Consider the following 55,266-nt stretch of genomic DNA (forward strand, 5'->3'; position numbering starts at 1 on the left):
GAGTTGAGAGTGAAATGCGCCTCTGCCTGCAAGGTGCCCTCTGGGGCAACACGCCCCCGGCCTGTCAGATCGACCAGATGCGCCAGCACGTTTCGGGTGGCCGCCCCCAAGAGCGCGGCAGGCGTTTCGGTATAGATGGCGCGGGCGAGGTCCTCCGCCGTCGCGGGCCCGGCAGCCAGCGCGTCGAGGATCGACACCTCCCGCGCGCGACGATGCGCCACCAACCAGTCGAGCCGCGCGTTGGGGTCGCTCACCGGGGCGCCGTGACCGGGATAGAACACCCGCCATTGCCGCGCGCCCAGCTTCTCGCAGGAGGCCATGAAATCAGTCAGGTCCCCATCAGGGGGCGAGACGAGGGAGGTCGCCCAGCCCATGACGTGATCTGCCGTCAGGCAGGCGTCCCCCCAAGCGAGGCTGACGTGATTGCCGATATGGCCCGGCGTGTGCAGCACTTCCAGCGCCCAGCCGTCCCCCTTCAGCACATCCCCATCGGCCAGTGTGTGATCGGGGCGAAACCCGTGGTCCACGCCTTCACCGCCGCCCATCAGCCCCGCCTCGGCCAGCCCCTGCATCACCGCCGAACGGCCCGCCGTGGCCTCACCAAAGGCCCAGACCTCGGCCCCCGTACGCGCGGCTAGAGGGCGGGCGAGCGGCGAGTGATCCAGATGCGTATGGGTCACGATGATATGACTGATCCGCTGCCCGGGCTGGATCGCGGCGAGGATCGCCTCAAGATGTGCGGGGCTGTCGGGGCCGGGGTCGATCACGGCCACGTCGGTCTCGCCCAAAAGATAGGTATTTGTGCCGCGATAGGTCATCGGTGAGGGGTTGGGCGCCACGATCCGCCGCAGCCCGGGTTCCAAGGTTTCGGTAAGGCCAATCTCGGGGTCGGAGTTGTCGGGCGGCAGCATGGTTTCACCTTTCGCTGGGGCAGGGGGCTGGCTAAGGTCTAGCCATGAATTTTGCCTGGCTCAAACGATATGTGCCGCGCGGCATCTACGGACGCGCCGCGCTGATCCTGCTGTTACCAGTGGTGTTTTTGCAGTTGGTCGTCGTGGTGATCTTTGCGCAGAGGCATTTCGAAGGTGTCACCGGCCAGATGACCGATACGGTCCTGCGGGAACTGGAACTGGTGATGCTGGCGGTCGGCACGGCCCCCGATGCACAATCCGTGCCCACGGCGGTTGAGGCGCGGGCGGGTCCGCTTGATTTCGTGGTGACCCCCGCCAACCGTCCGCTGCCTGAAAAGGACAGCATGCTGTGGTACGACTATTCGGGCCGCGTGCTCATCCCGCGGCTGCGCAGCAAGATGGACGGGATCGAAGCGGTGGACCTCAGCGATGATGATTTCGTCGTGCTCTATATCGAAAGCGTGCACGGGCCGCTGCGAATCCAGTTCGAGCGGCGGCGCATCTCGGCCTCGAACCCGCATCAGCTTTTCGTCTACACCGTGTTTTTCGGCGTCCTTTTGAGCTATATCGCCACGATCTATCTGCGCAATCAGCTGCGCCCGATCAAACGTCTGGCCCGCGCGGCGGAGGCCTTTGGCCGGGGGCGGCATGAGCCCTATACCCCGACCGGCGCCATCGAGGTCCGCGCGGCAGGCAACGCCTTCGTCGACATGCGCGCCCGGATCGAGCGGCAGATCGAGCAGCGCACGCTGATGCTCTCGGGCGTGAGCCACGACCTGCGCACGCCGCTGACCCGGATGCGCCTTGGCCTGTCGATGATCGACGAGGAGGACGCAGCCCCGCTGCTGGCCGATGTGGATGACATGCAACGGATGCTGGACGAATTCCTGAACTTCGCCAAGGGCGCCGCTGAGGGTGAGCCCGAAGAGGTGGCCCCGCATGGGTTCGTCAGCGCTATTGTCGAAGACGCGCAACGGGCCGGGCGCAAGGTCACGCTGCTGCCGCCCGAGGGCGCGGGCGAGGGGATCGTGAAGCTGCGCAGGGTCGCTATGCGCCGGGCGGTGGACAACCTGATCTCCAATGCCGTGCGCTATGGCACGCAGGCCGAAGTCTCGGTCATGCTGAGCGATCGCACCCTGCGCATCCGGGTCGAAGACGACGGCCCCGGCATCCCAGAAGCGCGGCGGGACGAGGCGACGCGGCCTTTCTCGCGGCTCGATCCTGCACGCAATCAGGACAAGGGCGGCGGCGTGGGGTTGGGCCTTGCCATCGCCTCCGACATCGCACGCGCCCATGGCGGGGTGCTGCGGCTCGGGGAATCGGAGCGGCTCGGCGGGCTGCGCGCCGATATCGTCATCGCGCGGTGACCCGGCGGCATGATTGTGCCATGCGCCCGGCTTTGCCACAGTGAGGTGACCCTAATACGGAGCGCAGCGATGACCCCCTATGACATGATCAAAGCCCATCTCGACACGGCCGTACCCTTTGCCGCCCATGTCGGGGTGAACCTGCTGGAGATCGCAGACGGCACCGCCAGCGCCGAACTGGTGCAGCGGCATGAAACCTCGAACCACATCGGCACGCAACACGCGGGCGCGATGTTCACGCTGGGCGAAGCCGCATCGGGGGCCGCCATGGCCGGGGCGATTGCACCGGTGATCATGGACATGCGCCCCGTGGCGGCCATGGGGCAGATCATCTTTAAAAAGATCGCCGAAGGCACGCTGACCGCCCATGCCCAAACCTCGCGCCCCGGGGCCGACCTGCTGAGCGCGCTGCAAGAAGACGGCAAAGTCGCCTTTGACGTGGCGGTCGACATCCAGAATGAGGCGGGTGAGACGGTGGTCGAAATGCAGGTGAACTGGCACGTCAGCGCCAAACGGTGACGGCCACGAAAGGCGGGGGGCGGAAGTATGGTAGGCCCGGCAGGACTTGAACCCGCAACCAAAGCGTTATGAGCGCTCTGCTCTAACCAATTGAGCTACAGGCCCGCCATGAGCGTTTGGGTATGACGCCGCAGGCCGAGCGTCAAGACATTAGCTGCACCAAATGATTGCAGTGGGCCGCGCAATACTCTAACTCCGCGCGCAAGGGAAAATGCGCGCCGGGGGCCATGACCATGACAAAATCCGACAACGGAATCACCTATGCCGAAGCAGGCGTGGATATTGACGCAGGCAACGCGCTTGTAGAGCGGATCAAACCGGCGGCGAAATCCACCGCACGGCCCGGCGTCATGTCCGGCCTCGGCGGCTTTGGTGCGCTGTTCGATCTCAAAGGCGCAGGCTTCACCGATCCGGTGCTGGTCGCGGCGACCGATGGCGTGGGCACCAAGCTGCGCATCGCGATCGACACCGGCAATGTCGACAGTATCGGCATCGATCTGGTTGCCATGTGTGTCAACGATCTGGTTTGCCAAGGGGCCGAGCCGCTCTTCTTCCTCGACTATTTCGCCACCGGCAAACTGGAGCTCGACAGCGCCGCGCGGATCATCGAAGGCATCGCCAAGGGCTGCGCTGATTCCGGTTGTGCCTTGATCGGGGGCGAGACGGCTGAAATGCCGGGCATGTATCACGCGGGCGACTTCGATCTCGCTGGTTTCTCGGTCGGCGCGATGGAACGCGGAACCGAGCTGCCGCGCGACGTGAAAGAGGGCGACGTGCTCTTGGGTCTGCCGAGCGACGGGGTGCATTCCAACGGCTACAGCCTTGTGCGGAAGATTGTCGAGCGTAGCGGTCTGGGCTGGGGCGACGCTTGCCCATGGGGCGAAGGTGATCTCGGCAATGCGCTGCTCACACCCACGAAACTCTACGTCAAAGGCGCTGTGGCGGCTCTGCGCGCGGATGCCGTCTCGGCTCTGGCGCATATCACGGGCGGTGGCCTGACCGAGAACCTGCCACGCGTGCTGCCTGTGGGCCTCGCCGCTGAGATCGACCTCAACGCATGGGAATTGCCGCCGGTCTTCAAATGGCTGGCTGCCCAAGGCGGCATGGCCGAGGCCGAGATGCTCAAGACCTTCAACGCCGGGATTGGCATGGTCGCCGTGGTCGCCGCCGACAAGGTCGAAGCCGCCAAAGCCGCCTTTGCCGAGGATGGCCATAGCGCGATTGAGATTGGCCGCATCACCACCGGCAATGGCGTCACCTATTCCGGCGCGCTGCTTTGACCAAGCGGGTTGCAATTTTCGTCTCGGGCGGTGGCTCCAACATGCGGGCGCTGGTCGAGGATATGACCGGCGACCATGCAGGCCGCCCCTGTCTGGTGCTGTCAAACAACGCGGATGCGGGCGGGATCGCTTGGGCGCAGGGGCAGGGGATCGCGACCGAAGTGGTCGATCACCGCCCCTTCGGCAAGGACCGCCCAGCCTTTGAGGCGGCGCTAAGTGCCGCGCTTGAGGCCCATGCACCCGACATCATCTGCCTTGCCGGTTTCATGCGCAAATTGACCGAAGGGTTTACCGATGCTTGGGCGGGGCGGATGATCAACATCCACCCCTCGCTATTGCCGAAATACCGCGGGCTGCACACCCATGCCCGCGCGCTGGAGGCTGGCGATACCGAACATGGCTGCACCGTGCATGAGGTGACCGCCGCACTGGATGACGGTCCGATCCTCGGTCAGGCCCGCATCCCCGTTCTGCCCGGCGACACGGCCGAGAGCCTTGCCGAGCGGGTGCTGGTGCAGGAACACCGCCTTTACCCCGCCGTGCTGCGCCGTTTCGCCGCTGGTGAGCGGGAGCCGGTCTTGCTCACGGGCTGACGCTGGTCAAACCCTCTCGCGTGATGTACCTCTTTGGCAAAGCCCGATGACCGGGCGTGCAACTTGTCAAAGAGCATATATGAAAACCATCACCACGACCGCCGACCTCGCGCAATTCTGTGAAGAGGCTGCGCGCCATGATTACGTGACCGTCGACACGGAATTCCTGCGTGAGCGGACCTATTATTCCAAACTCTGCCTTGTTCAGCTTGCCATGCCCGGCACCGATGACAGCAACGCCGTTTTGGTCGATCCCTTGGCCGATGGCATCTCGCTAGAGCCGCTGTACGATCTGTTCCGCGACACCTCGGTGGTCAAGGTCTTCCACGCCGCGCGGCAGGATCTCGAGATCTTCTATGTCGATGCCAAAGTCTTTCCCAAGCCGCTGTTCGACACGCAGGTCGCCGCGATGGTCTGCGGCTTTGGGGAACAGGTGGGTTATGAGACTTTGGTGCGCAAGATCGCGCATCAGTCGCTCGACAAGACCTCACGTTTCACCGATTGGTCGCGCCGCCCGCTGACCGAGGCGCAGAAGACCTATGCGCTGGCCGACGTGACCCATCTGCGCCAAATCTACGAATTTCTGGCCCGCAAGCTTGAACAGACCGGACGCGCGCGGTGGGTGGCCGAAGAGCTTGAAACGCTGCTCAGCCCCGACACCTATGTCACCCAACCGCAGGATGCGTGGAAACGGGTCAAGACCCGGACCAATTCGCCCAAGTTTCTGGCGATCGTCCGCGAGTTGGCGGCCTTCCGTGAGGATTACGCCCGCAGCCGCAACATCCCGCGCAACCGGGTGTTCAAGGATGACGCGCTGGTCGAATTGGCGAGCCTCAAGCCATCGAACGGCGAAGAGTTGAACCGCGCCCGGCTGTTGCTGCGCGAGGCCCGCAAGGGCGAAATCGCCGAAGGTATCCTGAAGGCTGTGACCGCAGGCGTGGCCTGCAAGCCTGCCGACATGCCCCAGCCCGACCGCAAGCGCGACAAGCTGCAAGTGAACCCGGCGCTGGCCGATCTGCTGCGCGTGCTGCTCAAGGCCAAGACCGAAAGTGCGGGCGTCGCGGCCAAGCTCATCGCCTCGGCCAGCGATCTCGACATGCTCTCGGCGGGGGAGCGTGACGTGCAGGCGCTGCGCGGCTGGCGGCATGAGGTCTTTGGCGCCGATGCGCTGCTGCTCTGCGAGGGCAAGATCGCCTTGGCCGCGGATGGCAATGACGTGAAAGCGGTCAAAGTCTGAAACGAAAAGAGCCGCCCAATCAGGGGCGGCTCTTTCTCAATAGAGGGCATGCGGCGTCCTAGCGGCGCGAAACCAGCGCGTTTAGCTGCCCTTCGACGCGAATCTCGCGCACCCCGGCCAGCATCTGATCGGTCAGGCGACGGCCGGCAATCACTTCGCGCGTGGGGCGGCTGCCTTGCGGGGTGGCCTTGTCGGGCCGGACCCCTTCCAAACGATAGGTCAGAACACCGTCTACGGGCGTCTCATCCGGGGTCGCGGGGGTCAGGCGCACCTTGTAGATTCCTTGGCGTGCCGCCAGCCCGGTGGCGCGCAGAATCGCACCGCCCGGCACCGGCTCGATGGTCAGATCGGTAATCTGCTCAAAGGGGCGCCCCTCATAGGTGTCGACCTCAACCGCGCGCCGCGCGAACAGCCCGCTGCGCTGCGGGATCAGGGGGTTCGTGCTCTCCGCCGGGGCGGCCTCAACCGAACGGGCGGGGCCAAACCAATTCAACGGATTGATGCGACTGTCACGGACCGTGCCGCAGGCGGATACCAAAAGGGTCGAAGCCAAAAGAGCGAGGATTGTCTTGCGCATGGGAACCGCCGTTAAGTTTACTTGCCTTGTGCTACCCCATCCCGCCAGCCTTGGGAAGGGGGTGGACCTTTGCCCATGGGCATCCTACCTGTCAGGCAATGGAATTCACCCGAAGAGAGTGCACAGATGGCCACGCCCGCCTTTGAAGAACTGGTCGAGGATTTCGAGTTTCTGGACGATTGGGAAGACCGCTATCGCCATGTGATCGACCTTGGCAAAGCGATGGAGCCGCTGCCCGAGCCGCTGCGCGTCCCTGCGACTAAGGTCGACGGCTGCGCCTCTCAGGTTTGGCTGCACGCACAGTTCGAGGGCGGGAAACTGCATTTCGACGGCGCCAGCGATGCGATGATCGTCTCAGGGCTGATCGCGGTTTTGCGCAAGCTTTACAACGGCTTGACACCTAGCGAGGTAGGCGGCGTCGATGCCAAGGCGGAACTGGCGCGGCTGGGGTTGAACGACCACCTCTCGGCGCAGCGCTCGAACGGATTGCGCGCGATGATCGAGCGGGTGCGCGAGACGGCAGCGCAGGAAGCGTAGCGCTCAGAGGGCGCGCAACGCGCGCGCCAAATCCCCGTAACTCGTAAAGCGCCGCTCGAACGCAAGGCCGAGCCGTGCGGCGCAGTCTTGGGCCTTTTCGGTCAGCGCCGGGTCATCCGTCTGCGCCTGATAGACCAGTTTCTCGTAATTGCCGAAATACATGTCGCGCAGCTCGGGATGCCGATCGAGGCCCATGGGTTTGATGATGAAAGCGTCGAACTGCCGGACCAGAAAATCGGTGAGATAGAAGGTGGTGATCTCATCTTCGGCGGTTTTGGCAAAGCTCTCGTTGCCTTGGAAGAAGCTGTAGCAATGCGGCCCGGCGACCATCTGCACGCCCATCTCTTCGCAGGCGCGCTCCAGACCGCCGCCCGTGCCGCAATCGGCGTAGACAACAAAGAAATCGTCATAATCCGCGCGGTGCTTGGCGACCGTATCACGCACCGCCTGCGTGATCTTTTCCGGGTAGAGGTGATATTTCGCGGGCAGGCAGGTCAGGTCCAGATGGGTCCAACCGTTGGCGGCTTTCAGGTCCAAAATCTCACGCGCCAGCGCCCCGCAGGCAATCAGCAAGATACGGCCCGCGCGGGCGGGCGCGAGCCCGTCTTGGGTCAGGGTCCGGTCATCTGGCAGCGGGGTGTCATTCATGTCGATACCATCGCATGCCATCGCGCCTCAAGCCAAGCGGGCAGGGGCGAAACGCTCAGGCGTTGGCCGAATTATGTCGACGGCCCATCCAGTCTTTCGCCGTCTCCACCGCCACGGCGGCATCCCGGCAGTAGGCATCGGCACCGATGGCCTTGCCGAATTCCTCGTTCAGGGGCGCGCCACCGACCAGCACAATATAGTCGTCGCGCTTGCCCTGTTCGACCAGCGTGTCGATCACCACTTTCATATAGGGCATGGTCGTGGTCAGCAGGGCGGACATGCCAAGGATATCGGCCTTTTCCGCTTCGAGCGCTTCGAGATAGGCTTCGACCGCGTTGTTGATGCCCAGATCGACAACCTCGAAACCCGCGCCTTCCATCATCATGCCGACGAGGTTCTTGCCGATGTCGTGGATATCACCTTTGACGGTGCCGATCACCATCTTACCGACACGCGGCGCGCCGGTTTCCGCAAGCAGCGGTTTGAGGATGGCCATGCCGCCCTTCATCGCATTGGCAGCCAGCAGCACTTCGGGCACGAAGAGGATCCCGTCGCGGAAATCGGCGCCGACGATGGTCATCCCGCCGACCAGCGCCTTGGTCAGGATCTCATAGGGTTCCCACCCGCGGTCGAGCAGGATTTGCACCCCTTCTTCGATCTCTTCCTTGAGACCGTCATAGAGGTCATCGAACATCTGCTGGACCAGTTCTTCGTCGTCCAACTCGGCCAGGATGATATCGTCTTCTTCCGACATGGTGTTTCCTTCTGCTGGGCGTGCAGGTGCATGACACTTGAGCCCTTGTCTCACGGAATGTTAGCGCCGGGGTCGCGGTTTGCGACATCGGCCGCGCCTTGCGCGACGCCTTGGGGGCAAACTACTGCTTTTTGCGGTGTAAGGACAAGGGTTTGCACGAGGTTACTTGCCGATGTTCGCGCAATGTTCTAACCTTCTTTCATGGATAGGGAAGACCAGCGATTTCGCGTGCTTGGCCGCGCGGCAGGCAGCAATGTTGCGGGCCGGTTTGAGCGTCATAGCCGCGTCGCCGAAGATGACGGTTGGGCGCGTGACGAGGTGCTTCCGGTGCTGCGCACCCAGACCAGTATCGAGGTGCCGCGCCGGGTGATCACCTACAACCGCTCGCCGGATTTGCCTTTTGATCGGTCGATCAACCCCTATCGCGGCTGCGAACACGGCTGCGTTTATTGTTTCGCGCGGCCCAGCCATGCCTACCTCGGCCTGTCGCCGGGCTTGGATTTCGAAACCCAGTTGATCGCCCGCCCCGAAGCGCCGGAGGTTCTGGCGCGGGAGCTCCGGTCGAAGCGCTATCAGGTCGCGCCCATCGCGATCGGCACCAACACCGATCCCTATCAGCCGATCGAAAAGACCCACGGTATCATGCGAGAGTGTCTTGAGGTGTTAGCCGCGTTCAATCACCCGGTGGCGATCGTCACAAAGGGCAGCCTGATCGAACGCGACATCGACATCTTGGGCGACATGGCAGGGCGCGGATTGGCGGCTGTCGGCATTTCAGTGACCACGCTGGACGCGAAGCTCAGCCGCCTGATGGAGCCGCGCGCGCCCGCGCCGCAGCGGCGGTTGCAGGTGATCCGAAAGCTGGCTGAGGCGGGGATCCCCGTGCGGATCATGGCATCGCCGATGATCCCGGCGCTGACCGACCCGGAGTTGGAGGCGATCCTCACCGCCGGGCGCGAGGCCGGCGCGCGGCACGCAAGCTGGATCATGCTGCGCCTACCGCGAGAGGTGTCGCCGCTGGTGCAGGACTGGCTGGCCACCCATTACCCGGACCGGGCCGAGCGGATCATGGCGCGCTTGCGCGATATGCATGGCGGCAAGGAATATGACGCGGGCTGGCACAAGCGGATGCGGGGCGAGGGGCCATATGCGCAGATGGTGGCGCAACGCTTTGATCTGGCGGTGAAGCGTTTGGGGCTGGCCCGTTCCGGCGTGCCGCTGCGCTGTGATCTGTTTCGACCGCCCTCCGAAAAGGGCGATCAATTGAGCTTGTTCTGAGCCTCAGCCCCGGCGGCGCCCGCGGCGCGGTGCGCGGGTGGGGCCTTGGCCATCGGTGCCATCGCTTTCGGAAGAGAAATCGCCGATCTCTTCGCGGATCTGCTCCAACGTCGGGGCCGGGCCTTTTTCGGTGCTATCGAGCGCCTCGCGCATGGCGACCAGATGCTCGGGCAGGGTGCCGCAGCAGCCGCCGATGATGCTTGCGCCTGCGTTGCGGGCCATCACCGCATAGCGTGCCATCAACTCGGGCGTGCCGTCATAGTGGATGTGGCCTTCGACGTATTTCGGAATGCCTGCGTTGCCTTTCGAAATGATCGGCAGCGTGCCGTTTTTCGCGGCAAAGCCAAGCACGGTGCGCAGCAAGTCAGAGGCGCCGGTGCCGCAGTTGGCGCCATAGGCCAGCGGCATGTTGTCGAGCCCATGCACCAAGTCGACCATCCCTTCGGAGGTCAGCCCCATCATCGTGCGGCCCGCGGTGTCAAAGCTCATCGTGCCACACCACGGCAGACCGGCAAGCTGGAACCCCTCAGCAGCGGCGCGGTATTCTTCGGGGGCGCTGATCGTCTCCAGCCAGCCGATATCGGCACCGCCTGCTTTGAGGCCATCGGCGGTCTCGTGGAACATCTCGACGGCGAGGGAATGCGACAGGGTGCCCACAGGCTCCATGATCTCACCCGTGGGGCCGACAGAGCCTGCAACGATCACCTTACGCTCGGCAGTATCGGCCACCTCGCGCGCTAGTTCGGCGGAGACGCGGCTCAGTTCATGCACGCGGTTCTGCGCGTCGTGCAGCTTGAGACGGGCGGCATTGGCGCCGAAGGAATTGGTCAGGAACAGATCGCTGCCCGAATCCACCGCGAAACGGTAGAGCTTGGTGATCTTGGTAGGCTCGTCGGTGTTCCACAATTCGGGCGCATCGCCCGACATCAGCCCCATGTTGAACAGATTGGTGCCCGTGGCCCCATCGGCGAGCAATGTGCCCTTTTCAGCGAGAAGATCGGTGAATGCGTTGCTCATGGGGGCTCCTGTTGGGTCTGGGAATTTCGCCTGATGTCATGGCGGCCACTTGGGGGCAATCTCATAATATTCATCTTCATTATGAGGGCAGGTGGGAAGGCTGCGCCCCGGCGCCGAGACCGGGACGCAGGGTGTCAGCTTGTTTCGCTCAGCAGTTGCGCCTTGGCCTCGGCCATCAGGCTTTGCATCTTGCCGCGGATCGTCGCCTCATCCGCGCGGTCGCCCAGATCGCCCGAGACTTTGCGATAAACGTCTTCGTCGCCCGCCTCTTCGAAATCGGATTTCACGACCTCTTTGGCATAGTCCTCGGCATCGCTGCCGGATTTGCCCAAAAGTTCAGCAGCCCAGAGGCCCAGAAGCTTGTTGCGCCGCGCCTCGGCGCGGAATTGCATGTCCGCGTCGTGGGCGAACTTGCTTTCAAAGGCATTTGCACGGTCGTCAAAGTTGCTCATGGCGGGGCTCCGATTGCTGCGGTTACCCTTTCGATATGCGAACGCGGGCCCGTTCTCGCAAGTGGTGGGGCAAAGGTGGCGGGCCATGCTTGCAGCAGCGGGGTGCTTGCACTAAGAGAAGCGCAAGCGGCGGGGATGTTCCCGGCCCCCTGTTGGAAAGGATGCCCATGGCCCGGCGCAACAAGATCTACGAAGGCAAGGCAAAGATCCTCTATGAAGGTCCCGAGCCCGGTACGATCGTTCAATATTTCAAAGACGATGCCACGGCCTTTAACGCCGAGAAGAAAGCCACGATCGAAGGCAAGGGCGTGTTGAACAACCGCCTGTCCGAGTTCTTTATGACTGGCCTGAACAGCATCGGCGTGCCGACGCATTTCATCAAACGCCTGAACATGCGCGAACAGCTCGTGCGGCAGGTTGAGATCATTCCGCTGGAAGTGATTGTGCGCAACTATGCCGCCGGTTCCATGTCCAAGCGCCTTGGCATCGAAGAGGGCACACAGCTGCCGCGCCCGATTGTCGAATATTGCTACAAGGACGACTCGCTCGGCGATCCACTGGTGACAGAAGAGCATATCGCCGCATTCGGCTGGGCCAGCCAGCAAGACATGGACGATATCCTGAGCCTTGCGCTGCGGGTCAATGACTTCATGTCGGGCGTGATGATGGCCGTCGGCATCAAGCTGGTGGACTTTAAGATCGAGATTGGCCGCGTTTACGACGGTGACTTCCAGCGTCTGATCGTCGCCGATGAGATCAGCCCCGACAGCTGTCGCCTGTGGGACATCGAAACGGGCCAGAAGCTCGATAAAGACGTGTTCCGCCGCGATCTCGGCTCGCTCACCGATGCCTATACCGAAGTGGCCAAACGCCTTGGCGTCATGCCCAAGAACAATGCGCCGGTGACAAAGCCGACGCTGATCAACTAACGCGGCTTCGCCGTTCAATTTGCAGATGTTACAAAGGGGTGTCGCGCCATGAAAGCACGGGTGCATGTGATGCTGAAGAACGGGGTGCTCGACCCTCAGGGCGAAGCGGTTCGCCACGCGCTCGGAGCCTTGGGCTTTGACGGGGTGAACGGTGTGCGTCAGGGCAAGGTGATCGAACTTGACCTCGCCGAAGGCACCTCCGAGGCCGATGTGAACGCCATGTGCGAAAAGCTCTTGGCCAATACGGTGATCGAATCCTATTCGGTGGAGCTGGCCTGATGCACGCAGCGGTGGTTGTCTTTCCCGGGTCCAATTGCGACCGCGACCTTGCCGTGGCTTTCAAAGCCGCGGGTGCCAAGGTCTCCATGGTCTGGCACAAGGACAGCGAACTGCCGCAAGGCGTTGATATCGTGGGGATCCCCGGCGGGTTCTCCTATGGCGATTACCTGCGCTGCGGGGCCATCGCCGCGAATTCGCCGATCTGCCGCACCGTGGCGGCCCATGCGGACCGGGGCGGCTATGTGCTGGGCATCTGCAACGGTTTTCAGGTACTGACCGAAACCGGCCTGCTGCCGGGCGCGTTGCTGCGGAACGCAGGGCTAAAGTACATTTGTAAGACTGTCGGTCTCAAGGTTGAGACCACGGCGAGCGATTACACCAGCGGCTACACCGCTGGTCAGGTCATCGACATTCCGATCGCCCACCACGACGGCAACTATTTCGCGGATGACGAGACGATTGCGAAACTGCGCGGCGAAGATCGCGTGGCCTTCAGCTATGCCGAGAATCCGAATGGCGCGCGCGATGACATCGCGGGCATCCTGTCGGAAAACCGCCGGGTGCTGGGCATGATGCCGCATCCTGAGCGGGCAGCGGAAGCGGCGCATGGCAATACGGATGGGGCGGCGCTCTTCCGCGCATTGACCGGTGCTTTGCAAACCGCCTGACTTGAGTGCGGCGCGCGGAGCGCGTAGGTTGCCGCGATGAGTGATACATCCGGTTCCGAAGGCAATAGCATGGCCGTATCCTGGCGGGTGCGGTTCGCCATCGCGGCGCTGATGATCCTCGCCGTGGTGACGATTTCGATCACCAACAAACTGCTGACCGACCGTTTTACCGAAAGCACCCGCAACCGCGCCGAACTGCGCATCGCGCTTTATAGCGGCAACCTGCTGGCGGAACTGCGCCAGAATGCCATCGTGCCGCAGCTTTTGGCGCGTGACCCCACCTTGATCGGGGCGCTGCAAACGGCGGATTATTCCCTATCGACGCAACGGCTTATCTCCTTCGTGGAAGAGATCGGCGCCGCCTCTTTGATGCTTTATGACATCGACGGGCGTACCGTTGCGGCGACCGACCGCAACCGTTTGGGCTCCGCGCATAAATCCGAGCCCTATTTCGTCGACGCCATCCGCTCCAACGCGACGATCTTTTCGACGATTGAGCGGGAGCAGGGCGGCTATCGTTTCCTCTATTCGCGGCGGATGCAGTCGGGCGGCACGACCCTTGGCGTGATCGCGGTCGAGGTCGACTTGCAGAAGTTCGAGCGCGCATGGGCCGGGATTTCCGACGCGGTGATCGTCATGGACAGTACCGGCCAGATCATCCTCGCCACCGAGCCGCGCTGGCGCGGCCTGACCGAACCCGAAGCCTTGGCCAACCACACGCCGCAAAGCGCCATTGAGCGCGCCATCCAAGCCACCACCGATTGGACCGCGCTGCCGCCCGATGCCTATTTGCAGGGCGAAGCGGTGATGCGTCTGGAAAACCGGATTCCGTTCCGGGGCTGGCGGATGAGCAGTTACACCACCTATGCCTCCGTGCGTGAAAAGGTGAACGGCGTGCTGGCGCTTGAGGTGATGGGTTTTGCGATCCTGCTGGCCTTGGCGTTCTACTTCCTCAGCCGCCGCACGGCCGGAAGGCTGGCGATCTTCCAACGGGAATCGGCAAAACTCAGGGCGCTGAACCTTGCCCTGCAACGTGAGATTGCCGAACGAAAGCGCGTGCAACAGACCCTCGCCGTGGCCGAACAGACCCTTGAACAGTCATCGAAACTCGCCGCCTTGGGCGAGATGTCCGCCGCCGTCAGCCATGAGTTGAACCAACCGCTTGCCGCGATGAAGACCTATTTGGCGGGCGCGCGTTTGTTGCTCAATCGCAACCGGCAGGATGAGGCGCTGTCGTCCTTTGGCCGCATCGACGACCTGATCGAACGGATGGGCGCGATTACCCGGCAATTGAAATCCTATGCCCGCAAGGGGCAGGAGGCTTTCTCTCCGGTCGACATGGGCGCGGCGCTGGCATCGTCCCTGTCGATGATGGAGCCGCAATTGCGCCAACGGCAGGTCCAGATCAGCCGGATTCTACCCGATAATCCCGTCATGGTGATGGGAGACCGTATGCGGATCGAGCAAGTTATGGTAAACCTGTTAAGAAACGCATTGGACGCAACAAAATCGGAACGAAACCCTCAGGTGGACATTATACTATCAGCGGGGGAGACGGCGACATTGACCGTGCGCGACAATGGCCCGGGGATCGAAGACTTGGACGCGCTGTTCGAACCTTTCTACACGACCAAACAGCCCGGCGATGGCGTGGGGCTGGGTCTTGCCATTTCATCGGGGATCGTCAACGACCTCGGCGGGAGGCTGACGGCGCGCAACGGACAGAACGGTGGCGCTGTATTTGAAATGCAGCTGCCCATATTGGCAGATGAAACGAAGATAGAAGCGGCGGAGTGAACGCATGGCTCAGGCAATGAAAATCGCGATTGTAGATGACGAACAGGACATGCGGCAGTCGATCAGCCAGTGGCTGGCCCTCTCGGGTTATGACACGGAAACTTTCGGCAGCGCAGAGGATGCGCTTAAGACATTGGGGCCCGATTATCCGGGCATCGTCATTTCCGACATCAAGATGCCGGGCATGGACGGGATGCAGTTTCTGAAGAAACTCATGGGCAGCGACTCGGCCCTGCCGGTCATTATGATCACCGGCCATGGCGATGTGCCGATGGCGGTTGAGGCGATGCGGGTGGGCGCGTTCGATTTCCTCGAAAAGCCCTTCAACCCCGACCGGATGAGCGAGTTGGCTAAGAAGGCCACCAACGCACGGCGGCTGGTGATGGACAACCGCGCCCTGCGGCGTGAACTGTCAGACGGCGGCCAGTTGATGAAAAAGCTGATCGGCCAATCCCCGGTGATGGAACGCCTGCGCGAAGATATTCTGGATCTGGGGCAGGCCGATGGGCATGTGCTGATCGACGGGGAGACCGGGACGGGCAAGACTTTGGTCGCCCATGCGCTGCACGCCGTAGGCTCGCGTGCGGGCAAGAAATTCGTGCTCGTCTCCTGCGGCGCCCTAGAGGAAGAAGCGCTGGCCAAACGGCTTTTCGGCCCGATGCAGCCCGAAGACGCGCAACTGCCCGCCATCGAAGAGGCCCGCGGCGGCACTTTGGTCTTAGAGGATATCGAAGCGCTGTCCGAGCAACTCCAAGCCCGGCTGCTGAGCGCGATCAACGAGCAGGGCACCCCGGCGGAGACGCGGATCGTTGCCATCTCGAACCTGCAAGAGGCAGGGCGCACCTCGGAAGACGCGCTGCGCTCAGACCTGTTTTACCGTCTGGCCGCGCTGCGCATCACCGTGCCCCCATTGCGCCAGCGGGGCGAGGATATTCTGACGCTCTTCACCCGGCTGAGCGATCAATTCGCGGATGAATACGGTTGCGAGGCGCCTCAGGTCAGCGCGCAAGAGGCGGCACAGCTGTTGCAGGCGCCTTGGCCCGGCAACGTGCGTCAACTCATCAACGTGGCCGAACGCGCCGTGCTGCAATCGCGCCGCGGCTCGGGCACCATTGCCTCGCTGTTGATGAGTGACCATGACGAAATGCAGCCGGTGATGACCACCGAGGGCAAGCCGCTGAAGGAATATGTCGAAGCCTTTGAGCGTATGTTGATCGACAACACCATGCGCCGGCACAAGGGTTCGATCGCCAGCGTTATGGATGAGCTTTGCCTGCCGCGCCGGACGTTGAACGAGAAGATGGCGAAATACGGGTTGCAGCGGTCAGATTACCTCTGACCACGCCCGGCAAGCAGCGCGGCTTAACCGTTGCGCTGCTCTGCGATCTCTACCGCTTTGCCATTCGGATCGGTGATGCAAGACCAGCTCGCCGCGCCGGGCACATCGACGATATGGCGGTAAAGCTCAACGACCGGGCGGGTGGTGTTAATCGCAACCCCCGCCGCTCCGGTTTGCTGGGCCACCGCAGAGATACAGCTTTTCTGCCCGCGCAATTCCGCCAAAGCTGCGGGGTCGTCGGCCACGGCGATCTCATCACAGGCGGCGAGGCCCAGAAGGGTCAGACAAAGCGCGGGGCGCAGAAATTTAGGCATGAAAGCGGTCCTTTGAAACTCTGGGCCGCATCGGCGGCAAGGCAATTCTATGGTGTCGCCCGGCGACAGCCGCCGTGACAGTCTGAATGTTTCCAAGCCCATGCGCCTTGTCAACCGACCGGGGATAAAGCGCATTTGACTGTTGCTCATTCGATTGACCATTGTGTTTCACCCCGTAAAGCCCTTAACTAGCCGGATAAGTCCCGTAACGCCCGACCGGCGTGGGGTGACTTTTGACAGTTTCGCTGCCGTGCCAGCCCGACACCGGGGGGCCAGCAGACCGATTGGGCCGGAAACGGCCGAAGAACCGCTGATATTCGCGAGGGTTAGCCCGACCGAAGCACAGCTAATTAATGGATGGGAGAGGCCGCAGAGCCCTCGCATCGGAGAAGAACCGCGATGACGCGCGCAGATGCTCAGAGCAGACAGTCGGGGGCCATTCGTGGCCCTGCTGTTGCCGCGTCCTCCATCGCCCTGACAAGTCACACCTCCCAGCCCGAAGCCCCGCCAGGGGCCTTTTGTGCGCGGGTGCTGTGCATAATGGATCTATGTCTAAGAAAATGCTTATCGATGCCACCCACGCCGAGGAAACTCGGGTCGTGGTCGTGGACGGAAACAAGGTCGAAGAATTCGATTTTGAATCGGAAAACAAACGCCAGCTTGCTGGCAATATCTATCTAGCCAAGGTTACACGGGTCGAACCGTCGCTTCAGGCGGCCTTTGTCGACTATGGCGGCAACCGTCACGGTTTCCTCGCTTTCTCGGAAATTCACCCCGATTATTACCAGATTCCCGTGGCCGACCGTCAGGCGCTGCTGGAAGAAGAGCGCGCCTATGCCGAAGCGCAGGCCGCCAAGGATGACGAGGAAGAAAAACCCAAGCGGACCCGCTCGCGGTCGCGTAGCCGGTCGAAAAGCCAAGCGGCTGAGACCAACAGCGATGATGCCGTAGCCACCGCTGAGGTCGCCGAGGACAACAGCGATCAGATCGCGGGCATGGAAACCGTCGATCTCGACAGCGAAGAGGGCAGCTCGCCCATGGAGCGGGTCGCGGAGACGCCGGTTGAAGAGCCCGAGAATGATGCGGCGGAGGGTGATGTCGCCAAGGCCGAGGACGCGGCCCCCGCCAAGGCGGATGACGCGACAAAGGCCGAGGATGCCGACGCCAAGGGTGACGCGCAGGCCGACGGTGAAGACGCCGATAGCGAAGACGACAAAGGCAGCGATGCCACGGCGAAGGACGATTCCATCGAATCCGTCGCCGATGAGGACGACAGCGAAGACATCCGCCCCGTGCGCAAACCGCGCCCGCGGCGCTACAAGATTCAAGAAGTCATCAAGGTCCGCCAGATCCTGTTGGTGCAGGTCGTCAAGGAAGAGCGCGGCAACAAGGGGGCGGCGCTGACCACCTACCTCAGCCTCGCCGGTCGTTACTGCGTGCTGATGCCCAACACCGCCCGTGGGGGCGGCATCAGCCGCAAAATCACCAATGCCGCCGACCGCAAGAAGCTGAAAGAGATCGCGACCGAGATCGAGGTGCCGAAAGGTGCGGGCCTCATCGTGCGCACCGCCGGTGCGAAACGCACCAAGGCCGAGATCAAGCGCGACTACGAATACCTCCAGCGGCTGTGGGAACAGATCCGCGAGTTGACTCTGAAGTCCATCGCGCCTGCCAAAATCTACGAGGAAGGCGACCTGATCAAACGCTCGATCCGCGACCTCTACAACCGCGAGATCGACGAGATTCACGTCGAGGGCGAGCGTGGCTACCGCATCGCCAAGGACTTCATGAAGATGATCATGCCGTCCCACGCGAAGAACGTGAAGCTCTACAACGAGAGCCTGCCGCTGTTTGCCCGCTATCAGGTGGAAAGCTATCTCTCGGGCATGTTCAACCCCACGGTGCAACTTCCCTCGGGCGGCTATATCGTGATCGGCGTGACCGAAGCGCTGGTGGCGATCGACGTGAACTCGGGCCGGGCCACCAAAGAAGGCTCGATCGAACAGACCGCGCTCAAGACCAACCTTGAAGCCGCCGATGAGGTCGCACGCCAGCTGCGTCTGCGTGACCTTGCCGGGCTCATCGTGATCGACTTCATCGACATGGACGAGCGCAAGAACAACGCCGCCGTCGAAAAGCGCATGAAGGATCGGCTCAAGACCGACCGCGCGCGCATTCAGGTGGGCCGCATCTCGGGCTTCGGCCTGATGGAAATGTCGCGCCAGCGCCTGCGCCCCGGCATGATTGAGGCGACGACCCAGCCTTGCCACGCCTGCCACGGCACCGGCCTCGTGCGCTCGGACGATAACCTCGCCCTGTCGATCATCCGCCAGATCGAAGAAGAAGGCACCCGCCGCCGTTCGCGCGAGGTGCTGGTGCGTGCGCCCGTGGGCATCGCCAACTTCCTGATGAACCAAAAGCGCGAGCATATCGCCCATATCGAAATGCGCTACGGCATGTCCGTGCGGATCGAAGGCGATCCGTCGCTGGTGAGCCCCGACTTCCACATCGAGAAGTTCAAGACGGCCACCCGCACCGTGCCGCCCGTCTCGGATCACGTCGTCTCGGTCGATACTTCCCTCATGGATCAAATCGACGAGGATGAGAGCGCCGCCGAGGCCGAAGAGGCCCCCGCCGCACAGGACGCCAGCCCCTCAGACAACGGGAACGGCAATGGCAATGGTGAAGAGGGCGAGGGGAAATCCAAGCGCCGCCGTCGTCGTCGTCGCAGCCGGGGTGGGCGTGGCCGCAATGGCAATGGCGATCAGCAGAACGGTGCAGAGGATCAAAACGGTGCTCAGCAGCAGGACGAGGCGAAATCGGACGAGGGCGAGCAAACCGCGCCGGTAGAGGCGGAAGCCCCGCAGGCCGAAGCGGAAGCCGCGCCCGCCGCCGAGGAGAAGCCCAAGCCGAAATCCCGCAGCCGCTCGCGCAAGCCTAAGGCCGAAGTCGCTCCCGAAGCGGAACCCGCGCCCGAAGCCCTTGCCGCCGCAGAAGGCGAAACGCCAAAGGTCAGCGCCGAGGCCGAAGGGGAGGAGACGCCCAAACCCAAGGCCAAGCGTAGCCGACGGACCAAGAAACCCGCAGCCGAAGCGGCGGAAGAGACCGTGAGCGCAGACGCCGTGGCAAGTGAGGAAGAGGCCGCACCCGCGCCAAAGCCCAAGCGCCGCAGCCGGGCAAAGGCCAAGCCGGTCGAGCCGGTCGCCGAAGCCACGCCCGATGCAATGGCCGAAGCCTTGCCGAGCGAAGCGCCCATCGCGGCCCCGTCACCAGAGACGGCGACGCCCGTCGCGGAAGCGCCTCAGCCTGAGCCGCAGCCCGACCCCGCGCCGAAGCCGGTCGAGGCCGAGGCACCCGCTGCCGAAACCGCTCCTGAGCCGGTCGCCAAAAAGGTCGAAGAGCAGCCCGCCGAAAAGCCCAAGCCCAAACGGCGCGGCTGGTGGTCGCTGGGCAGCTAAAGTGCTCTAGATAAAGAAAACGGCGGGCTCTCAGGCCCGCCGTTTTCAGTTTGGCGATAGGGTAAGAAAGACGGCGCGACCGCGCCCGCTCAGCCGCCCTTGGTGATGATGTATAGCTCTGCCGCGCCCTCGGTCCGGGTTTCGGTCAGCTGATGGCCCGCCTCGGCACAGAAATGCGGCACGTCGATCACGGCGGCGGGGTCATCCGCCGTCATGTGAAGCTGATCGCCCGGCGCCAGCGCGGCCAGTCGTTTGCGTGCTTTCAGCACGGGCAGGGGGCAGAGAAGCCCCGTGGCATCCAGTTTTTCGATCTTCATAAGATCAGTTAAGCCAAGCCGGTCCCGAGGTCCACGATCTTGTGACAATATGACAGGTGACGCCCGGGCCATGTCGGTCTAGGAGTCGGTCATGTTTGAAATAAGCCTCCTCGACGCCGGGATCCTGCCGGCCATGACCATCGCCCTTGTCGCCGGGATTTTCAGCTTCCTGTCGCCCTGCGTGCTGCCCATCGTGCCGCCCTATCTGGCCTATATGGGGGGCGTGTCGATCAATGACATGTCGAGCCAATCCAGCGCGCGGCGGCGGGCGGTGGTGGCGGCGCTGTTCTTCGTGCTGGGGCTAAGCACCGTCTTCGTGCTCTTGGGCTTCACGGCCTCGGCCTTTGGGATGTTCTTTCTCCAGAATCAGGCGCTTTTCGCCAAGATCTCCGGCGTGGTGATCATCGTCTTTGGCCTGCATTTCATCGGCCTCTTCCGCATTCCCTTTCTGGACCAAGAGGCACGGTTGGACGCGGGCGACAAGGGCGGTTCCAGCTTCGGCGCCTATGTTCTGGGGCTGGCCTTCGCCTTTGGTTGGACGCCCTGCATCGGCCCGCAGCTCGGCGCGATCCTGTCGCTCGCGGCGAGCGAGGCTTCCGTCTCTCGCGGCACGCTTTTGCTGGGCGTCTATGCGGCAGGGCTGGGGATCCCGTTCCTGCTGGCCGCGATGTTCATCACCCGCGCCATGACGCTGATGAACCGGATCAAACCGCATATGAAGCTGATCGAGCGGATCATGGGGGGGCTTCTCGTACTCGTCGGGCTAGCCTTGCTGACCGGTGCCTTCACCGCCTTCTCCTTCTGGCTGCTCGAAACCTTCCCGATCCTCGCAACCGTGGGTTAAGCCTTATTCTCGCCCCGAATTACGGCTAGACTATGCCGAAGAAGAGGGCGGGCATGGTAAGCAAAGCGCAGGGAAAGACGGTGAAAACGCGCCGGGTGTTCTACATCCCCGGCTACGATCCGATTCACCCACGCCGCTACCGCGAGCTGTACCGCAAGGAAAGCGCGGCACAGGCGGCGATCTCGGGCTATGAGATCGGGCTGAAGCCGAAGGCAGGCCGCGGCAATTACGGCTGGCAGGTGGATGCTGAGATCGACGGGCAGCGGGTGAGCGCGCAGGTCGAGGTTCTGGTCTGGTCCGACATCGTGCGCGAAAGCATGAGCAGTTCGATCCCCGCGACCTATTGGCAATTGCTGCGCACGGCTTGGGTCTACATCGGATCGGGCGCGCTTTGGCGGTTGATGGGGCTGCGCAAGGGGCCGGTGATCGCCGCACTCTACCCCGTTGGCATGTTGATGGCGCAGGCGCTGCTGGCGGTGGCGCTTGGCCTGTTGACCTATGGCCTTCTCGGCATGCTCAGCGATCATTGGGCCGCGCGGCTCGCCTTCGCGGCACTGGGCATGGGGTTGGGCATTGCCCTGCTGCGCTGGTTCAAAAAGAAGGACGGCAAGTTTTTCGCCTATTACCTGATGCATGATTACGCCTATTCCGCCGCCACCAAGGGCGCGAATCCACCGCAGCTTGAGGCCCGGATGGCCACCTTTGGCGATGCCATCGCCGCTGCGCTGACTGATGATGTCGACGAGGTGTTGGTCGTCGGCCATTCCTCGGGCGCGCATCTGGGGGTATCGGTGCTGGCCGATCTGATCCGGTCGGGCAGGGTGGCCGAAGGCGGGCCTGCTCTGGGTTTCGTCACGCTGGGGCAGGTAGTGCCGATGGTGTCTTTCCTGCCCCGGGCCGAGCGGTTGCGCAGCGATCTGCGCTATCTCTCGGCGCGAGATGAATTGGCTTGGGTCGATGTCACCGCCCCGGGCGATGGCTGCGCCTTTGCGCTTTGCGATCCGGTGGCGGTGTCCGGCGTCGCGCCCGAAGGGAAACGCTGGCCGCTGGTCTTCTCCGCCGCCTTCACGCAAACGCTTAGCCCCGCGCGTTGGAAAGCGCTGCGCTGGCGCTTTTTCCGGCTGCATTTCCAGTATCTTTGTGCCTTCGACCGCCCGCGCGACTATGATTACTTTCAGATCACTGCCGGGCCTCAGACACTCGCCGCGCGCTATGACGGGCGGCCTGCGTCGAAATCGCGGATCGACCAGGCGGTCAGCAAATACACCTCTGTCGCCGCATGAGCCATCCGCCCAAACCCCCCGCGCGGCCCGACCGGGTGTCGCTCTGGCGCTATGCCAAACTGTTCCGCGCCGACATCCTCTCGGCCCAGCCCGCGCGGCTCTATCGGGCATGGATGGCCGAGTTCAAAACGCCGTTCTTTCGCAGCTACCTGATGAACCAGCCCGAGCTGGTCAAAACCGTGTTGAAAGACCGGCCCGAGGATTTCCCCAAGTCCGACCGCATCGGCGAGGGGCTGCGGCCCCTCTTGGGCAACTCAGTCTTTCTGACCAATGGCGAGACATGGAAACGCCAGCGCCGCATCATCGACCCAGCCTTCGAGGGCGGGCGGCTGCGTGAGACCTTTCCTGCCATGTGGGACGCGGCAGAGGCGGCTGCGGCACGGCTGGACCCCAAGGCGGGCCAGGTGGTCGAGATCGAGGCTGAGACAAGCCACGCCGCCGCCGATGTGATCTTTCGCACGCTGTTTTCGCTGCCGATCGAACATGAGGTCGCCCGCGCGGTTTTTGACGAGTTTCGCAACTACCAGCGCAGCCAGCCGATCCTGAACCTCGGGGCGCTTTTGCCGCTGCCGCGCTGGATGCCGCGCCTGTTTCGCCGCGACACGCGGGCCAGCGCGGCGCGGATCAGGACGCTGATCACCGATCTGACCCGCGCGCGCATGGCGCAGATCGAGGCGGGCACCGCGCCCGACGATCTAGCCACCAAGATCATGACCCAAGCCGATCCCGAAACCGGCGAGCGCTTCGACACCCAAGAGATGGTCGATCAGGTCGCGATCTTCTTTCTTGCAGGGCATGAGACCAGCGCCTCGGCCCTTGCTTGGGCGCTGTATTTGATGGCAACCCATCCCGCGTGGCAAGAGCGGCTGGCGGAAGAGGCGCAGGCGCTTGAGACCTGCGATTTCGCGGTGATGTCGAAACTCAAGCTCAGCCGCGATATATTTCGCGAGACGCTGCGCCTCTACCCACCGGTCCCGATGATGGTGCGTGAGAACCGCTGCCCCGAACGTTTCCGTGACCGACAGGTGAAACAGGGCGCGCAACTGGTGCTCAGCCCGTGGCATTTGCACCGCCACGAACGGCTCTGGGACAACCCCGACGGCTTTGACCCGACCCGCTGGCAGACCGAGAATGGCAAACAGTGCCAGCGCGACGCTTTCATCCCATTCTCCGCCGGGCCGCGGGTCTGCACCGGGGCGGGCTTTGCCATGGTCGAGGGGCCGCTGATCCTGTCGCGCATCCTGCGCGACTTCCGCGTGACGGCCCAACCGGGCCGCGTGCCAGTGCCTGTCGCACATTTGACCGTCCGTTCAGATAAGGGCATTTGGTTAGCGCTATCAAGACGCTAGCTGCTATCATCGGCTTTGCGTTTCAATTAGAAACGCAGCGAACGGAATCAGAATAGGACCTGGGTGACATGGGCTACGACAAGGCGCAACTTGAGCAAATGGACAGCGGCAAGGGCTTCATCGCGGCGCTTGATCAATCGGGTGGCTCCACCCCCAAGGCGCTGAGCCTCTATGGCGTGGAACCGTCGGATTACAACGGCGACGAAGAGATGTTCAAAGCCGTCCATGACATGCGCGCGCGGATCATCTTGGCCGATGATTTCACCTCTGAAAAAGTGATCGGCGCGATCCTTTTCGAGCGCACGATGGATGACACGATCAACGGCAAACCGGTCGCGCAGCTGCTCTGGAAAGACCGCGGCGTGGTGCCTTTCCTGAAGATCGACAAGGGTCTGGAAGAGACCAATAACGGCGTGCAGATGATGAAGCCGATCATGGAGATCGACGATCTGCTGGCCCGCGCGGTAAAGCACGGCATCTTCGGCACCAAGGAGCGCTCTGTCATTCATGAGGCCAATGAAAACGGCATCGCCGCCGTGGTGGCGCAGCAGTTCGAACTGGCCAAACAGGTCTGCGCCGCCGGTCTCGTGCCGATCATCGAGCCCGAGGTGAACATCAACTCCGAGAGCAAGGCCGAGGCCGAAGAGATTCTGCGCCGCGAGATCGCGAAACACCTGGAGGCGCTGCCCGAAGGTGAGATGGTGATGCTGAAGCTGACGATCCCCGAGAAGGCCGGTCTTTATGACGATCTGGCCGAACATGCCAATGTTCTGCGCGTCGTGGCGCTGTCGGGTGGCTATTCCACAGCGGAAGCCTGCGAACGGCTGGGCAAGAACCGGACCATGATCGCCAGCTTCTCCCGCGCTTTGACGGAAGGGCTGAACGTCAAGATGACGGACGCGGAGTTCAATGAGGCGCTTGGTCAGAACATCGACAAGATTTACCGAGCGTCGATCTGTTAGATCGGAATTTTTTGAAAATTCCGGTCCCGTTTTCTTTAAAAGAAAACGGCTAGGCAATCCGCCGGATAGGTTCTCTATTGCAAAATATGATGACCTGTCCGGCGTTCTCAACCGCTTGAAAACCACGACGTTTTAATTCGTTTTCAATTGTTTTGCGTCCAACAAACTTCTCAATATCGCGCGCATTACGTCGAATGACCTGTCCGCGAATAGCCGCCTTTGAGGCAAAAATATCATCCAGCCAAACGGCGGGTGAGAGAGGGGAACCGACGGCCATGGCCCGACGCTAATCCGCTTTTGGTAAACGTTCCTTTAACGACCGCAGCACAAACAGCCGGATCGCCCCAGCCAGCCCGATGTCCAGCCCGCGGGCGGCGTCAATCTCGGCCACCAACGCGTTGATCGGCATGCCCCGCGCGGCGGCGATGGCGCGGAACTCATCCCAAAACTCGTCTTCGAGGGAGATCGATGTCCGGTGGCCCCTTAGGGTCACCGAATGTTTGCGGGGCCGTGCGCTCATGTCTCGCGCTTATGCGCGTCGAGCGTGGCCTTGGCTTGGGCGGCGCTTTTGCGCGCCGCCTCCTTCTCAGCTTTGCTACGGCCAAAGCGCAGCGCATTCTCATCCGCCTGAGCGCGGCGGGCCGCAAGATCGCGTGCCTTTCTCGCCTTGTTCAGGTTGATGGGCTGGCTCATTTTGGGCCGATCATGTTCTCAGGGCGCACCACACGCTCGAATGTCTCGGCATCGACGAAGCCCAAGGCAATCGCCTCTTCCTTCAACGTGGTGCCGTTCTTATGCGCGGTCTTTGCGACCTTGGTGGCGTTGTCATAGCCGATCTCGGGCGCCAGCGCCGTGACCAGCATCAGCGACTCGCGCATCAGCTTTTCGATCCGGTCCGCGTCAGCCTTGAGGCCATCCACCAGATTGTCGGTAAAGGCCGAAGCCGCATCGCCCAAGAGTTGCATGGATTGCAACACGTTATAGGCCATCATCGGTTTGTAGACGTTAAGCTCGAAATGCCCCTGCGATCCGGCGAAGCCCACGGCGGCATCATTGCCCATGACATGAGCGCAGACCTGCGTCAGCGCCTCGCATTGCGTCGGGTTCACCTTGCCCGGCATGATCGAAGAGCCGGGCTCGTTCTCGGGTAGGATCAGCTCACCCAGACCGCAGCGCGGGCCGGAGCCCAGAAGGCGGATGTCATTGGCAATTTTGAACAGCGAGGCCGACACGGTCTTCAGCGCGCCGGAAATCTCGACCATCGCGTCATGGGCGGCCAGCGCTTCAAACTTGTTGGGCGCGGTGACAAAGGGCAGGCCGGTGATCTCGGCCATGTTGTGGGCCACGGTTTCCGCCCAGCCTTGCTTGGTGTTCAGCCCGGTGCCCACGGCGGTGCCGCCCTGTGCCAGCTCATAGATACGGCCAAGCGCATCGCGCACGCGGGCAATGCCCATGGCGACCTGATGGGTGTAGCCCGAGAATTCCTGAGACAGCGTCAGCGGTGTCGCGTCCTGCGTATGGGTGCGGCCGATTTTGATGATGCCGTCAAATTCCTCGACCTTCTTCTGCAACGCGCCGTGCAGCTTCTCCAGCCCCGGCAGCAACACGTCACGCGCCGTCATCGCGGTGGCGATATGCATGGCGGTGGGGAAAGTGTCGTTCGACGACTGGCCCATGTTGCAATGATCGTTAGGGTGCACCGGGTCCTTGGAGCCAATGGTGCCGCCCATGAGTTCGATCGCGCGGTTGGCGATGACCTCATTGGCGTTCATGTTCGACTGGGTGCCGGAACCGGTCTGCCAGACCACCAGCGGGAAGTTGTCGTCGAACTTGCCCTCGAACACTTCGCCAGCGGCCTGAATGATCGCGCGACCGCGTTCCTCGTCCAGCGAGCCCTGCGCCACATTCGCCTGCGCGCAGGCCTTCTTGATCACGCCGAGCGCGCGCACGATGGCGATGGGTTGCTTTTCCCAGCCAATCGGGAAGTTCATGATCGAACGCTGCGTCTGCGCGCCCCAGTATTTATCGGCGGGGACTTCGAGCGGACCAAAGCTGTCGGTTTCGGTGCGGGTATCGGCCATTCTGCGGCTCCTGCTGTGACTTATCGTTGTCCAGCGGTGTACCTGCGCCTTACGCGCTGCGCAATGCGGGGATGGCGCTAACGGCCATTCCAGCGCTACTTCCGAAAGGAATCGAGCGAGACGATCTCGGCATCTTTGACCGGCTCTTCCGTGACTTCCAGCTCTGCCTCGTCCGTCTGGTCGAGCGTGGTCTCGTCCTCCGCCACGTCTTCCTCTTCGGTTTCTTGCTGTTCGAACCGTAGGCCGAACTCAACCGAAGGGTCCACGAAGGTGCGGATCGCATCGTAAGGAATATAAAGCGGCTCCGGCGCATCGCCGAAGTTCAACGTGATGGCGAAACCGTCTTCACCCACATCGAGGCCGTCGTACCAATGCTGCATCACCACGGTCATCTCATCGGGATAGCGGTCCGACAGCCAATCGGCCAGTTCCGCATCCGGATGCGAGGTGTCGAAGGTGATGAAGAAATGGTGATTCCCCGGCAGTCCCTTGTCCGATACGTCTTGCAAGACCCTGCGGATCAGGCCCCGCATGGCTTCGTGCATCAGGTTGCCGTAATCAATGCTGCGGCTCATTCTTCTCTCCGGTCCGGGCGTTGGGCAGGGGTAAGCATACCCCATTCAGGGGCGAGTGAAAGGGGGTCCCGCGCTAAATCGCGTGAAGGATCAGCGCCAGCGTGGCGAGCAGAACCATCGTGAGGACAAAACTACGCTTGAGGGCCAGCATCAACACGGCAGCCAAGAGGGTGAGCGCGGCGGCCATGGGGTTGAAACTGTCCCAAACGGGCAGGGGCAGGGCAAGCGGGCCATCAGCGCCCACCCGATCAAACAGCACATGCAGCGCAAACCAAACCGAGAGATTGGCGATGACCCCCACCACAGCCGCCGTGATCGCCCGCAGCGCGCCTGCGATGCGCGGCTGTTCAGAGAGCGCCTCAAGATACGGGCCCGCAAGGAAAATCCAAAGGAAACAGGGCGTGAAAGTGACCCAAAGCGCCAGCAGCCCGGCAGCCATCGCCCCCGCGGGGCCGCTTTGCGCAAATCCCGCCAACATCCCGACGAATTGCGTCACAAGGATCAGCGGGCCGGGGGTTGTCTCAGCCAAGCCAAGCGCATCGATCATCTGATCGGTCTCGATCCAGCCGAAATCCTGCACCACGGTCTGGGTCATATAGGCCAGCACCGCATAGGCCCCGCCGAAGGTCACCACAGCCAGTTTGGAAAAGAACAGCCCCAGTTGCAGCAGAAAGTCGTCGCCGATGAGGGCAAGGAACAGAAGCGGCGCGGCCCAGAGACCACCCCAGATGAGCAGGGTGCGGAGGCTATGCGCCGGCGGCAGGTCGGCGGCTTCGGTCTCAGGCGTCGGGCCTCGGGTCAGCATCCCAATGACCCCGGCCACCAGAATGATCAGTGGAAACGGCAGGCCCAGCACGAAGAGGGCGATGAAAGACCCAAAGGCCAACGCCCAGCCGAGACGCCCGTGAAGCGCCTTTGAAGAAACCTTCAGAAGCGCTTGGAATACCACGATAATGACAGCGGCCTTGATACCCAGAAAGGCCGTTTGCACTAAGGGCATCTGCCCATACCACGCATAAAGCAGCGCGAGTGCCGCGATGAAGACCGCACCCGGCACAACGAAAAGCAACCCTCCCAACAGCCCGCCCGCAACGCCGCGCAGGCGCCAGCCTGCATAGGTCGCCAGCTGCATCGCCTCGGGCCCCGGCAACAGCATACAGAGCGAAAGGGCCCGGAGGTAAGTCTGCTCGCTCAGCCACGGGCGATGCTCGACCAGCTCGCGGTGCATCACGGCAATTTGGGCTGCGGGGCCGCCGAAGGACATCAACCCAATCCGGCCAAACACGCGAAACATATCGGGCCAACTGGGCGGGGTCATCGGGGCCATCCTGCGTCATCAAAGCCACCACGGCTTCGCTGCGTCACGGATAGGGCCAGAGGAAAGCGCGGTCAAGTTAAGGCAAGAGCGCCGTCTAACGGGTATGAAACGGAAGGGAAAAGTGCAGGTTTCTGTTGCCAGGTACCTGCGAACCCCGCCTTAAGCTGCAAGGCCTAAGGACTTAAGATTTCAGTCGCTGAAACCGCTTACGCGGCCATCGCAACTGGAGCACGATTGTCATTTGCAATTGTACAGTTTGAACCGATAACGGTGGTATCTCACCGAGACAAAGCAACCCCTTTAGACGTTCGTCGATCCTATTTCGGCCCCATGATCCCCAAATGAAGGATGTTTGGTGGAGCCGCCGGGTACCGCCCCCGGGTCCGAACCGCTTATTACGAGCGCGTTTATGTCCATAGTCCCGAAGGACAGGATTAAAGTAGGGCCGCGATGAACGAATTGCAAGGGGTGGGACGTGCGATTTTGTTACGTCAAGATAGACGCGTATCTTGTTGTTTTACATGCCCAACCTAGCGTCGCCCCGCAGCTTCGGCATTCCGCGCCGCGCGTGCGGCGAACACGCTTTGGGCAAGCTGTTGGGTCTCGGCCTCAAGCGCGGTCAGCCCTGCCGTCACCGCCTTGCCGTCATGGGCCTCTGCCGCATCCGCGATCTCTTGATGCAGAGCTACGATCCGCGCGCGATCCCGCGCGGTGAAGGTGATCATATTCATCAAGGGCTGCATCGCCTCAACCGCGCCTGCAAGTTGATAACTCAGGACCGGATTGCCCGCACCATCGACCAGCGCCCGGTGAAATGCCACGTCGGAAGCGCAGAAGGCCTCATCCGTCAGTCCCGGCTGCGCCTGCCGGTGAATCTCCGCGCGCATGGTGGCAAGGTGGTCCGCCGTCCGCCGCTCTGCCGATAGCGGGGCGCAGGCGCGTTCCAAGGCGAAGCGTGCCTCGCAAGCGGTCTCAAAACTCACCGCATTCATCGACAGCAGCAGGGTCGAGGTGGTGATCTGCTGCGCATAGGCATCCGGGAAGCTCAGCCGGTTGACGAAAGCACCCCCCGTGGCTCCGCGCTGCGTGCGGATCAGCGATTGCGCGGCCAGCCGCTTGAGCGCCTCGCGCACCGTGGGGCGTGAAACCTCGAACTGCTCGGCAAGCTCCGCCTCGGAGGGCAGACGCTGATCGACGATCAGATGCCCGCCGATAATGGCGTCGCGAATGGCCGTGGCGATCTGGGCCGATAGATCGGCGGGGTTGCTTGGGTCGATTTTCATATGTCTTACAATTAGTGTTTGCGAGGACTTTAATTGTCTGACATTAAATCTACAAGAGCACGCAGGGGAGGGCGGCGATGACCGGGTTGGTACGATCAACACTATGGCTGGGGTTTTTCGCCCTAATTCTCGCCGCTTGGTGGATGATGTACAGCATGGCGATGCAGATGGATCTCGATCTGCTGGGCCGCCCCGGGGCCATGGGCGAACGCATGCGGCAGATGGATCCGAGCATGGATATGTATATGCCCATGGCGCGTTTCTTTCCACTGTTCGTGATGTGGGGCGCGATGATGGCGGCGATGATGGTCCCGACCATGGTGCCAACGCTACGCGCATACGAAGACCTCATTACTTCGGCCAATGGCACCCGCGCGGGCTGGCTGGCAGTGCTGGCGGGCTACTTCGCGGTCTGGCTGATCTTCGCGGCGGGGATCGCGGGTTTGCAACTGTTGCTGCTGCACGGCGGCGTCATCGACATGCTCGGCATCGCCAAATCGCGCTGGACGGCGACGGCGCTGCTCTTGGCTGTGGGTCTCTTCCAATTTACCCGCGCCAAGGAGATTTGCCACGGCGTCTGCCACTCTCCGATGATGTATTTCATGGGCCACTGGCGCCCCGACGCCGCGGGCGGTTTTCGCATGGGGCTGGGCCTCGGCGCCTTTTGCGCAGGCTGCTGCTGGGGCTTTATGCTTCTGGGCTTTGCCGGCGGGGTGATGAACCTTGCTTGGATGGGGCTCGCCACGCTTTTCATGGTCATCGAAAAACTGCCTCAGATTGGGCATTACGTAACAAAACCAATGGGTTTCGCCCTGATCCTCGGCGCCGGTGTCGTGGCGGGTTGGCCCATGATCACAGGAGGATGATATGCCAAACAGAGAGATGACACCCGCCGATTGGGCGATCAAGGGCGAGCTTTTCCTGAACTGCTCTTGCGATGTTTTCTGCCCCTGCGTGGTCAGCCTTGGCGCGCATCTGCCAACCGAAGGCCACTGCCATGCGTGGATGGGCATCGTGATCGACGAGGGCCATTTCGAGGGGGAGGACTTGGCCGGTCTGAACGTAGGGCTATTGGTCGACATCCCGGGCCGCATGGGCGAGGGAAATTGGAAGGTCGCCGCCTATGTGGACGACCGCGCGAGCGAGGCAGCCTATGACGGGTTGCTGCAAATCTTCTCGGGCGCTGCGGGCGGCACCACGGGGCTGTTCACCATGTTGGTAAGCGAGATCATCGGCGCCGAACGCGCCCCGGTTGAGATCATTCGCGACGGCAACCGCCGGGTCATCAACATTGGCCGAAAGATCAACGGCGAGATCGAGATGCTGGCCGGGGCCGAACCGGGGGAGCCGGTGACGATCACCAACTCGAAATACTGGATGGGGCCGAACATCGTCGCCGCGCGCGGCGTGAAATCCAAGGTCCGCGACTATGGTCGGGTCTGGGATTTTGGTGGTAAATCGGCTGAGGTCTGCGCGATCGACTGGCAGGGGGCGCGGTGATCACCCCCACCTACGCCAAGGAAATGGTTCGCTATAATGCGTGGCAAAACAGACAGTTGTCGAATGTCGTTCAGACTTTGGATGAAGCATCGTTAACGCAGGATCGCGGGGCGTTCTTCGGCTCCATCCTCGGCACGTTGAACCATCTTCTGTGGTGCGATCAACTCTGGCTGTCGCGGTTCGACCCTGCCGCGTCAAAACCGGAAGGCAAAGACACCGAGCTTTGCCGCTCCGGTGACGCCTGGGTTTTGGCGCGAGGGCAATGCGATCTGGCTATTTCTGAGTGGGCGTCGGGGCTCGACCAGTCGATGCTGGATGGAAATTTAACGTGGCATTCCGGTATCTTGCAGCGCGATGTTTCTAAGCCGATGGCGGGATGTGTGGTGCATTTCTTCAACCACCAAACCCACCACCGCGGCCAAGTGCACGCCATGCTCACCAACGCAGGATTTGACGGGCCGGTGACCGATTTCATTTTCATGCCGGAGGAGGGCTGATGGTCGAACTCTCTCCCTCGCGCCGGATCAGGCGCACGCCATTCTCTGCCGGGGTCGAGGCGGCGGGAGTGAAAGCCTATACGGTCTACAACCGGATGCTGCTGCCCACCGTCTTTGAGAGTACGGAGGCGGATTATCACCACTTGAAGAAAGCCGTGCAAGTCTGGGACGTGGCTTGCGAAAGACAGGTTGAACTGCGCGGGCCCGATGCTTCCCGACTGATGCAAATGCTGACGCCCCGTGATCTGCGCGATGTGGCGCCGGGGCGCTGTGTCTATGTGCCAATCGTGGATGAGACGGGTGGGATGCTTAACGATCCGGTGGCGGTAAAACTGGCCGAGGATCGTTGGTGGATTTCCATCGCCGATAGCGATTTGTTGTTGTGGGCCAAGGGGATATGCAACGGTTATCATCTTGATGTCTTGGTCGATGAGCCGGATGTGAACCTGCTGGCGGTGCAGGGGCCGAAAGCGGAAGACCTCATGGATCGCATCTTTGGCGCGGCGGTGCGGGAAGTGAAGTTCTTCCGCTTCGGGGAGTTCCAGTTTCAAGGCCGCGCCATGAATGTTGCGCGCTCCGGCTACTCCAAACAGGGCGGCTTTGAGATCTACACCGAAGGGGCCGATATCGCGATGCCGCTTTGGGAGGCGCTTTTCGAGGCGGGGCGCGATCTGGATGTGCGGGCGGGCTGTCCGAACCTGATTGAGCGGATCGAGGGCGGATTGTTGAGCTATGGCAATGACATGACCGACGACAACACGCCCCACGAATGCGGTCTTGGCAAGCTCTGCGACACGCAGGCGGCGATGGGTTGTATCGGCAGAGATGCGCTGCTGCGGGTGGCGAAAGAGGGGCCGGTGCAACAGATACGTCCCCTAGAGATCGCAGGCGATCCGGTGCCGCTTTGTGATCGTGTCTGGCCCTTGATGGCAGGCGACAAGCGCGTGGGGCAGGTGACCTCGGCGGTTTGGTCCCCCGACTTTGGCGTGAATGTCGCCATCGGAATGGTGCGGATGACCCATTGGGACCCGGGCACGCGGTTGCGGGCGCATACCCCCGATGGCGAGCGTGACGTGACCGTGCGTGAAAGTTACTGGGCCTGAGGTCCGGTAGATTGAAACCTGAAAAGGAGATGAAAGATGAGCTTTAATGCGCTGATTGTAAACAAGGATGACGAAGGCAAGACCCAGGCCGAGGTCACCCAGATCACCGAAGACCAACTGCCCGAGGCCGAGGTGACGGTCGCGGTCGAATATTCCACCGTGAACTACAAAGACGGGTTGTGCATCGGGCCGGGTGGTGGCTTGGTCCGCAACTATCCGCATGTGCCGGGCATCGATTTCGCCGGCACGGTCGAGACTTCGAATGACGACCGTTACAAGCCCGGCAACAAGGTGGTGTTGACCGGTTGGCGCGTGGGCGAGGCGCATTGGGGCGGCTATGCGCAAAAGGCGCGGGTCAAGGCCGATTGGCTGGTGCCACTGCCCGAAGGGCTGGACACGCGTCAAGCGATGGCCGTGGGCACGGCAGGTTTCACCGCGATGCTGGCCGTCATGGCGCTGGAGGATCACGGCATCAAGAAAGGCCCGGTTCTGGTCACGGGTGCTGCGGGGGGCGTCGGCTCCGTCGCCACGGCGATCCTTGCCAACCTCGGCTATGAGGTGGCGGCGGTCACTGGGCGGCCCGAGACCGAAGATTACCTCAAGAGCCTTGGGGCGGCCCGGATCGTTGCGCGGGATGAGATCAACGAGACGGTCAAACGCCCGCTGGAGGGCGAAACATGGGGCGGATGCGTCGATGCCGTGGGCGGCGCGATGCTGGCCCGCGTGCTGGGTCAGATGGAATATGGGGCGAGCGTGGCGGCCGTGGGCCTTGCGGGCGGTGCGGCCCTGCCTGCCACGGTGATCCCCTTCCTGCTGCGCGGCGTGAACCTCTTGGGCATCGACAGCGTCATGCAGCCCTATGACAACCGCCTGCGCGCATGGGGGCGTGTGGCCAAGGACCTGCCGATGGACAAGCTGGAAGCGATGGTCCGGCCCGCGGGTCTGAGCGATCTGCCGCAACTGGGGGCGGACATCCTGAAAGGGCAGGTCAAGGGCCGGGTGGTCGTCGACGTAAACGCTTGATATTGCCTCGGCGCGGGGCGGTGTGGTTAATGGTCCGCGCCGCCCCGACCGCCAGAAGGAGAGCATGATGGCCAGCTACGACGACGACAATATCTTTGCCAAGATTCTGCGCAAAGAGATCCCCAGCTTTAAGGTCTATGAGGACGAAAAGACCTATTGCTTTATGGACATCATGCCTCGCACCGAAGGGCATTGTCTGGTGATCCCCAAGTCGCCCTGCCGCAACATGCTCGACGCGAGCCCCGCACAATTGGCGGATTGTCTGGCGACGGTTCAGAAAGTCGCCAATGCCTGCCTCCGCGCCTTTGGCGCCGATGGCATCACCGTGCAGCAGTTTAACGAGGCTGCGGGCGGGCAAGAGGTCTTTCACCTGCATTACCACATCCTGCCCCGGCATGAGGGCGATAAGCTGCGCCCGCCCGGTGTCCAAGGCGACATGGACCGGATTCGCGAACAGGCCGATGCGATTGCAGCCGCGCTCGGGACAGGGTAGTCCCCCCAAACTTACGTCGCAGCAGATACCGAAACGGTCGTTTTAGCCAAGTTTCCAAGGGGGTTTGGCCGCAATGGCTTGCCCAATGGTCGCAAGCCTCTATCCTGTTGCGCACGGATGAGAAAAACAGAAGGCCGCGTTTTGCGCGGTAATCTGTCATCAAAGAGGGAACAGATTATGAGCGATACCAATTCGCACGGCATCCCCGAGCCTGAGGGCAAGGCGGATGTGATCGATACCGATTATGAGATCGGTCAGGACAATATCGAACGGCAGATCGGGCCGTTCGGGCTGGATATTCACAACCCGGTCTTTCTAATCTCGGGGATCGCGGTCGTGGTCTTCGTGTTCTACACCATCGCATTGCCGGAACAGGCCGCCGCGATCTTCTCGGCCATGTTCAACTTTACCACCAAGAACTTTGACTGGTTCCTGATCGGCTCTGCCGACCTGGTGGTAATCTTTGCACTTTTGCTGATCGTCACGCCCTTTGGCAGTGTCCGCCTTGGCGGCAATGAAGCGGTCGCGGATTATACCTATCTGGGCTGGTTCGCGATGCTTTTCGCGGCGGGCATGGGCATTGGCCTGATGTTCTACGGCGTGTCCGAGCCTTTGACCCATTTTTCGACCTCCATGGGCGAGATCACGACAGAAAACGGCTTGCGCACCGACTGGGCCCCCTTGGGTGCCGCCACGGGTGACGAGGCTGGTTCGCTGCGCCTTGGCATGGCGGCGACGATCTATCACTGGGGTCTGCACCCTTGGGCGATCTATGCCATCGTCGCGCTGGCGCTGGCGTTGTTCACCTATAACAAAGGTCTGCCGCTGACGATCCGCTCGGCCTTTTACCCGGTTCTGGGCGAACGTGTTTGGGGCTGGCCCGGGCATATCATCGACACCATCGCTGTTTTTGCCACGCTCTTTGGTCTGGCGACGTCGCTCGGTCTGGGGGCCACGCAGGCGAACGCGGGTCTGAACGAATTGTTCGGCATCCCAACCGGCACCACCTCCGAAGTCGTGCTGATCTCCTTGATCACCGCCGTGGCGCTGGTCTCGGTTCTGCGCGGCCTTGATGGGGGTGTGAAGGTGCTGAGTGAGATCAACATGGGGCTTGCCGCCTTGCTGGCACTCTTCACGCTCTTGGTGGGGCCGACGATCTTCTTGCTGTCCTTCTTCTGGGACTCGCTGGTGGCCTATATCGAATATCTGCCCGCGCTGGCGAACCCGTTTGGCCGTGAAGACGTGAACTTCTCGCAAGGCTGGACGGCCTTCTACTGGGCATGGTGGATCAGCTGGTCACCCTTCGTCGGCATGTTCATCGCACGCGTGAGCCGAGGCCGTACCGTGCGGGAATTCGTGATCTGCGTGCTGCTGATCCCCTCGCTGGTCTGCGTGCTCTGGATGTCGATCTTTGGTGGCACCGCGATCCATCAGGTGCTGAACGACGGCTACACCGCGGCCCAAGATGCGGGTCTTCCGTTGCAGCTGTTCAAAATGCTCGACGCGCTGCCGCTGGCTTCGATCACCTCATTCATCGGCATCGTGCTGGTGGTGGTGTTCTTCGTCACCTCGTCCGACTCCGGGTCGCTTGTGATCGACACGATCACCGCAGGTGGCAAGGTCGATGCGCCGGTGCCGCAGCGGGTGTTCTGGTGCATCTTTGAGGGTGCCGTGGCCATCGCGCTGTTGATCGGCGGGGGCCTCGCGGCGCTGCAATCCATGGTGATCTCCACCGGATTGCTGTTCACGCTGCTGCTGCTCTTCATGTGCTTCTGCATCTTCCGCGGCCTGCAGGACGAGCGTAAAATCCGCTAACCTGCACAGCCTTTGCAACACGGATGACGGCGGCCCTTCGGGGTCGCCGTTTTCTTTGGGCGCTTGACCTTGGCCGCGCTGCGGTCAACCTTCGCGCCATGCATATTGATTCCGAATGGGTCCGCGCCCAATTTCCCGCCTTCGCCGAGCCGAGCCTTCAAGGGCAGGCTTTCTTTGAGAACGCCGGTGGGTCTTACACCTGCCGCCAAGTGATTGACCGGCTGCATCGCTTCTACTCCCAGCGAAAGGTGCAGCCCTACGGCGCCTATGAGGCCAGCCGCCTTGGTGGGGAGGAGATGGACGAGGCCCGCACCCGCATGGCCGCGATCCTAGGCGTGACGCCGGAGGAGCTGAGCTTTGGCCCCTCGACCACGCAGAACACCTATGTGCTGGCGCAGGCTTTCGGCCAGATGATGCAGCCCGGTGAGGCGATCGTCGTGACCAATCAGGACCATGAGGCCAATACCGGACCGTGGCGCAGGCTGGTCGAGCGGGGGATCGAGGTCCGCGAATGGCAGATCGACCCTGACACCGGGCATCTCGATCCGGCAAAGCTCGAAGATCTCTTGGACGAGAATGTCCGGCTGGTCTGCTTCCCGCATTGCTCAAATGTGGTGGGCGAGATCAACCCGGTGACCGAGATCACGGCGCTGGCCCATGCCGCCGGTGCCTTCGTCTGCGTCGATGGCGTCTCCTATGCGCCACATGGCTTTGCCGATGTCGGGGTGCTGGGGCCGGATATCTACCTCTTCTCGGCTTACAAGACCTTCGGGCCGCATCAAGGTGTCATGGTCATCCGCCGGGCGCTGGCCGAACTGCTGCCGAACCAAGCGCATCACTTCAATGGAGACGTGCTTTACAAGCGTTTCACCCCCGCCGGGCCGGATCACGCGCAGATCGCAGCCAGCGCGGGCATGGCGGATTATATCGACGCTTTCCACGCCCACCATATCGGCGGCACTGCCGGGGCCACGGCGCGCGGTGTTGCTGTGCATGACGCGATGCGCGCCCATGAGACGGCTTTGCTGCAACCGCTGTTGGATGCCATGGCGGCGCGCAACTCTGTGCGGGTCATCGGCCCCACCGAAGCGGCAACCCGCGCGCCCACGGTGGCATTGGCGCTTGATCGACCGGGGGTCGAGATGGCGCAGGCATTGGCCGCGCGCGGCATCATGGCGGGGGGCGGCACCTTCTACGCAGGCCGGGCGTTGGGTGCGATGGGGGTAGATGAGGCCAAAGGCGTGCTCCGTCTCAGCTTCACCCATTACACGACGCAGGATGAAATGGACAAACTGCTGAACGCGCTGGATGATCTGCTCTGATCCTTGACCCCGGCGCAGGGGCGCTATGTTTCGGGACAAGTGCAGGAGCAAGACCCCCAACGTGAGCGACAATTCCCCGATTATCATGTGGTTCCGCCGCGATCTGCGGCTGAGCGACCATCCCGCCCTGACGGCGGCCTGCCAATCGGGCCGCCCGGTGATCCCGCTGTTCATCCACGACGCACAGTCAGAGGCTTTGGGCGCGGCGCCAAAGTTCCGCCTCGGGCTGGCCTTGGGCTGTCTTGGAGAAACTTTGGCCGAGAAGGGCAGCCGCCTGATCCTGCGTCGTGGCGATGCGCTTGAGGTGCTGCGCGAGGTGATCGAGACAACCGCCGCGGGGGCGGTCTATTGGAGCCGCCTTTACGATCCCGCCGCGATCGACCGCGACACCAAGGTCAAAGAGGCGCTAAAGGACAATGGGGCCGAGGCCTGCAGCTTTGCCGGGCATTTGATGTTCGAGCCTTGGACGGTTGAGACCAAGACCGGCGGCTTTTACAAAGTCTTCACCCCCTATTGGAAGGCAGTCCGGGGCCGCGATGTGGCGGCTCCCTTGACCACCCCAAGCGACATCCCAGCCCCGCCAAACTGGCCCGAGAGCGCCGCGCTCGACGATTGGCAAATGGACGCCGAGATGCAGCGCGGGCGCGATGTGGTGCGCCCCTATGTCCGTCTGGGGGAGGCCGCGGCACAGGCCCGGCTTGGCTCATTCATGGCCCATATCGTTGAAGGCTATGATGAAAGCCGCGACATGCCGGGCGAAGATGGCACCTCGGCCCTGTCGGAAAACATGTCGCTGGGTGAGATCAGCCCGGCCCAGTGCTGGCACGCGGGCCAGCGGGCCATGCAGGAGGGCAAGCGCGGGGCTGAGACATTCCTCAAGGAACTCGCATGGCGCGAGTTTGCCTATCACCTCATGAATCACACGCCGCGCATCCTCGACCAAAACTGGCGCGAGGAATGGCAGGCCTTCCCATGGAATGAGGACGAGCGCCGCGCCGAGGTGCTGGCATGGAAACAGGGGCGCACCGGGGTGCCTTTTGTCGACGCGGCCATGCGCGAGTTGCAGGTCACGGGGCGCATGCACAACCGGGGCCGTATGATCGTGGCGAGCTATCTGACGAAACATCTGATGTGCCATTGGCGGATCGGGCAAAAGTGGTTCGAAGAACACCTGATCGACTGGGATCCGGCCAATAACGCGATGGGCTGGCAATGGGCCGCAGGATCCGGCCCCGATGCGACGCCGTTCTTTCGCATTTTCAACCCCGAGACCCAGCTTGATCGTTTCGACAAGGGGCGCGACTACACCCGCCGTTGGATCGCCGAGGGGCGCGCGAAACCGAGTGACGAGGCGCTGGCCTATTTCGACGCGATCCCACGCCGCTGGGGCCGGAGCCCGGAGGACGATTACCCCGATCCGATCGTCGATCTGTCAGAGGGGCGGGAACGAGCGCTCGACGCCTATCGCAACCGCGACTTTTAACTTTTTGCGAAACAGCAGCCTGCGGTTACAGTAGGCCAGAACAAGAACGGAACCGAGGTATGAAGCTTACGACCACCGAGGGGCAGAAAGGTCTGCCACGCTATTTCCCGCAGGTCTTCGCCATGGCGCAGGAGATGCAGCACGGGCGGGTGGACTTTGTGCTGCCCGATGGCCGCGTGTTCCGCGCCGAAGGGGCCAAGCCCGGCCCGGTGGCGGAACTGCACATCCATAACGATGACCTTTTCGCACGGTTGATCCGCGAGGGCGACCTGGGCTTTTGCGATGCCTATCTAGATGAGTGGTGGTCGACGCCGGACCTGCAAGCCTTCATGGATTTGGTCCATGCGGGGAATGAGACGGTCTATGATGGTTTCCCCGGCCAAGGGCTGCTGCGTCAGTTCGAAAAGTTCCGCTTTTGGCTTCAGCGCAACAACCGCAAACAGGCCAAGCGCAATATCAGCTATCACTACGATCTCGGCAATGCGTTCTACAGCCTCTGGCTGGATGATACGATGACCTATTCCTCGGCCATTTTCGAGGGCGACGCCCAGCAGTCGCTGGAAGCCGCGCAGCGGGCGAAATACAAGTCCATGGTCGATCAGATGGGTGTGCAGCCCGGCGATCATGTCTTGGAAATCGGCTGCGGCTGGGGCGGTTTTGCGGAATATGCCGCTGCCGAACGCGGGCTGAAGGTGACCGCGCTGACCATCAGCCAAGAGCAGTTCAACTACGCGCAGGAGCGGATTGCCAAGGCGGGCCTCTCGGACCGTGTGACCTTCAAACTGCAAGACTACCGCGACGAGACCGAGTGCTATGATGGCATCGCCAGCATCGAGATGTTCGAGGCGGTGGGCGAGAAATACTGGCCGGTCTATTTCGACACGCTGCACCAGCGCCTGAAACCGGGCCGCGCCGCGACCTTGCAGATCATCACCGTCGCCGACCGCCGATGGGAGGTCTACAAACGCGGGGTGGATTTCATCCAAAAGTACATCTTCCCCGGCGGCATGTTGCCCAGCCCCACAATCCTGCGCCAGCAGGTGGAGCGTGCAGGGCTGGTGGTCGACCGGTCGATCGAATTTGGCAAAAGCTATGACATCACCCTGCGCCGTTGGCATGAGACCTTTAACGAGAAATGGGATCAGATCACCGCGCTTGGCTTTGACGAACGCTTTCGCCGGATGTGGAATTTTTACCTCACTTCCTGTGCCGCGACATTTGACAGTGGCAATTGCGACGTGACGCAGATTACGGTACGGCGACCTGTGTGACCGCCCCTGCGGTCCGCCCCCGCAAGGAGCCGAAAAATGCCGACTGGTGCACGACTTATGGCGGCGATCTCACTCGCCGTGCTGGCCTTTGTCCTGTCGGGCATGGTGGTGCCCCTGATGCCGGAAAGCACGGATTTCGGGTATTTCCTGCCGCTTAACGTGGTGCTTGGCCTGATCGTGGGCTGGCGCGTCATGGGCCGGCGTGCGGGCCGGGGCATCGTGGCTGCGATCAACAACGGTTTTGCCGGGGTCTTCGTGCTGATGCTCTGGGCGATCTTCTTGCAGGCGGCGAATGAGATGGTTCGGCTGGCGTTGCGCAACCGCTATGACGATCCCTTCGAGGCCATCGTCGCCGTGTTCCAGATCGGCGCGGAATTCGGCCTGATGATCGCCACCGTGCCCATCGGCGTGACGCTTGTCGTCGGCGGCGTGATTGCAGGGCTTTTGACCGAATTTGCTTATAACCGTTGGCCCTGATCCCCATGCGACATCTCTTTATCTACGGCACCCTGCGGCATCTGCCGCTGTTGGAAATCGTGCTTGGCCGCTCCGCCGAGGCGATTGACCTCAGCCCCGCCAATCTGTCCGGCTACCAAGTCTCGGCCGCCGCCGAAGGCCCGTTTCCCACGATTGAGACGCGCGATGGCGCGCAGGCCGAGGGCTTGCTGGTGCGGGGCCTGAGCGTGGATGATTTTGCGCGGCTCGATTTTTATGAAGGCGCGTTCGACTATGATTTGGTGCCGGTGACACTGGCAGACGGGCAGGGGGCTGAGGTCTATCTGCCCCAGCCCGGGCGCTGGACCGCGCAGGGGCCATGGTCCTTGCCTGAATGGGAGCGTGATTGGGCCCCGCTTTCCTGCCATGCCGCGCGCGAAGTGATGAGCTATATGGGCAAGCGCCCGCGGGCCGAGGTCGATGCGATGTTCCCAATGATCCGCCGCCGGGCCCATCAGCAGGTGCTGGCGGCGCAGGGTATGCATGATCCGCTAGCGCTCGATGGCAAGGTCGAAGTAACCGACCGCCGCCGCGTTTACGCGAACTTCTTTGCCCTTGATGAAATCTCGCTGCGGCATGAGACCTTTGACGGCAGCATGTCGGCGCAGATCGACCGCGCGGTTTTTGTCAGTGCGGATGCAGCTTTGGTGCTGCCCTATGACCCGCTGCGCGACCGCGTGCTGCTGGTCGAGCAAATCCGCATGGGCCCGCTGGCGCGCGGCGATCATACCCGCTGGCAGTTGGAACCCATCGCAGGCCATATCGACCCCGGCGAAACGCCGCAGGCCGCCGCGCGGCGCGAAGCGCATGAGGAGGCGGGGATCACCTTGGGCGTCTTGGAGCCGGTCGGAAACGTCTATGCCTCACCCGGGAATGCGACGGAATTCTTTCACATTTTCGTGGGATTGGCAGATTTGCCGGATCATATCATCGGCACTGGCGGTTTGGCTGCGGAGGGCGAGGATATCCGGTCGCATCTGATGTCATTCGATGATCTGATGGCCTTGGCCGATGCGCAGGCGCTTGCCAATGCGCCATTGGTGGCAAGCGCCTATTGGCTGGCCCGCCACCGCGAACGCTTGAGGTCCGAAGACGCGACAGCTAAACCGGACGGAACATGAACTGGGGGCAAACATGCAGGTTGCTAAAGATCTGGCCGAGGCCATTGGAAACACACCGCTGATCCGGCTGCGCGGCGCGAGCGAAGAGACCGGCTGCGAAATCTTGGGCAAGGCGGAGTTCATGAACCCCGGCCAATCGGTCAAGGACCGCGCGGCGCTGTTCATCATCCGCGACGCCATCGCACGGGGTGAGTTGAAGCCCGGCGGCACCATTGTCGAAGGCACCGCGGGCAACACCGGCATCGGGCTTGCGCTGGTGGGCGCGTCGATGGGGTTCAAGACCGTCATCGTCATCCCTGAGACCCAGTCGCAGGAAAAGAAAGACATGCTGCGGCTGGCCGGTGCGGAATTGGTGCAGGTGCCCGCCGCACCCTACAAAAACCCCAATAACTTCGTCCGTTATTCCGAACGTTTGGCCAAGGAATTGGCCAAGACCACGCCCGAGGGGGTGATCTGGGCCAACCAGTTCGACAACACCGCCAACCGGCAAGCACATATCGAAACCACTGGCCCCGAGATTTGGGAACAGACCGGCGGCAAGGTCGATGGCTTTTGCTGCGCGGTCGGCTCGGGCGGGACGCTCGTGGGTGTGGCCATGGCGCTGCAACCCAAGGGCGTCAAAATCGCACTGGCCGATCCCGATGGCGCGGCGCTGCACAGCTACTATACCGAAGGCGAGTTGAAATCCGAAGGCAGCTCCATCGCCGAGGGCATCGGTCAGGGGCGGATCACCGCGAACCTCGAAGGGTTCAAACCTGACCATTCCTATAACATCTCGGATGAAGAGGCGCTGCCGGTCGTCTTTGACCTGCTGGAGAATGAGGGGCTCTGCCTTGGTGCCTCCTCGGGCGTTAACGTCGCCGGGGCCATGCGTCTGGCGAAAGAGATGGGGCCGGGCCATACCATCGTGACCGTGCTGTGCGACTTCGGCACGCGCTATCAATCCAAACTCTTCAACCCGGAGTTCCTGCGCGAGAAGGGGCTGCCGACGCCCGCATGGCTTGATGCCGCGCCGCAATCCATCCCAGGTGTTTTCGAGGATACATGACCCAAATGCTCCGCTTCGCCCTTGGCCTTACCGCGTTGCTGGTCTGGCTGACCGGCGCTGCTGTCGCACAGGAACCGGTTCTGCCGGATTTCGACCAATGGGAAACCGTCGCCTCTTCGGCTGAAGAGGCGGTCGACGCCCCCGATACCACCGAAACCATGCTGGAGGTGCAGCGCGCCCGGCTGGTGGATTACCGCGCCGAGTTCGACGCGGCGCGCAACCTGAACGCGGCGCGGATCAGCGTGCTGCGCGAACAATTGGCCGCGCTCGGAACCCCGCCCGAGGGCGAGGGGGCCGAGCCGGAATCCCCCGAAGTCGCCGCCAACCGTGAGGAGTTAAACCGACAGCTCAACACCCTACTGACACCGGTCCAACGCGCCGAAGCGGCATATCTGCGCGCCGATGCGCTGATCGGGCAGATTGACGTTGCGCTGCGCGAACGCCAGACCGAGCAGTTGATGGAGGTGGTGCCCACGCCGCTCAACCCCGTCCATTGGCGCAGCGCGATAGACGATCTGGCGACAGCGGCGGGTGAGATCGCCGCCGAAGCGCCTGACGATGCCGACACGGCGCGGCGCAGCCTGCGCGCCTCTCTCCCTGCGGTTCTGGCCCTCACCATTCTGGGCTTGGTGCTGATCTTCCGCGGCCACCATTGGTCGACCGCGATTGTGGGACGGCTCCAGCAATTCGGCGCGCGCGGCTTTGGCATCTGGCGCTTTGTCGTGTCTCTTTTGCGGATCATCCTGCCCACGGTGGGTCTGGTCTTGCTGGCCATGGCCGTCTTGGCGACCGATTGGCTCGGCCCGCGCGGCTCAACCCTTGTGCAGCTGATCCCGGTGATCGGCGGCGCGATGCTGGGCGTTCGCTGGGTCGCCGAACGGGTGTTCTCTCGCGATGAGGACGAGGCGCTGATCCTGCTGCCCGCGGCTGAGCGCAAAGCGGTTCGTTTCTACGTCAGCATCATCACCGTCACCGTCATCCTTGGCGCCATCATCACCGCCATTTTCGACGGCCAGCAACCGGCAGAAACCACCGAGGCCGTGCTGCGCCTGCCGGTGATGCTGCTGAGCGCTTTTGCCCTGTTCCGCATCGGGAAAATCCTGCGCGGTTACAGCGATCCAGTGACGGAAGATGTCTCCGCCGCCGAAGAGCCGCGGACCTCGACCCTGAACCGCGTCGTGCGCGGGCTGGGCTTGGGCGCGATGATCGTGGCCGTGGTCGCGCCCCTCTTGCTGATCAGCGGCTATTACAACGCCGCCGTTTCGCTGCTGCCGCCCTATGTCACCACGCTGGTGCTTCTGGGGCTGGTGATGACGCTGCAACGCTTCTTGGCCGATGTTTACGGTGCCATGACCGGGCAGGGGGTGCAGGCGCGCGACGCGCTGATGCCCGTCTTCTTTGGCCTGATCCTGCTGCTGTTGTCGCTGCCTGTGATGGCGCTGGCATGGGGCGCGCGGGTCACAGACCTGACCGAGCTTTGGGCGCTATTCAGCCGGGGCTTTGCCTTTGGCGAGACGCGGATCCGTCCTACAGATTTCCTCTCCTTCGCGGTGATCTTCGTGATCGGCTATGCCGTCACCCGTCTGATCCAAGGGGCGCTGCGCAGCAACGTCCTGCCCAAGACGCGGATGGACATCGGGGGGCAGAACGCCATCGTTTCGGGGATCGGCTATGTCGGTATTTTCCTTGCCGCGCTGCTCGCCATCACCGGGGCGGGGATCGACCTTTCCGCGCTGGCCTATGTTGCCGGTGCACTCTCGGTCGGTATCGGTTTCGGTTTGCAAAACGTGGTGTCGAACTTCGTCTCCGGCATCATCCTGTTGATCGAACGTCCGATCTCCGAAGGGGATTGGATCGAGGTGGGTGGCCAGATGGGCTATGTGCGCGACATCTCGGTGCGCTCCACAAGGATCGAGACCTTCGACCGCACCGATGTCATCGTGCCCAACGCCGATCTGATCAGCGGCACAGTCACCAACTACACCCGCGGCAATACCGTGGGCCGCCTTATCGTACCCGTGGGCGTGGCTTACGGCACCGACACCAAACGGATCGAAGGCATCCTGCAAGAGATTGCCGAGGCGCAGCCCATCGTGCTGACCAACCCGCCGCCCGCGGTCCTGTTCTTGAACTTCGGGGCCGATGCGCTGGAGTTCGAGGTGCGCTGCTACCTGCGGGACGTGAATTGGATGATGAAGGTCAAGAACGACATCAACCACGCCATCGCCGCGCGTTTCAAAGAGGAAGGGATCGAAATTCCCTTTGCCCAACGCGACCTATGGCTGCGCAACCCTGAGACTCTGAAGGCCGAAGCACCGAAAATAGAAGATGACGCAAAGCCGGAGCCGCAGGCATGACGGGCGAGCTGTACCGGACCGAGACCTACCTGCGCGACGCCCCGGCCCGCGTGGCCGCCCATACGCCCGAAGGTGGGGTGATCTTGGACAATTCCCTTTTCTACCCCACGGGCGGCGGCCAGCCGGGCGACAGCGGGTGGCTGACCTGGGACAAGCAAGAGCTTACCATCGCGACCACGGTGCGTGACCGCGACAGCGGCGGCATCGCGCTGGTCCCAGCAGAGCCGCGTCCCTTGCCGCCGGTGGGCGCATTCGTGAAACAGGAACTCGATTGGGACCGCCGACACAAGCACATGCGCGTTCATACGGCGCTGCACCTTCTGTCGGTCGTGATCCCCCATCCGGTCACGGGGGGACAAATTTCGGCCACCCACGGGCGCCTTGATTTCAACATGCCCGATGCGCCGCAGGATCGCGAGGAACTGGAGGAGGCGCTGAACCACTTCGTCTCCCTCGATGCGCGGGTGAGCGAGGACTGGATCACCGAGGCCGAATTGGACGCCGCGCCTGAACTCATCAAGACCATGTCCGTCGCCCCGCCGCGCGGACGGGGAGACATTCGGCTGATCCGCATCGGAGAGGCGCAGGACCCCATCGACCTGCAGCCCTGCGGCGGCACCCATGTCGCCCGAACCGGCGAGATCGGCGCGCTTCGCCTTGGAAAGATTGAAAAAAAGGGCCGTTTGAACCGCAGGGTCTATGTTCATCTGGGCGGTTAGATAAATTTATCCTCTCTGGGGGGAATTCGCTCTTGCAACTCACTGCCCCCCCAAGCTAAACCCCGCCTCAACGGAGCGGTGGCCGAGTGGTCGAAGGCGCACGCCTGGAAAGTGTGTAGGCGGGAGACCGTCTCCAGGGTTCGAATCCCTGTCGCTCCGCCATTTTGCCTTTTTGCAAAGAGAAGCTCTTGCCCCGTCGGGCCATGCGGCTTCACATGTAGAAAAGCCCGGCACCTTTCGGGCCGGGCTCTCTTAGGTCTATCTATGACAGTTTAGCGGGAGTCGTTGCCCGCGCCGTAACCACCATAGGCGAAACCTTCGCCCAAGCTGCTCACGGGGCCGCTGGTCGAGAAGGTGGCGACCGGCGCACTTTCGTCCGAGAATGTTTCCAACCGCAGGTCAGCGGCGCGCTCATTAGGGCGGGTTTCACCGGCATCCGCGGCATGGACGACATCAGCCGTTAGGGACGTGTCCAAGCGCAGGTCTTCGTAGCGTGTCGACTGGCCTGCGAAGCTCGCGGTGGCGATCAGAGTGGCGGCGGCGGTTGCGATAAAGAGTTTCATTGTTCTGGTCCTTTCAGGTTTGGGAAAGGGCGTCGGCTTTCTCGCTCTGGGGAGAGGCGGGGAGGTCGGGAGGCCCGTTCGATACAATGATATTAAGGCGCGGCGAGGGGCGGTTACAAAGCAACTCGGATCACGGCCCAGTGTTAGAGCGAGACCCGGCGCGATCAGATCGTAACAAATTGCCATAGCCGCATAAGATACTGTTTTTAATAAGTTCTCACCACGCCGCAGAACGGGACTTATGACATTGGCAGGCCCCGCGAAGAGCGTTCAAGACCTGTTACACAGACGTCGCAGAAACGTGTGTGCCGCCACCGCACCCAAACCTCTTTGGCCCGTGTGAAATGTTTCAATCCTACTGGTCGAGCGAGAGGCACAAAAAAACCCGAAGCGGATATTCTCCGCTCCGGGCTGCTTGATTTGGCCGAAAAAAACTCAGCCGATGGGTTCGTAAAGCACCACGCGGGTGTTCATCGGCACGCGGTTATAGAGCTCGGCCATCTGATCGTTCACCAGACGGGCACAGCCGTTCGAGACGCGTTTGCCCAATGTGCTGGGGTCATTGGTGCCATGGATGCGCAAGAAGGTATCGCCGCGCTCTTCTGTGAAGAGATAGAGCGCACGCGACCCCAGCGGATTGTCCAATCCGCCTTCCATACCATCGGCGTATTTCTTGTATTTCTCCGGCTCGCGGTCAATCATACCCGGGGTCGGGGTCCAGCTCGGCCATTCCTTCTTGGCACCAACGTAGAACTCACCGGATTCATAAAGACCGGGGCGGCCCACGCCCACGGTATAGCGCCACGCCATATTGTCGGGCAGTGTCCAGTAGAGCGCGAAATTGTCGGGATCGACGTGGATTTCATAGGGCGGCGCGCCCGCCGCGATCGGCACTTTGCGCGGCATCATCTCTGGCGGCACATCATAGCTCGGCATTTCCTTGGGCGGATGCGCCAATGCAGGCGTGGCAAGGCCACCGCCGAAGGCGGCACCGCTGGCGGCTACACCGGTGATGAAATGTCGTCTCTTCATTGCGTCGTTCCCCTATTCTTCAATCTCGTGTTGAAAGGGAAACCGTTTCAGCGCCTTGCCGTTCCATCGCGCGGGCCGGATCACAAACTGTTGTAACCAAGCGGCAGCGTGTCAAACCGACAGCCTGTCGATCACGCCCTGCGCCCAACGGTCGGCGGATTGGCCAAAGCAATCGTGCAGGGAATCCACCGCCGTCACACTGCCGAGCGCGAGCCGCCCCAGCAGGCAAAGGCCCGGCACGGGGCGTCCGTCACGCCCGCGCAGCGTGCCGTCAGGCGCGGTCGCTGCGGCCAGATCGGATGACAGCGGGGAGAGCAAACCTTGGGAGATGAGATCGGGCAGGGGCGGTGCTGCGATGCTCGAGAGGTTCGGCGCAGGCAGCACCGCATCGACGATGACCGACACCTCCGCCGCGTGTCTCTCCGCCTGCAATGTCCAGCCTTGCGCGCTATTCGTGATCTCTGGATTGGTGGCGAAGGACAGATCGACTAGCCCCGCGTCGATCAGGGCCAAAAGCTCTCGTGCGGAGGCGAGGGGCGGGCCGTAGGAATATCGTTTCAACCCCTCATCGAAGTCTATCAGCCGCTTGGCCGTCTGGGGCGAGGCCTTGCCCGGGTTAAAGGCCGCACGCCATGTGTCTTGCCATTTGCGCCAAATCTGCCCGAGCGTGTAGCCAATGCTCGGCGCGACCTCACCGGCGGCCAGGTCTATCCCGTGGCGCAGCGCCTCCATTGGAGGCAGCTGGTCCTGCGCGCCGGGGTCTGACCATTCCGTCTCCAACCAGTTCGCGATTTCCGCCGCCCGCACATTCTGAGGCGCGAGGATGCGCGCGACCACGGGCAGGAGGGCGTCAGAGATCAACGAAGGCGTCGCCTCGGGTCCCGCATAGACCGCAGCGATGGCGGCTTTTGAGAAGCCCGTAGTCTCTTCCGATGTGGGATCGAACAGCGCGTCGAAAGCGGCATCCTGTGGCTTGGGGAAGGGGGGGTGCCCGTTGAGCGAGAAGGGCAGAATGCGGCAGGGCTCCCGGCCCAAGGCATGATAACCCGCCGCATCGAAGCGCCCGCCCTGTGCCATGGTCAGACCACGCAACACATCATAGGTCGACAGCCCCAAGCCCCGGATCGCGACGTGCTTGCCCTGCCATGCCGCCGCTCGCGCGCGCAGATCCGCCGCTGGATAGGCCTGCGCGACTTCTGCCTCGCGCCGCGCCGCGTGCTCTTGCCAATCGGCCCATTGCGCGTCCGGTTCCACAGGGGGCTGCCCGAGGGTGAGGAGCACTTCGTCATATGGCGCCTCCGACCCGCTTTCCGATTGCACACGCCAGCCTGCCCCCTCGGGCAAGATGCGGGCCACAGCGGCGGGGATCACCCTGCAAGTCACGCCAGTTTTCGTAAAACCCCGTGCAAAAAGATCATCCCGCCGCGCCATGAGGTAGCGGCCCATCTCGGCGCGTGAGGGGAAACTGTCGGGATGGACTGGGCGGTCTTGCCACTCCGCGAAATGTCCGACCCGCGACCCCTTTGGCGGGCGGATCGCGATGTCGCGGTTAGGGATGTTAAGCAGACAATAGGCGGGCTCCGAGGGGGCGAAGTTCGGACCCGCGCCGGGATGGGGGCCGGGTTCATAAATGTCGATCTCTATCCGCCTTTCGGTCCCCGTAAGCCGTTGCGACAGAGCCTCCAACGCGCCAAGGCCGCGCGGCCCGAAACCGATCACTGCAATGCGCGCCGCCTTTATCTGCATCTCTCTCCCCGGCATGTGTTTGGCGCGACCGTAGAGCCGTACCACGGCCAGCGAAAGCCCACCGGCGACAAAATCGGGCAACAAAAAAGGCACCCGAAGGCGCCCTTAACAATTCACTCGTCTTACCGGAGTAGCTGCGATCAGCCGCCCCAGCTGCGCACTGTGCCGCAGTCCATATGGGTGAAGTTCGAGCCGGAGTAGCGCCCGACGCCGCCACCGCGGCAAGCCATCGCCGCGCGGGCCACCTGATGCACCGAGCGCGAGGCGAGGCGCAGGTCAGCGGCCTGACCTTTGAGGTGCAGCGAATTCTTGGCCACACCGCTGGAACGGGAGCGCAGCATCGCGTTGGTTTTCGGGCTGCGGTAGCCGGAGAGGAGCATATAGGGCTCGTTCACATCCAGCAGATTGTGCGACGCGGCCATGATATCGATGGTGCGCAGGTCCATGTTGATGACATCGTCGGTCCGCCAGTCGCGCATGAAATGATTGATTTCGGCAAAGGCGTCTTTGATATAGTGGCCTTCGATCCAATAGATCATGTCCAACCGCTCACCGGTGCGGCCCGAATACATGCGGATGCGGCGAATGTCGCCTGCGCCCCGCAGAAAGCCTGCCGCGTTCGAGAAGGTGGGAGCTGCTGCAACGGTGGTTGCTGCGAATGCGCCGAGAATGGCGCGCCGGGTCATCCCCGAGGAGCTTTTGCCTGTCATGTGTCTCTGTCCCGTCGTCTGCCTAAGTTACCCAAGATGTTACATGGGCCATTCATCTCATCCCCAGATGCAACATTGTTATTGCATAGCGGGAAAACCTGACCAAGGGCTGAATCGGAATGGTTCCCGAGTGGTTCAAATTTAGGCAAGTTTTTGCGCAATGCGGTTAAAAAACCCAATGTTTGCAAAGGCAACCGATGCGCAATCCGCACAGGCCATCACGCGTTTTTCCTGCGAACGGAAATTTGAATGGACTTGCGCGTAGTATTATTGGCAAACCGGGCAGGCAATAGGGTCGCGCGGCGGCAATGGTATATTCACGGGGTACGAAATGGGTTTCAGCGCGACTTTTTCACGGCAACTGTCCAAATTTATCGCAGGGTTTGCCCTATTGTTTTCCGCCCTGGTCCTTGCCGCGCCTGCCACGGCGCAGGTCACCGCCTTCAAACAAGCCGTCGCCGAAGCTGCCGCCCAAGACGATGACATCGCCGCCTTCTACCGTGAGAACGATTATACCGCCATCTGGACAGGGGCCGCCGAAGAACACCGCGCGCGCCGGTCGGAACTGATGCGGGCGATCACCACGGCAGATGATCATGGCCTGCCGGTCACGCGCTATAACCCCGACGCGGTGTTGGAGATGCTGCGCACGGCCAAGACCCCGCGCGATCGCGGATTCGCCGAGGTGGAGTTGAGCCGCGTGTTCCTGCGCTATGCCCGCGACGTGCAGACCGGCGTACTGATCCCCAAACGGATCATCAGCCAGATCGTGCGCGAAATCCCATACCGGGACCGCAAGACCTATCTGCAAGACCTGCCCAAATCCACGCCCGCCGCTTATTTCCGCGCCCTGCCGCCGCGCAGCCTTGAGTATAACGCGCTGCTGAAAGAGAAGATCGCGATGGAAAAGCTGCTCTCGCAGGGCGGCTGGGGCCCCTCGGTGCCTGCGGGCAAGCTTGAGCCGGGTGATACCGGAAATGACGTGATTGCCCTGCGCAACCGCCTAATCGCCATGGGCTTTCTGGAGCGGTCCAATGCCGTGGGCTATGACGCCAGCCTGACCGAAGCCGTGCGCCAGTTCCAAGAGGCCCACGGGCTGAACACCGATGGCGTTGCCGGTCCGGCCACGATGAAACAGATCAACATCGGCGTCGAGCAGCGGCTGCAATCGGTCATGGTCGCACTTGAGCGTGAGCGCTGGTTCAACACCGACCGCGGCAAACGCCATATCCTCGTGAACATCCCCGATTTCTCGGCCAAGATCATCGACGATGGCAAGATCACCTTCCAGACCCGCTCGGTCGTGGGGGCCGCGCGCGAGGACCGTCCGACGCCCGAATTCTCGGACGTGATGGAGCATATGGTGGTCAATCCCAGCTGGTATGTGCCGCGGTCGATCGTCACTGGGGAATACCTGCCGCAGCTCAAACGCAACCCCTATGCCGTGGGCCATATCGAGATTACCGACAGCCGGGGCCGCAAGGTGAACCGCGGCGCGGTGAACTTTAACCGCTATACCGCGCGGACCTTCCCCTTCGCCATGCGCCAACCGCCCAGCAAGACCAATGCCTTGGGTCTGGTGAAGTTCATGTTCCCCAACAAATACAACATCTACCTGCATGACACCCCGGCCAAGAGCCTGTTTGCCCGCGACGTGCGTGCCTTCAGCCATGGCTGCGTGCGTCTGGCCGAGCCATTTGAATTCGCCTATGCGCTGCTGGACCTGCAATCGGCAGACCCGGAAGGCGAGTTTCAGGCCATTCTGCGCAGCGGACGCGAGACGCGCGTCGTTCTCGAAGAGCAGGTGCCGGTGCATCTGATCTACCGCACCGCCGTGACCAACGCCCGCGGCCATACCGAATACCGCGATGACGTCTATGGCCGGGATGCGCTGATCTGGAACGCGCTCTCCAAGGCGGGGGTGGCCTTGCGCGGCGTTCAGGGGTAACTCTCGGGCGCGCAACAAGTAAGGGCCGCCCGAAATGACCTATAGTGTTCAGCAAATCGCCAATGCCGTCGGCGCCAGCGCCGAGGGTGACATCGAACTCAAGGTAAGTGGCGTCGCGGAACCTGCCAGCGCCAAATCGGGCGAAATGGCACTGGCGATGGACCCGCGCTATGCCAGCAGCCTTTCCGATGGCGCCGCCGAGGTGGCGATGCTTTGGGAAGGGGCCGATTGGCGCGCTCTGGGCCTCAAGGCCGCGATCTTGCCCAACCGCCCGCGCTACGCGCTTTCTGGCGTGACCCGGATGCTCGACAAGGGGCAGGGGTTCAAGCCGGGCATTCACCCCACTGCCGTGATAGACCCCGAGGCCGTGCTGGGCGAAGGCGTCTCGGTCGGCCCCTTGGCGGTGATCTCTGCCGGGGCGCGGATCGGCGCGGGCAGCGTCATCGGGCCACTGTGTTTTGTCGGTGTGGATGCGACGTTGGGTGACGGCTGTTTTCTGCGCGAACATGTCAGCATCGGCGCGCGGGTCACCATCGGATCGGGTTTCATCGCGCAATCGGGCGTGCGCTTGGGCGGCGACGGTTTCTCTTTTGTCACGGCTGAGCTATCCACCGTGGAAAGCGCGCGGCAAACGCTCGGCGATCAGGGCGATGCCGCCCCGCAGCCTTGGACCCGTATCCATTCGCTCGGCGCCGTGACCATCGGCGCGGATGTCGAAATGGGCATGGGCTCCACCATCGACAACGGCACCATTCGCGACACGCAGGTCGGCGACGGCACGAAAATCGACAACCTCGTGCATATCGGCCACAATGCGGTGATCGGCAAAAACTGCCTGCTTTGCGGGCAGGCGGGCGTTGGCGGCTCGACCCGCGTGGGCGACAATGTGGTGCTCGGCGGGCAGGTCGGTCTGGCCGACAATATCACCATCGGCGACCGGGTGATCGCGGGCGGGGGGACCATTGTGCTCTCCAACGTGCCCGAGGGGCGCACCATGTTAGGCTACCCCGCCACCCAAATGAGCAAGCAAACCGAAATCTACAAAGCGCTGCGCCGTTTGCCCAAGCTGCTGCGTGATGTCGCGGCCCTGCAAAAGGTGGTTTCCAAAGCCGACAAGGCTGACTAAACCTGCCGCGGACATATGTTGGGGGACGCCGCATGAGCACTCAGGTTCAGGTCATTACCATCCTCGCCGAACAGGCCATGATAGAGCCGGAGGATGTCACGCTCGACAGCACGCTCGAAGACCTCGGGATTGACAGCATGGGGGTTGTGGAATGCATCTTTGCGATTGAAGAGACATTCGACATCAACGTGCCTTTCAACGCCAACAGCCCCAGCGAAAGCGATTTCGACATCTCGACCGTGCGCAGCATCGTCGCCGGGGTGGAACGGCTGCAAGCCGAACAGAGCTGAGCGATGCGGCGCGTTGTCATCACCGGCGCGGGCACGATCAACGCTCTGGGCCTGTCGGTGCCCGAGACGCTGGCGGCCATGCGCGAGGGCAAATGCGGCATCGGCCCGCTAGAGTTCCGGGATGTGGAGCGGCTGGCCATCCGCATCGGCGGTCAGGTGCGCGGGTTCGAGGCCGAGGGCCGCTACAACCGCCAGCAAATCGCGCTTTATGATCGGTTCACGCAATTCACCCTCACCGCCGCGCGCGAGGCGATCAAGCAATCGGGCCTGACCTTCACCGATGACTTGGCCGCCCGCGCCGGGGTGGTGCTGGGCACCGCGGGGGGCGGTGTTTCGACATGGGACGACAATTACCGCGCGGTTTACGAAGAGGGCAAAAATCGGGTGCACCCCTTCGTGGTGCCCAAGCTGATGAACAACGCCGCCGCCAGCCATGTCAGCATGGAATGGAACCTGCGCGGGCCGTCTTTCACCGTCTCCACCGCCTGCGCTTCGTCGAACCACGCCATGGCGCAGGCCTTCGCCATGGTCCGCTCCGGCATGAGCCCGGTGATGGTGACGGGCGGATCGGAATCCATGCTCTGCTTCGGCGGGGTGAAGGCTTGGGAAGGGCTGCGCGTGATGAGCCGCGATGCCTGCCGCCCATTCTCTGCCAACCGCAATGGGATGGTGCAGGGCGAGGGGGCGGGGGTCTTTGTCTTTGAGGACTATGAACATGCCCGGGCACGGGGGGCCGAGATCCTTTGCGAAGTGGCCGGTTTCGCCATGACCTCGGATGCCAGCGACATCGTGATGCCCTCCAAGGCGGGAGCCGCGCGGGCGATGCAGGGGGCGCTGGCCGATGCGGGGATCAACCGCGAAGAGGTCGGCTATATCAACGCCCATGGCACCGGGACCGCGGCGAATGACAAGACCGAATGTGCGGCGGTGGCGGATGTGTTTGGCACCCATGCGGACAGGTTGATGATCTCTTCCACCAAGTCGATGCATGGCCATATCATCGGTGGCACCGGCGCGGTTGAGCTTCTGGCCTGTATCATGGCGCTGCGCGACGGGGTGATCGCGCCGACCATTGGCTATGAGGAGCCCGACCCGGAATGCGCGCTCGACGTCGTGCCCAATGAGGCACGCGAGGCGCAGGTCGATGTGGCGCTCAGCAATGCTTTCGCCTTTGGCGGGATGAACGCCGTGCTGGCACTGCGCCGCGCCTAAGCGACGCGCGGCCATAAAAAATGCCGCCCCCGAGGTCGGGCGCGGCATTCAAATCGGTAAAATCCAGTCTTACTGTTCGATGACCGAGACTTCGTCGTAGCTGGCGGTGAAGCCGTCGAGCGAAAGTGTCAGTTTCACTTCCTGATCAGGGGCCAGCGCGGGCACGATGGTCAGCACCGCTTCCTTGCCGCGTTTGAAGGCACCGATATCGGCGTCGGTCAGGCCCATGCGCACATAGCAGCCCACGGGGTTGCAGAAGGCATAGGGATAGCGGCGGGCCTTGCCACCGTCGACCGACAGGGTCAGCTGCGCGGGCAGGGCGGTCTCAAGCGGGACGACAACCGTGGCACCGGCCTTGGCCTGACCACCGTCGGGCAGACGGAAGAGCGAGACTTCGGCAACCGGCGCGCCTTCGCCATCGGCGAG

The 55,266-nt window shown here is 62.5% G+C and carries 56 protein-coding genes, 2 tRNA genes and 1 other RNA gene (2 of these 59 running past the window's edge); 37 read left to right on the plus strand and 22 right to left on the minus strand.

Features of this window, described 5'->3' with window-relative positions:
* Positions 1–911: the 5' portion of an MBL fold metallo-hydrolase gene (locus ACGYLQ_RS11365; protein WP_394443044.1), read on the minus strand. Its footprint begins 4 nt before the window's first position; 911 of the gene's 915 nt are visible here — the first part of the coding sequence; it begins with the start codon at positions 909–911; its stop codon lies beyond the left edge, outside the window.
* A gap of 44 nt (positions 912–955) precedes the next feature.
* Between ACGYLQ_RS11365 and ACGYLQ_RS11370 the strand changes: the two genes are divergently transcribed.
* Positions 956–2,278 (plus strand): ATP-binding protein, encoded by a 1,323-nt coding sequence (locus ACGYLQ_RS11370; protein ID WP_394443046.1) that lies wholly within the window; start codon positions 956–958, stop codon positions 2,276–2,278.
* Between the two features lie 69 nt (positions 2,279–2,347).
* Positions 2,348–2,797: a DUF4442 domain-containing protein gene (locus ACGYLQ_RS11375; RefSeq protein ID WP_394443048.1), complete on the plus strand. Its 450-nt coding sequence runs from the start codon at positions 2,348–2,350 to the stop codon at positions 2,795–2,797.
* 28 nt (positions 2,798–2,825) lie between these two features.
* On the opposite strand, the gene ACGYLQ_RS11380 is transcribed toward ACGYLQ_RS11375, so the two are convergent.
* Positions 2,826–2,902, minus strand: a tRNA-Ile gene (locus ACGYLQ_RS11380).
* Between the two features lie 128 nt (positions 2,903–3,030).
* Here ACGYLQ_RS11380 and purM point away from each other — a divergent pair.
* From purM to rnd, 3 genes are all read left to right on the plus strand, one after another.
* A complete protein-coding gene (gene purM, locus ACGYLQ_RS11385) occupies positions 3,031–4,077 on the plus strand; it encodes a phosphoribosylformylglycinamidine cyclo-ligase (protein ID WP_394443050.1) in 1,047 nt (348 codons plus the stop codon).
* Positions 4,074–4,670, plus strand: a complete 597-nt coding sequence (gene purN / locus ACGYLQ_RS11390; RefSeq protein ID WP_322327694.1) for a phosphoribosylglycinamide formyltransferase — start codon at positions 4,074–4,076, stop codon at positions 4,668–4,670. The genes purM and purN overlap by 4 nt, the downstream gene beginning before the upstream one ends.
* A gap of 79 nt (positions 4,671–4,749) precedes the next feature.
* Complete coding sequence (gene rnd, locus ACGYLQ_RS11395; RefSeq protein ID WP_394443052.1) at positions 4,750–5,907, plus strand: ribonuclease D; 1,158 nt, start codon at positions 4,750–4,752, stop codon at positions 5,905–5,907.
* Between the two features lie 58 nt (positions 5,908–5,965).
* Here the strand turns inward: rnd and ACGYLQ_RS11400 are convergent, their stop codons facing one another.
* Positions 5,966–6,484: a hypothetical protein gene (locus ACGYLQ_RS11400; protein ID WP_394443054.1), complete on the minus strand. Its 519-nt coding sequence runs from the start codon at positions 6,482–6,484 to the stop codon at positions 5,966–5,968.
* 126 nt (positions 6,485–6,610) lie between these two features.
* Between ACGYLQ_RS11400 and ACGYLQ_RS11405 the strand changes: the two genes are divergently transcribed.
* Positions 6,611–7,021 (plus strand): SufE family protein, encoded by a 411-nt coding sequence (locus ACGYLQ_RS11405; protein WP_067266648.1) that lies wholly within the window; start codon positions 6,611–6,613, stop codon positions 7,019–7,021.
* Between the two features lie 3 nt (positions 7,022–7,024).
* On the opposite strand, the gene ACGYLQ_RS11410 is transcribed toward ACGYLQ_RS11405, so the two are convergent.
* Together ACGYLQ_RS11410 and ACGYLQ_RS11415 are read right to left on the minus strand one after the other, a co-directional pair.
* Positions 7,025–7,669, minus strand: coding sequence for a DUF1638 domain-containing protein (locus tag ACGYLQ_RS11410; protein ID WP_394443056.1), 645 nt, complete (start codon positions 7,667–7,669; stop codon positions 7,025–7,027).
* A gap of 55 nt (positions 7,670–7,724) precedes the next feature.
* Positions 7,725–8,423, minus strand: coding sequence for a B12-binding domain-containing protein (locus tag ACGYLQ_RS11415; RefSeq protein ID WP_067266651.1), 699 nt, complete (start codon positions 8,421–8,423; stop codon positions 7,725–7,727).
* 201 nt (positions 8,424–8,624) lie between these two features.
* On the opposite strand from ACGYLQ_RS11415, the gene ACGYLQ_RS11420 reads away from it, so the two are divergent.
* Positions 8,625–9,701, plus strand: coding sequence for a PA0069 family radical SAM protein (locus tag ACGYLQ_RS11420; protein ID WP_394443058.1), 1,077 nt, complete (start codon positions 8,625–8,627; stop codon positions 9,699–9,701).
* A gap of 3 nt (positions 9,702–9,704) precedes the next feature.
* Here the strand turns inward: ACGYLQ_RS11420 and bmt are convergent, their stop codons facing one another.
* The gene (gene bmt, locus ACGYLQ_RS11425; RefSeq protein WP_394443060.1) at positions 9,705–10,718 is read right to left on the minus strand and encodes a betaine--homocysteine S-methyltransferase; all 1,014 of its coding nucleotides are present in this window, start codon (positions 10,716–10,718) and stop codon (positions 9,705–9,707) included.
* Between the two features lie 134 nt (positions 10,719–10,852).
* Positions 10,853–11,170, minus strand: coding sequence for a DUF1476 domain-containing protein (locus ACGYLQ_RS11430; RefSeq protein ID WP_209217756.1), 318 nt, complete (start codon positions 11,168–11,170; stop codon positions 10,853–10,855).
* 167 nt (positions 11,171–11,337) lie between these two features.
* Between ACGYLQ_RS11430 and purC the strand changes: the two genes are divergently transcribed.
* From purC to ACGYLQ_RS11455, 5 genes are read left to right on the plus strand one after another with little or no spacing between them, the layout of a single operon-like run.
* Positions 11,338–12,099 (plus strand): phosphoribosylaminoimidazolesuccinocarboxamide synthase, encoded by a 762-nt coding sequence (gene purC / locus ACGYLQ_RS11435; RefSeq protein WP_067266657.1) that lies wholly within the window; start codon positions 11,338–11,340, stop codon positions 12,097–12,099.
* Positions 12,100–12,147: 48 nt separating this feature from the next.
* On the plus strand, positions 12,148–12,378 hold the full coding sequence (gene purS, locus ACGYLQ_RS11440; protein ID WP_067266658.1) for a phosphoribosylformylglycinamidine synthase subunit PurS: 231 nt from the start codon (positions 12,148–12,150) through the stop codon (positions 12,376–12,378).
* Positions 12,378–13,046, plus strand: a complete 669-nt coding sequence (purQ, locus tag ACGYLQ_RS11445; protein ID WP_394443062.1) for a phosphoribosylformylglycinamidine synthase subunit PurQ — start codon at positions 12,378–12,380, stop codon at positions 13,044–13,046. The genes purS and purQ overlap by 1 nt, the downstream gene beginning before the upstream one ends.
* A gap of 36 nt (positions 13,047–13,082) precedes the next feature.
* On the plus strand, positions 13,083–14,843 hold the full coding sequence (locus ACGYLQ_RS11450) for an ATP-binding protein (RefSeq protein ID WP_067266661.1): 1,761 nt from the start codon (positions 13,083–13,085) through the stop codon (positions 14,841–14,843).
* Between the two features lie 4 nt (positions 14,844–14,847).
* Entirely contained in the window at positions 14,848–16,182 is a 1,335-nt protein-coding gene (locus tag ACGYLQ_RS11455; RefSeq protein WP_067266663.1) for a sigma-54 dependent transcriptional regulator, read from the plus strand.
* Positions 16,183–16,205: 23 nt separating this feature from the next.
* Here the strand turns inward: ACGYLQ_RS11455 and ACGYLQ_RS11460 are convergent, their stop codons facing one another.
* On the minus strand, positions 16,206–16,496 hold the full coding sequence (locus tag ACGYLQ_RS11460; protein WP_067266665.1) for a hypothetical protein: 291 nt from the start codon (positions 16,494–16,496) through the stop codon (positions 16,206–16,208).
* Positions 16,497–17,044: 548 nt separating this feature from the next.
* Here ACGYLQ_RS11460 and ACGYLQ_RS11465 point away from each other — a divergent pair.
* Complete coding sequence (locus ACGYLQ_RS11465; RefSeq protein WP_394443064.1) at positions 17,045–19,954, plus strand: Rne/Rng family ribonuclease; 2,910 nt, start codon at positions 17,045–17,047, stop codon at positions 19,952–19,954.
* A gap of 89 nt (positions 19,955–20,043) precedes the next feature.
* Here ACGYLQ_RS11465 and ACGYLQ_RS11470 read toward each other — a convergent pair whose 3' ends face one another.
* Positions 20,044–20,271 carry a sulfurtransferase TusA family protein gene (locus ACGYLQ_RS11470; RefSeq protein ID WP_067266668.1) on the minus strand — a complete coding sequence of 76 codons (228 nt, stop codon included), beginning with the start codon at positions 20,269–20,271 and terminating at the stop codon, positions 20,044–20,046.
* 91 nt (positions 20,272–20,362) lie between these two features.
* Here ACGYLQ_RS11470 and ACGYLQ_RS11475 point away from each other — a divergent pair, with 91 nt between their 5' ends.
* The 4 genes from ACGYLQ_RS11475 (at position 20,363) to ACGYLQ_RS11490 (ending at position 24,709) form a co-directional block, all read left to right on the plus strand.
* Complete coding sequence (locus ACGYLQ_RS11475) at positions 20,363–21,115, plus strand: cytochrome c biogenesis CcdA family protein (protein WP_271687236.1); 753 nt, start codon at positions 20,363–20,365, stop codon at positions 21,113–21,115.
* Positions 21,116–21,168: 53 nt separating this feature from the next.
* A complete protein-coding gene (locus ACGYLQ_RS11480) occupies positions 21,169–22,398 on the plus strand; it encodes a hypothetical protein (RefSeq protein ID WP_394443066.1) in 1,230 nt (409 codons plus the stop codon).
* Positions 22,395–23,747 (plus strand): cytochrome P450, encoded by a 1,353-nt coding sequence (locus tag ACGYLQ_RS11485; protein WP_394443068.1) that lies wholly within the window; start codon positions 22,395–22,397, stop codon positions 23,745–23,747. The genes ACGYLQ_RS11480 and ACGYLQ_RS11485 overlap by 4 nt, the downstream gene beginning before the upstream one ends.
* A gap of 68 nt (positions 23,748–23,815) precedes the next feature.
* Positions 23,816–24,709: a fructose bisphosphate aldolase gene (locus ACGYLQ_RS11490; protein WP_394443070.1), complete on the plus strand. Its 894-nt coding sequence runs from the start codon at positions 23,816–23,818 to the stop codon at positions 24,707–24,709.
* A gap of 49 nt (positions 24,710–24,758) precedes the next feature.
* Here the strand turns inward: ACGYLQ_RS11490 and ACGYLQ_RS11495 are convergent, their stop codons facing one another.
* From ACGYLQ_RS11495 to ACGYLQ_RS11530, 8 genes are all read right to left on the minus strand, one after another.
* Positions 24,759–24,986, minus strand: a complete 228-nt coding sequence (locus ACGYLQ_RS11495; RefSeq protein WP_394443072.1) for an N-(5'-phosphoribosyl)anthranilate isomerase — start codon at positions 24,984–24,986, stop codon at positions 24,759–24,761.
* Between the two features lie 9 nt (positions 24,987–24,995).
* Complete coding sequence (locus tag ACGYLQ_RS11500) at positions 24,996–25,229, minus strand: ribbon-helix-helix domain-containing protein (RefSeq protein WP_271691335.1); 234 nt, start codon at positions 25,227–25,229, stop codon at positions 24,996–24,998.
* Positions 25,226–25,402: a DUF4169 family protein gene (locus ACGYLQ_RS11505; protein ID WP_067266677.1), complete on the minus strand. Its 177-nt coding sequence runs from the start codon at positions 25,400–25,402 to the stop codon at positions 25,226–25,228. Before ACGYLQ_RS11505 ends, ACGYLQ_RS11500 begins: the two co-directional genes overlap by 4 nt.
* Positions 25,399–26,790: a class II fumarate hydratase gene (gene fumC / locus ACGYLQ_RS11510; protein WP_209217764.1), complete on the minus strand. Its 1,392-nt coding sequence runs from the start codon at positions 26,788–26,790 to the stop codon at positions 25,399–25,401. Before fumC ends, ACGYLQ_RS11505 begins: the two co-directional genes overlap by 4 nt.
* A gap of 95 nt (positions 26,791–26,885) precedes the next feature.
* Positions 26,886–27,365, minus strand: a complete 480-nt coding sequence (locus tag ACGYLQ_RS11515; RefSeq protein WP_394443074.1) for an SspB family protein — start codon at positions 27,363–27,365, stop codon at positions 26,886–26,888.
* Positions 27,366–27,438: 73 nt separating this feature from the next.
* A complete protein-coding gene (gene chrA / locus ACGYLQ_RS11520) occupies positions 27,439–28,683 on the minus strand; it encodes a chromate efflux transporter (RefSeq protein WP_394443076.1) in 1,245 nt (414 codons plus the stop codon).
* Positions 28,684–28,803: 120 nt separating this feature from the next.
* Positions 28,804–29,152, minus strand: a transfer-messenger RNA (tmRNA) gene (gene ssrA / locus ACGYLQ_RS11525).
* 61 nt (positions 29,153–29,213) lie between these two features.
* Positions 29,214–29,966, minus strand: coding sequence for a FadR/GntR family transcriptional regulator (locus ACGYLQ_RS11530; RefSeq protein ID WP_067266684.1), 753 nt, complete (start codon positions 29,964–29,966; stop codon positions 29,214–29,216).
* Positions 29,967–30,043: 77 nt separating this feature from the next.
* Here ACGYLQ_RS11530 and ACGYLQ_RS11535 point away from each other — a divergent pair, with 77 nt between their 5' ends.
* The 16 genes from ACGYLQ_RS11535 (at position 30,044) to ACGYLQ_RS11610 (ending at position 46,375) form a co-directional block, all read left to right on the plus strand.
* On the plus strand, positions 30,044–30,832 hold the full coding sequence (locus ACGYLQ_RS11535; RefSeq protein WP_394443078.1) for a DUF2182 domain-containing protein: 789 nt from the start codon (positions 30,044–30,046) through the stop codon (positions 30,830–30,832).
* 1 nt (position 30,833) lies between these two features.
* On the plus strand, positions 30,834–31,466 hold the full coding sequence (locus ACGYLQ_RS11540) for a DUF1326 domain-containing protein (protein ID WP_067266687.1): 633 nt from the start codon (positions 30,834–30,836) through the stop codon (positions 31,464–31,466).
* Positions 31,463–31,963 carry a DinB family protein gene (locus tag ACGYLQ_RS11545; RefSeq protein WP_394443080.1) on the plus strand — a complete coding sequence of 167 codons (501 nt, stop codon included), beginning with the start codon at positions 31,463–31,465 and terminating at the stop codon, positions 31,961–31,963. Before ACGYLQ_RS11540 ends, ACGYLQ_RS11545 begins: the two co-directional genes overlap by 4 nt.
* Positions 31,963–33,066 (plus strand): dimethylsulfoniopropionate demethylase, encoded by a 1,104-nt coding sequence (locus tag ACGYLQ_RS11550; RefSeq protein WP_394443082.1) that lies wholly within the window; start codon positions 31,963–31,965, stop codon positions 33,064–33,066. The genes ACGYLQ_RS11545 and ACGYLQ_RS11550 overlap by 1 nt, the downstream gene beginning before the upstream one ends.
* A gap of 36 nt (positions 33,067–33,102) precedes the next feature.
* A complete protein-coding gene (gene acuI, locus ACGYLQ_RS11555; RefSeq protein WP_394443084.1) occupies positions 33,103–34,089 on the plus strand; it encodes an acryloyl-CoA reductase in 987 nt (328 codons plus the stop codon).
* Between the two features lie 67 nt (positions 34,090–34,156).
* A complete protein-coding gene (locus ACGYLQ_RS11560) occupies positions 34,157–34,582 on the plus strand; it encodes an HIT family protein (RefSeq protein ID WP_394443086.1) in 426 nt (141 codons plus the stop codon).
* Positions 34,583–34,759: 177 nt separating this feature from the next.
* Positions 34,760–36,397: a BCCT family transporter gene (locus tag ACGYLQ_RS11565; RefSeq protein WP_394443087.1), complete on the plus strand. Its 1,638-nt coding sequence runs from the start codon at positions 34,760–34,762 to the stop codon at positions 36,395–36,397.
* 98 nt (positions 36,398–36,495) lie between these two features.
* Positions 36,496–37,719, plus strand: a complete 1,224-nt coding sequence (locus ACGYLQ_RS11570) for an aminotransferase class V-fold PLP-dependent enzyme (RefSeq protein WP_394443089.1) — start codon at positions 36,496–36,498, stop codon at positions 37,717–37,719.
* 61 nt (positions 37,720–37,780) lie between these two features.
* A complete protein-coding gene (locus ACGYLQ_RS11575; protein ID WP_394443091.1) occupies positions 37,781–39,202 on the plus strand; it encodes a cryptochrome/photolyase family protein in 1,422 nt (473 codons plus the stop codon).
* Between the two features lie 59 nt (positions 39,203–39,261).
* Positions 39,262–40,473, plus strand: a complete 1,212-nt coding sequence (locus tag ACGYLQ_RS11580) for a class I SAM-dependent methyltransferase (RefSeq protein WP_394443093.1) — start codon at positions 39,262–39,264, stop codon at positions 40,471–40,473.
* Positions 40,474–40,509: 36 nt separating this feature from the next.
* A complete protein-coding gene (locus ACGYLQ_RS11585) occupies positions 40,510–40,950 on the plus strand; it encodes a TrgA family protein (RefSeq protein WP_394443095.1) in 441 nt (146 codons plus the stop codon).
* Between the two features lie 5 nt (positions 40,951–40,955).
* Positions 40,956–42,089 (plus strand): NUDIX domain-containing protein, encoded by a 1,134-nt coding sequence (locus ACGYLQ_RS11590; protein ID WP_394443097.1) that lies wholly within the window; start codon positions 40,956–40,958, stop codon positions 42,087–42,089.
* A gap of 13 nt (positions 42,090–42,102) precedes the next feature.
* Complete coding sequence (locus tag ACGYLQ_RS11595) at positions 42,103–43,137, plus strand: cysteine synthase A (RefSeq protein WP_394443099.1); 1,035 nt, start codon at positions 42,103–42,105, stop codon at positions 43,135–43,137.
* Positions 43,134–45,494: a DUF3772 domain-containing protein gene (locus ACGYLQ_RS11600; protein ID WP_394443101.1), complete on the plus strand. Its 2,361-nt coding sequence runs from the start codon at positions 43,134–43,136 to the stop codon at positions 45,492–45,494. Before ACGYLQ_RS11595 ends, ACGYLQ_RS11600 begins: the two co-directional genes overlap by 4 nt.
* On the plus strand, positions 45,491–46,213 hold the full coding sequence (locus ACGYLQ_RS11605; protein WP_394443103.1) for an alanyl-tRNA editing protein: 723 nt from the start codon (positions 45,491–45,493) through the stop codon (positions 46,211–46,213). The genes ACGYLQ_RS11600 and ACGYLQ_RS11605 overlap by 4 nt, the downstream gene beginning before the upstream one ends.
* 72 nt (positions 46,214–46,285) lie before the next feature.
* Positions 46,286–46,375: transfer RNA gene (locus ACGYLQ_RS11610), tRNA-Ser, on the plus strand.
* 110 nt (positions 46,376–46,485) lie between these two features.
* Here the strand turns inward: ACGYLQ_RS11610 and ACGYLQ_RS11615 are convergent.
* The 4 genes from ACGYLQ_RS11615 to ACGYLQ_RS11630 all read right to left on the minus strand — a co-directional run bounded on the left by ACGYLQ_RS11615 (position 46,486) and on the right by ACGYLQ_RS11630 (position 50,264).
* A complete protein-coding gene (locus ACGYLQ_RS11615; protein ID WP_067266706.1) occupies positions 46,486–46,776 on the minus strand; it encodes a hypothetical protein in 291 nt (96 codons plus the stop codon).
* Between the two features lie 435 nt (positions 46,777–47,211).
* Positions 47,212–47,808: a L,D-transpeptidase gene (locus ACGYLQ_RS11620; protein WP_394443105.1), complete on the minus strand. Its 597-nt coding sequence runs from the start codon at positions 47,806–47,808 to the stop codon at positions 47,212–47,214.
* 111 nt (positions 47,809–47,919) lie between these two features.
* Positions 47,920–49,647 (minus strand): FAD/NAD(P)-binding protein, encoded by a 1,728-nt coding sequence (locus ACGYLQ_RS11625; RefSeq protein ID WP_394443107.1) that lies wholly within the window; start codon positions 49,645–49,647, stop codon positions 47,920–47,922.
* Positions 49,648–49,694: 47 nt separating this feature from the next.
* The gene (locus tag ACGYLQ_RS11630) at positions 49,695–50,264 is read right to left on the minus strand and encodes a YcbK family protein (RefSeq protein ID WP_394443109.1); all 570 of its coding nucleotides are present in this window, start codon (positions 50,262–50,264) and stop codon (positions 49,695–49,697) included.
* 331 nt (positions 50,265–50,595) lie between these two features.
* Here ACGYLQ_RS11630 and ACGYLQ_RS11635 point away from each other — a divergent pair, with 331 nt between their 5' ends.
* Genes ACGYLQ_RS11635 through ACGYLQ_RS11650 form a run of 4 tightly spaced genes read left to right on the plus strand, consistent with a single transcriptional unit; the run spans position 50,596 to position 54,840 of the window.
* The gene (locus ACGYLQ_RS11635) at positions 50,596–52,212 is read left to right on the plus strand and encodes a murein L,D-transpeptidase (RefSeq protein WP_394443111.1); all 1,617 of its coding nucleotides are present in this window, start codon (positions 50,596–50,598) and stop codon (positions 52,210–52,212) included.
* 34 nt (positions 52,213–52,246) lie between these two features.
* Positions 52,247–53,338, plus strand: coding sequence for a UDP-3-O-(3-hydroxymyristoyl)glucosamine N-acyltransferase (gene lpxD / locus ACGYLQ_RS11640; RefSeq protein ID WP_394443113.1), 1,092 nt, complete (start codon positions 52,247–52,249; stop codon positions 53,336–53,338).
* A 32-nt stretch (positions 53,339–53,370) separates the two neighbouring features.
* Positions 53,371–53,628 (plus strand): acyl carrier protein, encoded by a 258-nt coding sequence (locus ACGYLQ_RS11645; RefSeq protein WP_394443115.1) that lies wholly within the window; start codon positions 53,371–53,373, stop codon positions 53,626–53,628.
* Positions 53,629–53,631: 3 nt separating this feature from the next.
* Positions 53,632–54,840, plus strand: coding sequence for a beta-ketoacyl-[acyl-carrier-protein] synthase family protein (locus ACGYLQ_RS11650; RefSeq protein ID WP_394443117.1), 1,209 nt, complete (start codon positions 53,632–53,634; stop codon positions 54,838–54,840).
* 69 nt (positions 54,841–54,909) lie between these two features.
* Here ACGYLQ_RS11650 and ACGYLQ_RS11655 read toward each other — a convergent pair whose 3' ends face one another.
* Positions 54,910–55,266, minus strand: partial view of an invasion associated locus B family protein gene (locus ACGYLQ_RS11655; RefSeq protein ID WP_209217784.1) — the 3' portion only. The gene runs 294 nt beyond the window's last position; only the last 357 of its 651 coding nucleotides appear in the window; the start codon falls outside the window, past its right edge — the gene reads right to left on this strand; it ends in the stop codon at positions 54,910–54,912.

This window comes from Sulfitobacter sp. 1A12779, assembly GCF_043557315.1.
GTDB lineage: Bacteria > Pseudomonadota > Alphaproteobacteria > Rhodobacterales > Rhodobacteraceae > Sulfitobacter > Sulfitobacter faviae.

Bases quoted from the DNA above. Each gene is read 5' to 3' on its own strand.
- ACGYLQ_RS11370 (WP_394443046.1), top strand. From the start codon at position 956: ATGAATTTTGCCTGGCTCAAACGATATGTGCCGCGCGGCATCTACGGA.
- ACGYLQ_RS11375 (WP_394443048.1), top strand. From the start codon at position 2,348: ATGACCCCCTATGACATGATCAAAGCCCATCTCGACACGGCCGTACCC.
- purM (WP_394443050.1), top strand. From the start codon at position 3,031: ATGACAAAATCCGACAACGGAATCACCTATGCCGAAGCAGGCGTGGAT.
- rnd (WP_394443052.1), top strand. From the start codon at position 4,750: ATGAAAACCATCACCACGACCGCCGACCTCGCGCAATTCTGTGAAGAG.
- ACGYLQ_RS11400 (WP_394443054.1), bottom strand. From the start codon at position 6,484: ATGCGCAAGACAATCCTCGCTCTTTTGGCTTCGACCCTTTTGGTATCC.
- ACGYLQ_RS11405 (WP_067266648.1), top strand. From the start codon at position 6,611: ATGGCCACGCCCGCCTTTGAAGAACTGGTCGAGGATTTCGAGTTTCTG.
- ACGYLQ_RS11410 (WP_394443056.1), bottom strand. From the start codon at position 7,669: ATGAATGACACCCCGCTGCCAGATGACCGGACCCTGACCCAAGACGGG.
- ACGYLQ_RS11415 (WP_067266651.1), bottom strand. From the start codon at position 8,423: ATGTCGGAAGAAGACGATATCATCCTGGCCGAGTTGGACGACGAAGAA.
- ACGYLQ_RS11420 (WP_394443058.1), top strand. From the start codon at position 8,625: ATGGATAGGGAAGACCAGCGATTTCGCGTGCTTGGCCGCGCGGCAGGC.
- bmt (WP_394443060.1), bottom strand. From the start codon at position 10,718: ATGAGCAACGCATTCACCGATCTTCTCGCTGAAAAGGGCACATTGCTC.
- ACGYLQ_RS11430 (WP_209217756.1), bottom strand. From the start codon at position 11,170: ATGAGCAACTTTGACGACCGTGCAAATGCCTTTGAAAGCAAGTTCGCC.
- purC (WP_067266657.1), top strand. From the start codon at position 11,338: ATGGCCCGGCGCAACAAGATCTACGAAGGCAAGGCAAAGATCCTCTAT.
- purS (WP_067266658.1), top strand. From the start codon at position 12,148: ATGAAAGCACGGGTGCATGTGATGCTGAAGAACGGGGTGCTCGACCCT.
- purQ (WP_394443062.1), top strand. From the start codon at position 12,378: ATGCACGCAGCGGTGGTTGTCTTTCCCGGGTCCAATTGCGACCGCGAC.
- ACGYLQ_RS11450 (WP_067266661.1), top strand. From the start codon at position 13,083: ATGAGTGATACATCCGGTTCCGAAGGCAATAGCATGGCCGTATCCTGG.
- ACGYLQ_RS11455 (WP_067266663.1), top strand. From the start codon at position 14,848: ATGGCTCAGGCAATGAAAATCGCGATTGTAGATGACGAACAGGACATG.
- ACGYLQ_RS11460 (WP_067266665.1), bottom strand. From the start codon at position 16,496: ATGCCTAAATTTCTGCGCCCCGCGCTTTGTCTGACCCTTCTGGGCCTC.
- ACGYLQ_RS11465 (WP_394443064.1), top strand. From the start codon at position 17,045: ATGTCTAAGAAAATGCTTATCGATGCCACCCACGCCGAGGAAACTCGG.
- ACGYLQ_RS11470 (WP_067266668.1), bottom strand. From the start codon at position 20,271: ATGAAGATCGAAAAACTGGATGCCACGGGGCTTCTCTGCCCCCTGCCC.
- ACGYLQ_RS11475 (WP_271687236.1), top strand. From the start codon at position 20,363: ATGTTTGAAATAAGCCTCCTCGACGCCGGGATCCTGCCGGCCATGACC.
- ACGYLQ_RS11480 (WP_394443066.1), top strand. From the start codon at position 21,169: ATGGTAAGCAAAGCGCAGGGAAAGACGGTGAAAACGCGCCGGGTGTTC.
- ACGYLQ_RS11485 (WP_394443068.1), top strand. From the start codon at position 22,395: ATGAGCCATCCGCCCAAACCCCCCGCGCGGCCCGACCGGGTGTCGCTC.
- ACGYLQ_RS11490 (WP_394443070.1), top strand. From the start codon at position 23,816: ATGGGCTACGACAAGGCGCAACTTGAGCAAATGGACAGCGGCAAGGGC.
- ACGYLQ_RS11495 (WP_394443072.1), bottom strand. From the start codon at position 24,986: ATGGCCGTCGGTTCCCCTCTCTCACCCGCCGTTTGGCTGGATGATATT.
- ACGYLQ_RS11500 (WP_271691335.1), bottom strand. From the start codon at position 25,229: ATGAGCGCACGGCCCCGCAAACATTCGGTGACCCTAAGGGGCCACCGG.
- ACGYLQ_RS11505 (WP_067266677.1), bottom strand. From the start codon at position 25,402: ATGAGCCAGCCCATCAACCTGAACAAGGCGAGAAAGGCACGCGATCTT.
- fumC (WP_209217764.1), bottom strand. From the start codon at position 26,790: ATGGCCGATACCCGCACCGAAACCGACAGCTTTGGTCCGCTCGAAGTC.
- ACGYLQ_RS11515 (WP_394443074.1), bottom strand. From the start codon at position 27,365: ATGAGCCGCAGCATTGATTACGGCAACCTGATGCACGAAGCCATGCGG.
- chrA (WP_394443076.1), bottom strand. From the start codon at position 28,683: ATGACCCCGCCCAGTTGGCCCGATATGTTTCGCGTGTTTGGCCGGATT.
- ACGYLQ_RS11530 (WP_067266684.1), bottom strand. From the start codon at position 29,966: ATGAAAATCGACCCAAGCAACCCCGCCGATCTATCGGCCCAGATCGCC.
- ACGYLQ_RS11535 (WP_394443078.1), top strand. From the start codon at position 30,044: ATGACCGGGTTGGTACGATCAACACTATGGCTGGGGTTTTTCGCCCTA.
- ACGYLQ_RS11540 (WP_067266687.1), top strand. From the start codon at position 30,834: ATGCCAAACAGAGAGATGACACCCGCCGATTGGGCGATCAAGGGCGAG.
- ACGYLQ_RS11550 (WP_394443082.1), top strand. From the start codon at position 31,963: ATGGTCGAACTCTCTCCCTCGCGCCGGATCAGGCGCACGCCATTCTCT.
- acuI (WP_394443084.1), top strand. From the start codon at position 33,103: ATGAGCTTTAATGCGCTGATTGTAAACAAGGATGACGAAGGCAAGACC.
- ACGYLQ_RS11560 (WP_394443086.1), top strand. From the start codon at position 34,157: ATGGCCAGCTACGACGACGACAATATCTTTGCCAAGATTCTGCGCAAA.
- ACGYLQ_RS11565 (WP_394443087.1), top strand. From the start codon at position 34,760: ATGAGCGATACCAATTCGCACGGCATCCCCGAGCCTGAGGGCAAGGCG.
- ACGYLQ_RS11570 (WP_394443089.1), top strand. From the start codon at position 36,496: ATGCATATTGATTCCGAATGGGTCCGCGCCCAATTTCCCGCCTTCGCC.
- ACGYLQ_RS11580 (WP_394443093.1), top strand. From the start codon at position 39,262: ATGAAGCTTACGACCACCGAGGGGCAGAAAGGTCTGCCACGCTATTTC.
- ACGYLQ_RS11585 (WP_394443095.1), top strand. From the start codon at position 40,510: ATGCCGACTGGTGCACGACTTATGGCGGCGATCTCACTCGCCGTGCTG.
- ACGYLQ_RS11590 (WP_394443097.1), top strand. From the start codon at position 40,956: ATGCGACATCTCTTTATCTACGGCACCCTGCGGCATCTGCCGCTGTTG.
- ACGYLQ_RS11595 (WP_394443099.1), top strand. From the start codon at position 42,103: ATGCAGGTTGCTAAAGATCTGGCCGAGGCCATTGGAAACACACCGCTG.
- ACGYLQ_RS11600 (WP_394443101.1), top strand. From the start codon at position 43,134: ATGACCCAAATGCTCCGCTTCGCCCTTGGCCTTACCGCGTTGCTGGTC.
- ACGYLQ_RS11605 (WP_394443103.1), top strand. From the start codon at position 45,491: ATGACGGGCGAGCTGTACCGGACCGAGACCTACCTGCGCGACGCCCCG.
- ACGYLQ_RS11615 (WP_067266706.1), bottom strand. From the start codon at position 46,776: ATGAAACTCTTTATCGCAACCGCCGCCGCCACTCTGATCGCCACCGCG.
- ACGYLQ_RS11620 (WP_394443105.1), bottom strand. From the start codon at position 47,808: ATGAAGAGACGACATTTCATCACCGGTGTAGCCGCCAGCGGTGCCGCC.
- ACGYLQ_RS11630 (WP_394443109.1), bottom strand. From the start codon at position 50,264: ATGACAGGCAAAAGCTCCTCGGGGATGACCCGGCGCGCCATTCTCGGC.
- ACGYLQ_RS11635 (WP_394443111.1), top strand. From the start codon at position 50,596: ATGGGTTTCAGCGCGACTTTTTCACGGCAACTGTCCAAATTTATCGCA.
- lpxD (WP_394443113.1), top strand. From the start codon at position 52,247: ATGACCTATAGTGTTCAGCAAATCGCCAATGCCGTCGGCGCCAGCGCC.
- ACGYLQ_RS11645 (WP_394443115.1), top strand. From the start codon at position 53,371: ATGAGCACTCAGGTTCAGGTCATTACCATCCTCGCCGAACAGGCCATG.
- ACGYLQ_RS11650 (WP_394443117.1), top strand. From the start codon at position 53,632: ATGCGGCGCGTTGTCATCACCGGCGCGGGCACGATCAACGCTCTGGGC.